The organism is Coprococcus ammoniilyticus (genome assembly GCF_025567345.1).
In the GTDB taxonomy this organism is placed as follows: domain Bacteria; phylum Bacillota; class Clostridia; order Lachnospirales; family Lachnospiraceae; genus Coprococcus; species Coprococcus ammoniilyticus.
This window is the reverse complement of sequence record NZ_JAOQJS010000006.1, coordinates 57672-115342: the sequence shown is the minus strand read 5'-3', so window position 1 is coordinate 115342 and position 57671 is coordinate 57672. Positions and strand designations below refer to the sequence as shown.

Sequence of the window (57671 nt, the reverse complement as noted above, 5' to 3'; positions counted from 1 at the left end):
GCCAGTTGATATTCTTTTAACTGCTTCCGTCTCGCTCTATAGTCCGGGCAATACCGCGCTACCTCTGACCAGAATTCTTTGGAATGATTCATATGACGTCTGTGCGCCAGCTCATGCACTACCACATAGTCAAGTAATTCATCCGGCAGATAATATAACTGATAATTAAAATTCACATTTCCGGCACTGCTGCAGCTTCCCCATCTGGTCTTCTGGTTGCGGATCGTGATGCGCCCAACTGTCACCTGCATAACCGCACAATAATACTTTACCCGATCTGCTATCTTATCCTTGATCTTCTGAATCTCTGCATCTGATAACGCATACACAGATGGAACCTTAATTTTCGTTCGTGCATCCGCACGCTTTTTTACCTGATCCACCTTCTTTAAGATCCAATCCTGTTGTTTCTCTATAAATACTTTTAATTCCCGGTCAGATAATCTCGCCGGAATCCTTGCAAGTACCGTTCCATCCGGTCGCACCTCCAGGCCAAGACTTTTTCTCCCGGACCTTATAACCTGTACCCGGATGTTTTCATTTGTCACTTTGTCATTCAGTATTATCTCTGTCAGCATATTCATAGCCGTCTATATTCCCATCCGATTATAGACAGTCTTCACCTCATGATTATAAATTTATTTCTTTATTACAGTGTCAACACACTGTACTCTTCCAGATTCCACACCTTTGTCACGATATCTGAATAGAACTCCGGCTCATGGCAGACTAACAAAACCGAACCGTGATAATCTTTCAATGCCCGCTTCAATTCGTCCTTTGCATCCACATCCAGATGGTTTGTCGGCTCATCGAGGATCAACAGATTCGTCTCCTGATTGATCAGTTTACACAGGCGTACCTTTGCCTGCTCACCACCGCTTAATACCTTTACCTTACTCTCGATATGCTTGGTTGTCAGTCCACATTTGGCAAGTGCCGATCGCACCTCATACTGTGAAAATCCCGGAAATTCCTGCCAGATTTCTTCCAGACAGGTATTCTCTGTCCCAGCCATTTCCTGTTCAAAATAGCCTTTATACAGATAATCACCTAGATGTACCGTACCGGATATCGGCTTGATGATTCCAAGCAAACTCTTAAGCAGCGTACTCTTTCCTATACCATTTGTACCAACGATCGCGATCTTTTCCCCACGCTCCATTCGCAGGTTGATCGGTTTGGAAAGTGGTGCCTGTTTGTCATATCCGATCACCAGATCCTCAGTTTCAAATAACATCTTGCCCGGTGTTCTCGCTTCCTTAAAGTAAAATTCCGGCTTCGGGCGCTCCCTCGCAAGTTCTATCACATCCATCTTGTCCAGCTTCTTCTGTCTGGACATCGCCATATTTCTTGTGGCAACACGCGCTTTATTTCTGGCAACGAAATCCTTCAGCTCGCTGATCTCCTGCTGCTGTTTCCGGTAAGCAGCCTCCTGCTGTGCCTTTCTCGCCTCGTATACTTCCAAAAATTTGTCATAGTTGCCAACATAGCGGTTCAATTCCTGATTCTCCATATGATAGATGATATTTACGACATCATTTAAAAATGGAATATCATGGCTGATCAGGATGAATGCGTTCTCATACTCCTGCAGATACCGCTTCAACCATTCGATATGTTCTGCATCCAGATAGTTTGTCGGCTCATCAAGCAACAGAATCTCCGGCTTCTCAAGTAACAGCTTTGCAAGCAAAACCTTGGTACGCTGACCACCGCTCAGATCTGTTACGTCATGATCCAGTCCAAGTTCCAGAAGCCCCAGCGCTCTCGCTACCTGTTCCGTCTTGGCATCGATCATATAGAAATCATGATTTGTCAGAAGATCCTGCAGTGTGCCGACTTCCTCCATCATTTCCATGATCTCATCATCCGTTGCATCCGCCATGCTATCATAAATCTGGTTGATCTTCTCCTCCATCTCAAACAGATAAGAAAATGCTGACTTCAGCACAGATTCGATCGTCATTCCCTTTTCCAGCACCGCATGCTGATCCAGATAGCCAACACGCACATGCTTGTTCCATTCCACCTTACCTTCATCCGGCGCAAGTGTTCCTGTCACAATATTCATAAAGGTACTTTTACCTTCACCATTTGCTCCAACCAGTCCGATATGTTCACCGGCAAGCAGCCGGAAAGATACATTATTGAAAATGGCTCTGTCTCCAAAACCATGTGTCAAATTTTCTACATTTAAAATCATTCGTCTTACCCTTTTCCGTTTATTTCGTGATAAGGTTACTATACCTTATGGATGGGATTCAGACAAGATAACTTTTTCCCATTCCTTCGATTTTCTTTTTCCCCCACCTATGCTAGAATGTGATTGCAGATGGTATTCGTGTGAATATCATCTGCAAATACAGCAAGAGGTGATTTTTATGATTCAGATAGATTTGATCACCGGATTCTTAGGTTCCGGTAAAACTACTTTTATAAGGAAATATACCAAATACCTGATCGATCAGGGCTTAAATATCGGCATTCTTGAAAACGATTTTGGTGCAGTCAATGTCGATGCCATGCTGTTACAGGATATTCTCGGTGATAACTGTACACTGGAAATGGTTGCCGGCGGTTGTGATGCCGACTGTCACCGCAGACGATTCAAAACCAAGCTGATTGCAATGGGAATGTGTGGCTATGACCGCGTTCTGGTAGAGCCATCCGGCATCTTCGATATGGATGAATTCTTCGATGCCCTGCACGAAGATCCGCTTGACCGTTGGTACACGATTGGAAATGTTATCACGATCATTGATGCCACACTGGAGCAGAATCTCTCCGAAGCTTCCCGTTATCTTCTGGCTTCTCAGGTGGCACAAGCTGGCACTGTCTTATACAGCCACTCACAAGAAGTCACACCGGAACAGTTAGCCTCTACCAAAGATTATGTAAAACAGTCATTTGACATTCTGCACTCTAAGTCCACGCCAAAGCAGATAGTTCTGGAAAAGGACTGGAAAGATCTGACCGATGAAGACTATAAAGCGATCCTCTCATCCGGCTATCAGGATGCCAATTATACGAAACTCTGGTTTGATGACAAACAGACCTATGACAGTCTGTACTTCATGAATATGGATTTTACAGAAGATTTCTTAAAAGAAAGCTGCCAGAAGATCCTGCACGATCCTGCCTGTGGTAAGGTCTTCCGGATTAAAGGATTCCAGAAGCTCGCTGATGGAAGCTGGATATCCATCAACGTCACACACCAGAAGACCGAGATCGAGCCGATCCCAAATGGGCAAGCCATCCTGATCGTCATCGGCGAAGGATTAAATCAGGAAGCTATAGAAGGATATTGGGGAAAATCGAAGCCTTGAGTAAATTTTCTCTATATTTTCTCCCCTCTCTGTGGTATTCTCTTATAGGGCACTTCATTTTCTTAAGTGTCCACCGTATATTGATTAATTTACGAAGGAGAATTTCAAAAAATGAAACGCATTGGCTTCGACAATGACAAGTACCTGTCTATGCAGTCCGCACACATCAGGGAACGTATCGAACAATTTGGAGATAAACTGTATCTGGAATTTGGCGGCAAATTATTTGACGACTATCATGCCTCCCGCGTACTTCCGGGATTTGCACCGGACAGCAAATTACAGATGCTCTTACAGCTTGCAGATCAGGCAGAAATGATCATCTCGATCAACGCCGCTGATATCGAGCGCAATAAGATCCGTCACGATCTGGGAATCACATACGATCAGGATGTTATCCGTCTGATCGATGTATATAAAAAGAAAGGGCTGTATGTCAGCAGCGTGGTTATCACACGATATGCCGGACAGCCATCTGCCGATATTTTCCAGAAGAAACTGGAAGCGATCGGCATCAAGGTCTACCATCACTATTCCATCGAGGGTTATCCGAATAACATTGACTATATCGTAAGTGATGAGGGCTATGGAAAAAATGATTATGTAGAGACAACCCGTCCGCTTGTCATTGTTACCGCACCGGGTCCGGGAAGCGGCAAGATGGCGACCTGTCTGTCACAGCTGTACCATGAGAACAAGCGTGGCATCAAAGCCGGCTATGCCAAATTTGAAACTTTCCCGATCTGGAATATCCCACTTAAGCATCCGGTCAATCTGGCTTATGAAGCCGCTACCGCAGACTTAAACGATGTCAACATGATCGATCCTTTCCATCTGGAAGCTTATGGTGAAACAACCGTCAACTACAACCGTGATATCGAGATCTATCCGGTTCTGGCTTCCATGTTCGAAGGAATCTATGGATACTGTCCATACAAATCTCCAACCGATATGGGTGTAAATATGGCGGGAAACTGCATCATTGACGACGAAGCCTGCAGAGAAGCGTCCAAGCAGGAAATTATCAGACGATATTACCAGTCTCTGAACCGTTTCGTCAAAGACGAAGCGACCAAAGACGAAGTATACAAACAGGAACTTATCATGAAGCAGGCAAAGATCACTGTCAATGATCGTGCTGTTGTTCCGGTTGCAAATAACCTTGCGCAGGAAAATGGTTCCGCCGCCGCAGCCTTAGAACTGCCGGACGGAACGATCGTTACCGGTTCCACTTCCGATCTGCTCGGTCCTGCATCTGCTGTATTATTAAATGCAATTAAGGTACTTGGAAACATTGATAAGAACACGCATCTGATCTCACGTACCTTTATAGAACCGATCCAGCACTTAAAGACCGGATACCTCGGCAGCAAGAATCCTCGTCTTCATACCGACGAAGTTCTGATCGCATTATCCATGTGTGCTGTATCCGATCCAAATGCAAAGCTTGCATTAGAACAGCTTCCAAAGCTGTCCGGCTGCCAGCTCCATGTATCATCGATCCTGTCCACGGTCGACATGACAACCTTTAAGAAGCTCGGCATCGAACTTACAAACGAAGCCGTATATGAAGGTGCTGCTACGCAGGAGAATGCATAAAGAATCATTAAAAAGCCAGATAAACACAATAACTAATGTTTATCTGGCTTTTTTATCCTATAACGCTCTTTTTATAACCGCATATTTAACAATATCCTGCATGTCCTGATAACTATCCAACACCATATCACGGACACCCCTACTTCTTCAGAAAATGCTCCCGGTTCGGAAATTCCTGTCGAAAGGCCTCAAGTGCAGCCTGCCGGAATACCGCAAACTCCTTATCCATATGAAGCATGTGCGGCGTGGCAAATACGATCGTGCTGATCTGATCTGCGATCTTCTTTGCTACACTTTCATCGGATAACTGCCCCATGCCAAATACGACAGAAGTAAATCCACGACCGTTCTTACTGACCCCGATCAGCTTCAGGAAAGCATTTTTTATCTCATAGAATACCATCTCCTGCTTCTCGATATCCAGATTGTCATAGCTTCCGAGGAATAAACCTGTCAGAACTTCCGCAGCCTGCTTTCTTTTCTGTGCGCCAAGGCTCATGCCACCACCTTCTGCGATATATTTCATCTGCATCAGATAGCCCACAAATGCATCATTCTTTGGTTTTCGTTTGCCATACCGGGCAATCCAGAGTTTCTCTCGGAATTCATCCAATTCATCCTTCGGATCTCCTGTATGTTCCTTTAGAAATGCCTGTCGTTTCTCAGCATCAATTTCATTATAAAAAGATTCAATCCATATATCCTGCATTTATGCTAACCTCCTGCTACATAGTTATTTTTTCAAAAACTCATCCACATTATTGACATCGACCTTACGGTACTGTGCCATATAATACCGTTCATCCTCAAGTCCTAATACGCTCACATCATTTCCACGGAACAAGGCTACTGCAATCAGTGCAATCTTTCTCGCCTGAGCTTCTCTGTCATTATAGACAGTTCCTTGCATAGTGCCAAGCCGAACAGCTTCCAACGCATCATCTAATCCATCGATACCGAAGATAACCGGATAATCACTCTGCATATATCCGACATTCTTATAAGCCTCGACTGCACCGAGTGCCATCTCATCATTATTGGAAATAACCATCTCTATCTGATCCCCATATTGACTGATCAACTGGCTCATTCGGTTCTCTGCCTGCGCGCGGTTCCAGTCTGCAAACTGATAGGTCAGTTTCTCAAGCTTCACACCATTTTCAAGAATGGTCTTTACCGAACAGTCTGTCCGGCTGATCGCATCCTGATGTCCGGCTTCACCTTCTAAGAGTACATACTGGATCTTACCATCCTGATTGCGATCCACCTCCGGATGATTCTTTATATATTCCGCAGCAATCTCACCCTGCATCTCGCCGGACTGTGCTGCATCACATCCAACATAATACAGCCTATCCCATTGCAGCAGATCCTCTCTTACCGGCTCTCTGTTAAAGAAAATCACCGGAATATTATTCTGTCTTGCGAGTCTTATAATATTTGACGGAGCAGTTCGATCGACCAGATTTACACAAAGTACATCGCATCCGGCATCGATCATTTCCTCCACCACTTCATCCTGTTCCTGCTGACTGTTATCTCCGCTTCTGACTGATACGATAACCTTCATATCACTTGCTTCTAATGCTTTCAGATCCTCCTTCAATATATCTGTCATTGCGTTGATAAACGGATCATCCGGCGTATATGTAACAACGCCGACCCGCAGAGTTCTGTCTTTCTGATTTTTCCTGCTGTCGCAGGATACCAGAGACATCATAACTGCCAATATGCATATACAGGCTATTATTTTTCTTGTTTTCTTTCTATTCATACGAATATAAAAACCTTTCTGTCTCTTCCGAAAACAGGTCATCCTTATAGATTACCCGTATCGCTTCTTCATGACTTTTTAATGTATATAATGGTCGTCCAAGTTCCTTTGCGATCTCATTTACACTCTCATAACCGATGCTGTACCCATCCGGTACAACAAGGCATTTAATCTTGTTGTAATCAAGCAGGGCAACGGACTTCATGCTTGTACCTACCCCATATATCTCTGCCCCTTTATAATACCCATTTTCAGCATTTTCACCGAGTGTATCAAGAGCTTCTGTATCCATAGCTGCTATATAATCAACCGCTTCCAGGGAATCAACCGCCTTACAGGTATCTTTACCGCTATTCTGATTATACGTCCAGACAAGCTCACAGTTATATCCTGCAAGTGCATCGGTAAGTCCCTTTACACGGCTGACACTTGCCTCAGTCTCTGCCCGTCCGACAATCACTCCGACCTTCTTGCCTGCCTGATTATCTGTATCATTTTTTATGATCTGCCTGCCGAGAGTATAGCCGATCTGATAGTTATCCGGCTTTATCGTTACAAATCCGGTCGATTCTGTGTCATCTGCCATATATGCATCCTCCGTTATCAGAACAAAGGTCTCTTTCTCCGCCTGCAAAGACGCAAGCATATCTTTTGTATCTGTTCCGGGAGCAGGACAGATGATAAATGCATCCACGTCATTTTCAAGCTGTTCATCAATCAGCTCTTTTTCATCATCTGCACTTACGATCTCATCTGTATTACAGATGATCAAATGAATGTTATTTACCTGCGCAGACTGCTTCAGTCCATTAACCAGGCCTTCCCATCTGGTATTACCGGAGTCCGGAAGAATAACTGCCACACGTTTCTGCGGATTATCTTCCCGAAAAATCCGGTTGATAAATATACCGGCAATGGCAATCAGGATCAGCTCTGCTATGAGGAAAGTAATTCTATTTCTCTTCATCTGTCACTCTCCCCTTTCCATAATTTTGTGTTTCAAGCTGTTCCCGATTCTCCTCTGTATATGGAATAGCCGGTATGTGGATCACAATCCTCGTACCCTCGTCCGGCTCACTGTAAACCTCCAGACCATATTCATTTCCAAACATCAACTGAATTCTGGAATGAACATTGATCAGGCCGACACCGGAACCATGTTTTGGTACTTTGTTATTATCTTTTAATATATTCTCTACGATGTCCTCATTCATTCCCATACCATTATCTTCTACGGAAATATATATATCGTCGTCCTTTTTCTCTCCCCGGATCGTGATTTTGCCGCTGTCATCCTCATCCATATTCCCTACACCATAATAAATGGCATTTTCAAGAATCGGCTGAACGATCAGCTTTACTGTACAGTACTCATTAATCTCTTCATCAATATCAAATTCGATCTGAAAACGCTCCTTATATCGAACTTTTTGAATATTCATATAACTTCTGCTATGTTGGATCTCATCCGATATTCTGATCACCGTTCTGCCCTTTGACAGACTGATACGGAGCAGCTTTGCAAGCTCTGAGATCATAAACACCGCATCCAGGTTCTTCTTTGCTTCTACCATCCATGTGATGGATTCCAGGGTATTGTAGAGGAAATGCGGATTGATCTGGCTCTGCAGCGCATCCATCTCACTCTTTCTTCGTTCCGTCTGTTCCCGTATGATCTCCTGCATCAAAGCTTCGATCTGTTCATAGGATTTCTGAACGGAATATCCCAGATGACGGATCTCGGACGATCCACCGATGTAGATATCTGTCGGACCACCTGCCTCATATGCTTTGACTGATTCATTTAACTTCAGAATCGGCCTGGATATCTTCTTCGAAATAATACGGTTCACACCTAAAAGCATCATCATAAGAATGATAACTGTTGTAATGATATAATACCGGAACCGGTTGATGCTCGCGATCTGTACACTTTCCGGAACTACACCGACCACCTTCCATCCGGTATAAGCAACACTATTTACGATCACATTGCTTGTCCTGCCATTGACCGTAAGTTCATATGTTCCATCCTCATAGGTTGCTGCATCCCTGTATTCTTCTTTGAAATATCCTCTGTCCATATCGGTTCCGCGCGGATGATAGATCATCTGACCATCACGGTTGCACAGGTAATAATAGATGCCATTTGACGCATCGTTGATCCGTGCCAATGTATCCTCTATCACCGAATATTTCATATCGACCAGAAGGACACCACTTCCCGGCTGCTCACCATCGTTGATATCAACTGAACGGCTGAGAGATACAACCCAGTAATATCGATATGTGCCATCGACAAACAGATTCTGGATATGCGGTATAGAGAAATGAATATTCTCGATATCTGCCTCTGCATCCTGATACCAGTCCTGCTCCGACGGTTCCACAGCATCCTTCTGTACCGTGACCGGTTCTGCCGTAAGAAGATTCCCTTTATCATCATATAGCGCCATACTCTGGATCTTATCGGCATTGATCTCATATAACAGACTGAACTGCCGGTTAAAATCCCGGCTGGAAATATCATATTCCTGAATAATATTATAATTCACCGCATTCGTGATCTGACGCACATTTAACAGATCTGCATCCAGCTTTTCAACAGTATTTTCCACCATGTTTTCCGTATTCGTGACTGCAGTCTGCTTAATCGCCATCTTAAAACGATTATACAACAGCAGGCCCATGATAACTGTTGTAATGATCGTCAGGGCAGTAAGCACCGTCATAATGATCGACTGAATATCAAAACCTATAAATCTGCCGTGATAAAACCACCCCCGAAGACGTCCGATAATAGAACTTTCATTTTTCTTCTTTTTATTCTTTCTTATATTCTTCAACACGCTTCCCCTTATTTATCCTTTATTTTTTCAGATGCTCCGTTCTGTATTTGGATGGCGAAACCCCAAAACGCTTCTTAAATACATAACTGAAATAATTTGCATCAAGATAACCGACCCGCTCTGCAATCTGATAACTTTTCTCATTCGTTTCGAGAATCAGTTCTGCCGCATGATCCATCCGGTAATCGGTCAGATATGTTACAAATGCCTTTCCTGTCTCTTTTTTAAATACACTGGAAAAATAAGAATTCGATACTCCAAGTGCCGAGCACACGGTATCCAGGGAAAGATTCGGCTCCATATACCTGTCATGCACCAGATTCTGCGCATCTGTAACCATACGTCTCGATGTACTGTTTCTGGCATTTTTCAGCTCCTCACTGATGGCTTTTGCCGAATCGATCATCCACGCGGTTAATGTGCTTTCATCCATCTCCGGTACACGTTCGTATGGATTTCCGACATTACCGCAAAACTCATTAAAATCGATAAAATTATTAGCACAGAATCGATAAAATGCTCCCACCATCTCCATAATCGCAAGGTTATACTGGTTCACGGTCTGCGCATTATTATGAAGCTTCTCCACTTCCTTCCGCACCGACTGTTCAAGTGTCTCCGGTACTCCCAGATGAATAGCCTTGAACAGATCATGCATCTTTGTATCCTCCGGCTGGATCAGGATCTCCTGCTCCTTCGGTGCAATCTCACCAATATTGATCGCACGGCTCGTTCCATATAATACACGATAAGAAACTGCTTCTCTTGCTCCATCATAAGAAGAATTAACGCTGATCAGATTATCACAGACTCTTCCGATTCCCGCAGTCACAACAGCTCCCATAACACGATATGCCCATTTGCAGAATCGGTCACAGGCATCTGTAAATGCAACTACCATTTCTTCCGTTTCCAGTTCTATGATCATAAGTGCATTTCCCAGATATGTGAACATATGATTCTTCCATTCCGGTGCTAAACGATCCTTGATCTCATGCTCGACTGACATGGCAAGCAGCAATGGATTCATACCATCCGGAACATGATGCTCCGAGGTATGAAAGATCGCGCAGCAATAATACGGTCCTTTCATATCAATCTGATACGCTTTCAAAAACTTCTCGCAATATTCTTCATTTACACGACCCTCGATCAACGAAACAAACAGATTCGTCTGAAGCACCGGAAGGGAATCCTTCAGATAATTCTCAAGCTTTGTTACATTCAGACGTTCTTCTCTCTCCTTATCCAGAGTCTTTTTCAACCGTTTCATACATTCCGTAAGCTCCAGAGCATTGATCGGCTTCAGCATATATTCCTCTACTTCCAGATGAACAGCTTCCTTCGCATATTCAAACTCATCAAATCCTGTAAAAATGATGATATGGATATTCTGATATTCTTTATTCAATCTTCTGGCAAGCTCCAGTCCATCCATATACGGCATCTTGATATCGGTTATCACGACATCCGGCTGCTGCTTCTCCACAAGCTCCAGAGCTTTCACGCCGTTTGTCGCACTTCCAACAACTTCAAATCCTAATATATCCCAATGAATCCTCTGTTCGATCGCATCGATTACTTCCACCTCATCATCGACGAGTACCACTTTATAATTATCCATATCTCATTCCTCTTCTATTCTTTCTATCTGTTCCTTATTATAACAAATCCACGTTCAGAATGAACCCCAAAATCCCGTTTTACCATATATATATCCAAATAAAATAACAGCGTACTCCTGATATTTTAAAAGCCGCTCCGTTCAGTCTGGAACTTGCATCTGTCAGCCTGACAGAAAGCACATCAAAGACGAACGGAGCGGCTTTTGATTTATATCGTTTTTTTGTGAGCGATTATTACATTTCCTTACTTCTTCTGTACATACTTGAGACAGTCAAGAGTTACAGCCGCAAGGATGATGATACCTTCGAAAATGAACTGAAGGTTTGTATCAATACCAAGGATTGTAAGTGAGTATGTTAATGATGTGAAGATAAGTACACCAGTTACAACGCCGGAGATCTTACCGATACCACCTGTAAATGATACACCACCAACTACACAGGCTGCAATGGCATCCATATCCCAGCCCTGTCCATAAGCGGCACTACCGGAACCTACCATTCTGTTACATTCAAGCCATGAACCGAATCCGTAAAGGATACCTGCAAGGATGAATGCGCCAAGTGTTACTTTGAATACTGAGATACCTGAAACTGCTGCTGCTTCCGGGTTTCCACCTACAGCGTACAGATTCTTACCAAATGTTGTCTTGTTCCAGATGAACCATACAACAATGATTGCTACGATCGCCCAAAGAATAATCGATGGGAAGCTGCCAAATGTAGGGATGAACATGGTAGGGATTGAAGAATCAATCGCACCGAATGATACACCCTTTGTTGCGTATGTTACTAAACCAAAGATAATCAGCATGTTCGCCATGGTTGAGATGAATGGATGCATCTTGTACTTCGCCATGAAGAAACCTGCGATACTTGCAAATACTGTTGTAAGAATTACACAGGCTACCAGTGCAAGAATTGCTCTAGGAGCGGCCGGAATATTTGAGAAATCAAAGATATGTCCGAATACGCCACCTGTGTTAGGGCCGTTATGCATGATGATAGTTGCTGTAACCATACCCATACCTACCATACGTCCGATGGAAAGGTCAGTACCTGTAAGTAAAATCAAACCGGCAACACCGAGTGCAAGGAACATTCGAGGAGATGCCTGCTGTAAGATATTCAGGATATTGGTAACGGTTAATAACTGTGTATTCTTAACGATTGGTGTGATAATACAAAGTGCAATGAAGATCAGGATGATTACGATATACAGACCGTTCTTATAAAGGAACTGTGATGTATTAAATGTGTATTTGTAATTCTCGATCTTCTGAGCCTGCTTCTGACCAAATGTGTATTTGGACATCCGTAAGAGGTCGATCAGATGGAACTTATGTGCAAATGCATCATGCTTTCTGTCCTTGATCTCCTGTAATCTGGATTCGTGAGACATCTGTGCATCAAATAATCTGTTCTTATATACATATTTCTCATCTTTGATCTCGTCTGCAGCGGACAGCTTGGCAAGTGTCTGTTCGTGCTCTGTCTTGATCGTTGCACGAACCTTCTCATAAGCTTCGTTTTCTGCTGCTTTTTCTGCCTCGCAGCTTGCAACTACTTTATCATAATATTTGCTGTTATAATTCTCGGAAAGGTACTTTTCTGCTTCTGCGATCAACTTGGATACCTTATCCTTGTTTGCTGCTTCCACACTCTTTGCCTTTTCAAGTCCAGACTTTGCTGCTGCAACTGCTTTTGCTCTCTCATCCTTTGATAAGTTCTTGTCTTCCTTCGCAATTGCGATCTGGTTCTTATAGCTCTGAACCTTGTCAGATCCGTCTACACGAAGTGCATCGATCTGTGACTGTATTTTTCCTACATATTCATCAATCGGCTTCAAAAGCGCTGCTTCTGCATCAGCCGAAAGGATCTTACTTTTATCTGCCATAACCAAAACTCCTCTCTATTACAAATATTTCGCACTAAGTCTTAATAATTCTTCCTGGTTGGTCTCTTTTGTATTTACGATTCCTGCAAGATGACCGTTCGACATAACACCAATACGGTTTGTGATACCAAGGATCTCAGGCATCTCTGAGGATACAACGATAATTGTTTTACCTTGCTTTGCCATATTGATGATCAGTTCATAGATCTCGTACTTGGCACCTACATCGATACCTCTTGTAGGATCATCCATCATAAATACATTAGGAGAACGCTCCAGCCATTTACCGAAGATAACCTTCTGCTGGTTACCACCGGAGAGGTTTGCGATCATATCGTCCGGTCCCATACATTTTGTATGCATGACCTTGATCTCCTCTGCGGTTGCACGAACCATATCGTCATGGCTAAGTGCGATTCCGCTCTTATAGTGATTCATATTTGCAATTGTTGTATTAAATGTGATATCTGCTTTCAGGAAAAGTCCGTTTGCTTTTCTTTCCTCTGTGATCAGGGCAAAACCATGATCCATGGCATCCTTTGGTGATGAGAAGTTCATCATCTTGCCGTTATAAAGTACATTTCCTGCTGCTCTTGTACGCATACCGAATATGGTTTCAAGGAGCTCTGTACGACCTGCACCTACCAGACCATACAGTCCGAAAATCTCACCCTTCTTAACATCAAATGTGATGTTCTGGAGCTTTGGTGCATACTTTGTTGACAGGTTCTGTACGGAGAGAACTGTCTCACCGGGCTCATTGTCTACAGGTGGAAATCTATTGTCAAGAGAACGACCAACCATTGCGGAGATCAGTTCGTTCATGTTTGTGTCCTTACTGTCTTTTGTCATTACCAGACTACCATCTCGAAGAACGGATATCTGGTCACAGATCTCGAAGATCTCATCCATTTTATGTGATATATAAATCAGGGAAATTCCCTGCTCTTTTAACTGTCTCATCATCTTGAACAGCTTTGCAACCTCAGGTGCTGTCAGTGAGGATGTAGGCTCATCAAGTACAATTACTTTTGAGTTGTAAGAAATAGCCTTTGCGATCTCACACATCTGACGCTGCGATACTGACATTTTCTTCATCGGCTGTGTCAGATTTACGGTAATACCGAGCTTTCTGAACAAATCCGAAGCTTCTTTTTTCATTCTGCCCTCATCGATCACACCGAGGGAATTCTTTGGGTAACGTCCCAGGAACAGGTTGTCCACAACGCTTCTTTCAAGACACTGGTTAAGCTCCTGATGAACCATTGCAACTCCGTTTTCAAGGGCATCCTTTGGACCTGAGAAGTTTACTTCTTTACCATCTAATATTATAGTTCCTTCGTCCTTCTGATAGGTTCCGAAGAGACATTTCATCATTGTCGATTTTCCGGCACCGTTCTCACCCATAAGACCCATGATCGAGCCCGGTTTCACATTCAGGTTAATGTGATCCAGAACCTTGTTTCTACCGAATGACTTGCTCATGCCCTGAATCGATAAGATGTATTTATTCTTATCTTCTGCCATATCTCTACTTCCCTTTCTTAGTAAAAGAAGGGTATCAAATCTTGTATCTGACACCCCTCTGAGTTAAATCATTATTGCCTGCCGATCCGTTATCTTATTTGTTAAGAAGTGTTGTGTATGATGCTGCATTATCTGTCTTAACCATGTTGATCGCAAATGCGTCATATTCGCCCGGGTTACCAAGACGGTTTGTAATGTTAGACTCTGTCTGACCATCACCACCGATGTAATCTACTTTCAGGTTGAGCAGATCATCGTAATTCTCAAGAAGTGGCTGGTATGTTGAGCTTAAGAAGTTATCTGAAGCGTTGTAGATATCAAGCCATACTTTCTTTGTTGGGCTCTTGCTTGAATCAAGCTGTTTTGAAACCTTGTCATAAACCTTTGTTGAATCTGTGAAATCCTGATAGTTTTCAGCAGTTACTGCTACGTTTAATGCGTAGTATGATCTTTCTTCTTCGCTGTATCTGTAATCTTCACCTTCTGTTAAGCAGTTACCTGCTTCATCAGGTGTACCGATACCTGTATCAACGTCTACACCATCAAGTGCGTTACGAAGAACTCTGAGTGTTAAGTAAGCCTGAACATCTGCATGCTGTGAAATTGTTCCGCCGTAACCTTCTGCAATAGCTGCTACTGCATCGCTGTTAGCATCGTATCCAAATGTAGGAACCTTGTTATCCTTTGCCCATGCATTGAACATTGACATTCCCATACCATCGTTATTTGAAACAACTACATCAATCTGATCACCGAATGAAGCTGTCCATGTTCCGATAGCGTTTCCTGCTGTTGCTGCATCCCATGTAGCACCTGCTGAGTTCTTCATTTCCTGTGAAGCAAGCTCACGGATTGTATATGTCTTACCATCTACATCAAGCTTTGCATCCTGAACAACTTTTGCTGATCCGTCTACGTTTGTACCTGCAGGTGTTGAATCAACTGCACCATTTGCATCAACTCCTGTGCCAAGTGCTGAACGAACACCACGAGTACGAGCGATTGAGTCATTGTGTCCGATATCACCGATTGCTAAAACGTATCCGATAACGCCATCACCGTTACGGTCAATTGTTGCTGCATTTGCTTTGATATAATCAAGTACCATCTGACCCTGAAGCTCAGCACCCTGGTTAGCATCGAAGCCTACATAATAAGTATCTTTGTTGAAGCTTAATGCTTCCTTATCAAGTTCTCCTGTTGAGCTGTTGGATGGCTGACGGTTGAACCAGCAAAGTGGCTTATCCTTATTTGCAACTCCGCTTGAGCTGCTTCCGCCTGATCCGCCTGATCCGCCTGATCCACATCCTACCATTGATAATGCAAGTGTTGCTGCTGCAACGACAGCTATAATTTTTTTCTTTCTCATATTTCATTCCTCCTGTTTGTACATTTTGTTTATTTTTCGCTCTGTCTCATTGACTAAATTCATTATAATGTGACAAGCAGGAAGAAAGAATAGAATATTTTTGGATTTATTAGCAATTTTTTTGGATTTATTAATATTTTTATGTTTATTTTGACGAACCAGTCTATATGTTCTGATAATAATTCATATATTATTTTACTTTTCTTTGTAATATAACTGACAATGGCAGTATCCCTCAAACTCCGGATCATTGATCTGATCCCGAAATTCTTTACAGATACATTTATTCTCCGGTATCCTTTCAAGCCTGCACGGACAATATCCATCCTTCCTTTTTAGTCCTTCTTTTACAGCTGCAACTATTTCTGTATTATCATTGAATCGTACTTTTCCCATTATTAATCCTCTATTGATCTGAATTCTCTTGATATTTTCAGTCTATCATGAAGCAGCTCCGCATTCTACAACAGATTTCATTTTTTGCATCCGCTACATGAAATGTCACTATATGTGCATGAAATGTCCGTCGATCTGATCAGAACTATGCTATAATGAACCCAGGTCAATGAGTACGCCTGTACAAATGACGATCAACGACCGGCTTATCATATATTTGTTAAGCCATGATAAGGAGTAGATTTTTTGATACATATAGCGATTTGTGACGACAGTAAACAGGAGCGGCAGATACTGGCAGCGCTTTTCAAACGATATCAGGAGCTTCATGCCACACCGCTTCAGATTCATATATTTCAAAATGGCTTCTCATTACTGGATGCCATCGATCAAGGAAAACAATTTGATATTACGATCCTGGACATTTTAATGCCCGGAGAAAACGGAATTGAGATTGCGAGAAATATCAGAGCTTCCGGAACAGATACCGAGATCATCTTCCTGACAAGTTCTCCGGAATATGCGGTAGACAGCTACGAAGTAAAAGCTCAGAACTATCTGTTAAAACCGGTAACCGAAGAAAAATTTTTTGCCTCCATAGATTCCATTCTTGCCGAACTGGATGAGAAAGATACCGCAAGCTTCATCATTTATACAACAGAGAAGCAGTACAGCCGGATCCGAGTATCCTCTCTGGTCTATGGTGAGGTCACACACAGAACCATCACCTTACATCTGGCAGATCAGACCATGATCTCTGCCGTAATGACCTTTACGGAATTTCAGGATATTCTGAAAGCCTATCCGGACTTTATATATCCACACCGTTCTTATGCGGTAAATATGAATTACATTCAATATGTTACGAAAAGCGATATCATCCTGACAGACGGTCAGAAGATTCCGCTTTCCAGAAATAACTACACGAAGATTTCGGAACAGTTTTTAAATTTTGCCTATACAAACTCTTTTGGGAAATAAGGAGACAATGATATGAGTTTTCTCTGCGACAGTATTTATTTTATTACCGTATTCCTCTTTGGTACAGTAGCAAGCATATGTTTTACCGGTGTTCCTTTTAACCGGAAAAACATACTCACTCTGTCTGTTTTCTGTGCCCTCGACGGAATACTTCAGATCATTTCTTTCGCCGTCTTCGGACAGGAGATTTCCCGAGGGCTGTATCCGGTCGTTGTACATCTTCCGTTGGTGCTTTTTCTCTGGCTGATATACAAATGCTCATGGATCACTTCGATCGTCAGTGTCTTGACTGCCTATATGTGCTGTCAGATCCCTCTCTGGTGCGGACTGGCGGTTCGCTTATTTTCTGACAATAAGATCATCTATACGATCGTTTATGTAGGATGTGCCTTTGTAACCTTTTATTTCCTATACCACTATGAATCAAATCTGGCGCAGCATTTTATGCCAAAAGCAAATAAATCCGTCTATATTCTTGGCATCCTTCCTCTCTGCTACTATCTTTTCGATTATGCCTCTACGATTTATACCGATATGCTTTATACCAGCAACGAATTTGTAGTTCAGTTTATGCCGTCCATTTGCTGCATTTTCTATTTTGTTTTTATCTTTTATTACTATCATAAACTGGAAGAACAAGAACAGGCAGAACGCTTGGCAGAATCTCTTCATATGCAGCTTATACATGCTGCCATTGATCTGAATCATATGCGCACCATGCAGACACAGGCAGCCTCCTACCGTCATGATATGCGCCATCATTTTACTTATTTGCAGGCACTTGCAGGAACCGGGAATCTGGATAAGATTCAGGAATACATACAAACCGCCCAATCCGACTTAGATGCGATCACTCCAAAACGCTTCTGTTCAAACGAGCTGATCAATCTGCTTCTGTCCGCCTATGATACTAAAGCGGAATCAGAGGGCATCTCCCTGCTAGTTCAGGCTTCTATCCCTGCGGAACTTCCTCTGTCCGACACAAAGCTATGTGCGATTCTGTCAAATGCTCTGGAAAATGCGCTCCATGCATCGATCGAAACAGAGGAAAAATTCATACAGGTTCAGCTCGCCGAACGGAATCAGACGCTTCTGATCCAGATCAGCAATCCGTTTATCGGAACGGTTTCTTTTGAAAATGGATTGCCTGTCTCCACGCAGACAGGACATGGTTTCGGAACTAAGAATATTGCTGCGATCGCGGACTCCTATCATGGACAGTTCCAGTTCTTTGCAAAAGACGAGATCTTCACCGTCAGAGTATTACTGCCACTGGTAGAAACCTGATACTTCTTACTCTGTCCGTCCAAAAAGCTCATATATGATCACATCACGCTATGATCAGCAACCAGCCATCATTCTCAGCTTCATTTTTCCATTTTACAAACAAATGTACAATATAGAGATAGCCATGCAACTATTTTCTTTGTTCATCATTTTCCTTCGAACTGCCTTCATTTGCCTTTGCCATCCGTATGAGTTTTTCAAAGGATTGAGCAAAACGTAAATCATCATCTTCTGTACGTTTTCTCGGTCCTTTCATATGATGCTTATGACAACTTCGCCTTGTTTTCTTGTTAAGATGCCGTTCCATCAGCATCTGGTCAATATTTTCATTTGTATACCACTTACCGGATTGATGAATGGCATATGCCCCTTTACCAAGTGCCATAGCAGCAACGCCATAGTCCTGTGACACTACGATATCCCCTTTATGGCATATGCTGATCAGCTTATAATCTACTGCATCCGCACCGGCACCAACCACTATAACTTCACTGTAATCAGAATACAGCACATGGTTCGTGTCACACAAAAGTGTAGTTGGTATATTATATTTTTCTGCGATCGTCTCAACAATGTCCACTACCGGACACGCATCTGCATCAACAAATATCTGCATTATTATTTCTCCATCTAAATCATCCTTATCAGCCTTCACCCACTTAAGGAAAGCCTTATTCGCAAAATCAAATAAGCCTAATGAAATTCCATAAAGATTACACTATATTTTTAATCCAATTTTTTTACAAATGCCTTAATCATAAATGCACAGAAATACGGAAACGTATATATATTGTTTACATATCCAACATTAAAATCACCAAACTTAATTCCGTTTTTTATATCACTGTAATTTTCATTTTTTATCAGCGAAGACAAAGATTTTGATCTGGCGTTGTTTGATTTAACTTCTACCGGCAGCAACTCACTTTTTGATCTGACAAAAAAATCTTCCTCTAAAGTTGAGTTTTCTTTTTTATAGTAAAATAACCCCAATTTCTGTTTAATAAAGGCTTCAGCTACAAAATTTTCATATAACGCGCCCTTATAAACACCAAGGTTCTTATTTACACGTAAATCCTCCTGCGCTTCTTCATCAAGTGCAGAAATCAGTAATCCCGTATCCGGATAATACAACTTAAATTTTCCTTCATCTACATTTCCTTTAAGTGGCAGCTCAGGATACCCAAGGCACTGACACTCTATAATAACTCCTGCATCAATTAACCATTCAATGCAACCGGTATATTCCCTTGATCTGGCATTTTTATCTATTTTATTAAACTGAAACTTCTTATTTTCTTTCGCTAACTGAGAGGGCACACTTCTATATATACTTATGATTTTTGCCTGATCCAGCCCTTCTGCATATTTACGAACATCCTCCTCATAATCAAGCCTGATCTGTTCTTGCACAGCAGTCGATCCGGAAAATGTACCTGTTTCTATATACCCTCTGATTACATCCGGCATTCCACCTAATACACAGTAATCCAGAAACAACGCCTTATACACATTTAACTCCGTTTCGTTAAATGGTTTGAGTTCAGTCATATGCCTTAAAATGTCATCAATGTGTTTCTGCGTATATCCTTTTGCCCACAAAAATTCTTCAAAGTCCATAGAATACATTTCATAATCTGTTTTGTTTCCAACGCTATTACTATGAATCTTTTTATAATTAATCCCAAGCATAGAACCACTGCAAATAATATCAAACCTTCTGTCTATATTAAATGATTTCAAACATGTGGCTACATCCGGATATTCCTGTATTTCATCAAAAATTATAACTGTCTCCCCAGGAACAAATTTCAAATTTGGATCAACCAAAGAAATATTCTTTATTACCGTGTCTACATCATAGCCATCACTTACAATTGCACGAAATCTTTTATCCAACACAAAATTTATATATACAACATTTGCATAGACATTACCTGCAAAATGTAATATAGACTCTGTTTTTCCAATCTGTCTTGCACCTTTTATGATTAATGGTTTATGCGATATATCTTCTTTCCAATTCAATAAAAAGTCATCTATTTTTCTCTTAAAATACATACTTCTACCTCCTCACAGAATACTATATCACATAATTATAGCTTTTACTAACTTCTTTTTCACATTTTATGAGCGTATATAATTATTAAAATCACATTTTATTATTGCATTCCGCCTATATCACAAATGGGACACATTTACTGCTGCGTCCCTGCTCGCTTATTTATTTTTCTCCCTACCCTTTTTTTCTTTGATTTTCTGCAATATTTCTAAATATCTTTCTTGAGATAAGATAAGTTTATCATCCATTAATTTTATTATTTCCTTAAGAACACACGCAAAATCATTAATCTCTGTTGTTTTCCCTTCAAATACCCGTACAAAAACGCCTTCATTCTTTAAAAAGCACACCACTTCTCCATCACCATTAATTTCCCCAATTATAACCAATCCTTCTGGTACATATTCAGAATGGAATTCATTCGGTCCCCAAAATGTTGCTGTATTACCTGCTATACGACATTTTCCTGAAAATCTAAGCCACTCCTTATATGATCCTGGTATTTTCGCTCTGTTTCTCTCCTCCCAATTTATCATCTCTTCTTCCTAATAATATGTGGTATATATGATTATTTTTTTGTTCACCAGCCACATATTATAGGAAATGGAATTATGAGTCAATGCACTTTTGAATGATTACACTGTCCAAATGTTAGATTGTACAAAAAAGAAGACCGGAAACTCTCCGGTCTTCAGGGTTAAGGGAAAATTTTATGTGAAAAATTGTAGTACACTTACTTTACTGCGAGTCTCTCAAATGTCTCGCTCTCTTCAGGAATCGATCTGAGTCCTCCGCGCTTCTCGACACACAGGCTCGCCACCGCATTTCCATATCTTGCAAATTCTTCAAGCTCGTCTATACTGAATTCCTCCAGGCTCTTGTCCGCCCTTATAAGCTGCGATACAAATGCCCCCCAGAACGAATCTCCAGCTCCGGTTGTGTCGACCACATGGCTGACAAATCCAGGAACTTTTCTGCTGCCATCCCTGCTGCATATCAGCACACCCTCACTTCCCAGGGTGACCGCAACAAGTCTGACGCCTGTTCCAAGGAGATACTCCGCAGCCTCCTTCGGATCTTCAAATGGTGTGAGGAGTGCCGTCTCCTCATCCGAAAGCTTCATTATATCTACAAGCGGGAGAATACTCTTCATTCTCTCCATCGCATTTTCTCTGTTGTCCCACAGCGGCTCTCTGTAATTTGGATCATAGGATATCACCGCTCCGTATTTTCTCGCCTCTCTCACCGCCTGGAATGTGGTGGTTCTGGCCGGTTCATCCGTGAGAGACAGCGAACCTATATGGAACACCTTTGTGTCTCTTAGCAGGTCGGCATCCACTTCCTTGTAACAGAGCATTGTGTCCGCTCCCGGCTTTCTGGCAAATGAGAATTCACGCTCTCCGTTCTCATCCAGAGTGACAAATGCCAAAGTGGTAAATACCGTGTCATCGACAACTATACCTCTGGTATCTATTCCTGCCTGCTTTGCCGTCTCAATAAGGAAATTGCCATGCATGTCATCCCCGACCTTTCCTATAAACGCGGTCTTAAGTCCGGCCTTGCTGACTGCCGTGAGCATATTTACCGGAGCGCCTCCTGGATTCTGCTCGAAGAGCTTCATCCCGGAATCACTGCTTCCGGCAGGGGTAAAGTCTATCAGGAATTCACCAAGAGCCACAACATCATATTTCTTTTCCATGTTGGATCCTCCTTGTGAATTTTACTTTCCTGTGATCTCTATGTCATAGAATTCTACTCTTGCATCCTGTGCCAGAAGTCCTGTCTCAAACTCAGGCTTTGCATATATCCTGTATGTAAATGCCACCTGTTCTCCGACAAATACCTCCACCATATCATGGTCAACGATGATCTTCACATCTATCTCGCTGCCCTCTGTTATGTCAAATGTCTTCTCGCACACTCTAACTCCATCAGGGCCCGGCTCCGTTGCAGGAGGCACAGCCTGACAGGACTGAACCCAGAACGGGTCAACTCCCATAGGAAGATTTACCAATGACACTCTCTGCATGGCCACATCGAACTCAAGGAGAAGGCATCCGCTTGCTTCCTTGTCTGACTTGAGCAGTATACCGAAATGGTCATACACCTCTCTAGGCATGATCTTGCACTTCAGCATGTAGCTCTCCTCGTTGTGTCCAAGGAATCCGTATGTACATGTGCTTACTGAATCCATCTCAACCAGTCTGTCTCCGTGAAGCTCTGCATTTCCAAGTACAGGGATGTAATCCCATGCCACAGGCTTCTCAAATACATGCTCATATTCCTTTGGAAGCTTTACGTCAAGTCCTCCATCCGCTGTGGCAACTACCTCGTGCGGCACGCAGAATGTTCCGCCCCAGTACCATTCACCTCTGTCGCTTCTGTCTGCTCTGTCGTGAGCCCAACCGAAGTAGAAGCGTCTGCCGTCATCATCCTGCATGGACTTGGCTGCGTAGAATCTTCTTCCGCCTATGCCATCCTTCTTTGGCTTTCTCCATGGGCCAAATGGTGACTTTGCAACTCTGTATATTGTATTTACATATTCTGAGAATCTTGAGTATGAGAGATACCAATTGTCTCCCATCTTGTACATCTCAGGGCACTCAGGACAGTTGGTGTGTCCCGGTGAATATATCGGTCCGTAATATTCCCAGTTGACCAGATCCTTTGATCTGTAGAGAACTATACATCCTCTTCTGGTTATCGGCATATCCAACCTTCTCGCTGATATGAGGATCCAGTAACATTTGTCCTCCTCATTGTAGAATACATATGGATCTCTCCAGTCAAGCTTCTCGTAAAGCTCTATCATAGGTGTGATGACCGGATTGGCCGCATCCTTCACCCACGTGATTCCATCGTCGCTTGTAGCGTGGCATATGGTCTGCTGATACTCTGCGGTGAGGCAGTAGCCTGTATAGAATGCATGGTATTTGCCTTCGCCGTATATGACTGATCCAGTCCATACTCCTGATGCATCCGGCTCGTCGCCCTCGCCCGGATAGAGTGCTGTAGGAAGCTCCTCCCAGTGCACCAGATCATCTGATACACTGTGGCTCCATGTTGTTCTGAGTCTTGCCGGGTACACTGTTGTTCCCGGAGGGGAAGTCAGTGAGAATATATGATATTTGCCCTCGTGGTAGAAAGGTATTGCATCTCCCGTGGAATCCGCGAAGGACATCTTTCTAAAAATCTCCATATTATCAGTCCTCTCTTTCTACTAGTTTGCTGCAAGTTTCTTCTTTTTGAGGAGCTCAAGCTTGCCCTTCTGTCCATCAAGGAGTACCGCACATGCGATGATGAGACCCTTGATGATGAGCTGCCAGTATGATGACACTCCGATAAGGTTAAGACCATTTGAGATGATTCCGATGACCATGGCACCAAATACTGTTCCACTGATCCTTCCTTTACCACCTGTCATAGAGGTTCCGCCAAGTACACAGGCTGCGATGGCATCAAGCTCGTATCCGCTTCCAACTGAAGGCTGGCCTGAGTACATTCTTGAACAGAGTACAAGTCCTGCGAATGCTGAGAGAAGTCCTGATATTGTAAACACTATGATCTCTATCTTCTTGATAGGTACACCTGAAAGTCTTGCGGCCTCGCGGTTACCACCTATCGCGTATACGTATGTTCCGAACTTTGTCTTACTGAGGATGAAGCTGAACAGTATGATGAGAACTACCATGTACACTACCGGAAGTGGGATCACATTGAACAGATATCCTGTACCGATCTCGATGAAGAGCTTGTTTGTGATACGTGTTGACTGTCCACCTGTGTAGACATAAGCTATACCACTTGCTATGTTCATCATGGCCATTGTGATGATGAATGCAGGCACCTTGAAATTGGCTACTATAAAACCACTTACAAAGCCAGCCGCTGTGCCGACCAGAAGGCCTGCTGCTATTGCTACGCCGAGAGGAAGTCCCTGATTAACTATAAAACCTACAGTCAGAGTTCCCGACATAGCTACTATCGATCCAACTGACAGGTCAATGTGACCAAGTATGATTATGAGTGTCATTCCAAGTGCTATGTATGTGTTGATCGATATCTGTCTAAGCACTGATATGATGTTGTTGGTCGTTAAAAACTTGTCTGTGGCAAGTGCTACGGCCACACACATGATTATCAGAACCACTATGATTCCTATGTTGCCCTTGACTATGGATGTCAGGGGATTGTTTTTTAATATAGAAGTTGCTTTTGAATTCTTCTTTGTCTCGCCCATATTATTCGATACCTCCTGCAGCGTATTTCATTATCTCTTCCTGTGAGAGCTCGTCCTTTGACAGCTTCTTCACGAGTTTTCCGGCTCTGACCACACATACGTTGTCGCACATGTTGATGATCTCAGGAAGCTCACTGGATACCATGATTATCGCTATGCCTTCCTTTGCCAGTTCATTGATTACTGTGTATATCTCAAATTTTGCATTTACATCAACGCCTCTGGTCGGCTCATCCAGAATGAGCACATCCGGCTTGGTTGCAAGCCATTTGCCCAGAACTACCTTCTGCTGATTTCCACCTGACAGGCTACCAGCCTCGATCTCAGGTGACGCCGCCTTGATCCGCAACCGCTTTGAATAATGGTCTATGACCTCACCGCGCTTTTTCTCGCTTATGGCGATTCCATTCATATAGAATCTGAGGGATGAGAGTGTTAGGTTGAACGCCACGCTGTTGCCGAGCACCAGTCCCTGCTTCTTTCTGTCCTCAGGAACCAGGGCTACGCCTGACTTGATCGCCTGCATCGGATTCTTGAAGTGTACCAGCTTTCCGCCGAGTATCACCTCGCCTGATGTAGGCTGTGTGGCACCAAATACCGCCTCCATGATCTCGCTTCGTCCGGCACCGACCAGACCTGAGAATCCCAGGATCTCACCCTTGTGTACCGAAAAACTTATATCTTCAAAGACACCTGTCTGCGAAAGGTTCTTTACCTCCAGAGCAACCTCTGCCTTGTCCATGTCACAGTAATCCCTGGCATAGAAGCTCTCCAGATCTCTTCCTACCATCATCGCAACCAGCTCATTCGGGTTGGTCTCAGATGTCTTTTTTGTTCCTACGTATGCACCATCCCTGATGACGGTAACTCTGTCAGATATCCTGAAGAGCTCCTCCATTCTGTGGGAGATGTAGATTATACTTACCTGTTTCTTTCTGAGATTCTCAATGATCTCAAATAACTGCTCCACCTCTTCATTTGAGAGTGATGAGGTAGGCTCATCCATAACTATGATCTTACCGTTGAATGAGACCGCCTTGACGATCTCCACCATCTGCTGCTGTGCGATGGTCAGATTCTCTACTATCGTGTCTGCTTTTATATTCACACCGAGGGACGATATCATCTCCTCTGCTCTTCTGTTCATCTCTGCAAAGTCCAGCGTTCCAAGCTTTGTCCTTATCTCTCTGCCGAGAAACAAATTCTGTGCCACCGAAAGATATGGAACAAGTACGATTTCCTGATGTATTATTCCTATACCATTTTCTCTGGCAGCCGGAACTCCGTTGATCTTGACCTCCTTGCCATTTACCTTGATGATTCCGCTGTCGGGCTGGTAAATTCCGCCGAGGACCTTGATCAGTGTGGACTTTCCTGCACCATTCTCACCGAGCAGCGCATGTACCTCTCCCAGCTCAAGGGAAAAGTCGATGCCACTTAAAGCATATATTCCGGAGAAGCTTTTCTTTATCCCTATCATTTCCAGAACTGTCTGTCCCATATTAAACCTCCAAGTTTCTAAAATAGATCTTTTGTTATCCTGCTTTTTCGGGATCTCGGCCGGAGATCTAAGATCCCCGGTCTCTCCCATGTTATATACACCTACGTTGTGTCATGTATGTCCAGCCGGGGGCAGCCCCGTGCTGTTACTGCCGGCTTCGATCCGGCCTTACTGCCAATCGTTAACTGTCTGCTTAGCCTCATCCTTGAGTACGAGGTGTGAGTCAAGATATACCTTCTTCTCGTCGATCGTTGTATCTCCGCCCACATACTTCTGTGCTGCGTTGAATGCGTACTCAGCAATCTGTACAGGAACCTGACATGCAACTGCTGTGAACTCGCCGTCGAGGAGTGCCTGCTTGCCATCTGGTGAAGCATCGATACTGTATACACCAATCTGACCTGTCTTGTTGGCTGCCTTAACTGCTGCTGCAGCGCCAAGTGCTGAAGGATCATTGATACAGAAGAATGCCTGAAGATCTGTGTTTGCTGTGATGATATCCTCTGCAAGGCTCATTGATGCATCAAGTGCTGCCTCGCCATCCTGCTGTGCTACGATGTTGAACTTATCCTTGTTATCACCGAGTCCGTCAAGGAAACCATTTACACGGTCTACACAACTCTCATTTGATGGGAAGTCAAGGATCGCAATGTCTGCTCCGTCCGGATAATCCTTAGCCATCTGCTCACCGACAAGCTGTCCTGCCATGTAAGCATTTGTTCCAACGAACTGTGTTACGAAGTTCTCTATGTCATCCTCGATAACTGCTGTATCTACATTGAAGATTGGGATTCCTGCATCCTTGATCTCTGCAAGACCTGATGTGATACCTGCTGAATCAACCGGGATGATGAACACTGCGTCGTATCCACTATTTGCCACGTCTGATAACTGGCTGAGCTGTGTGTTCAGATCGTAGTCAGGATCAAGACATGTATATGATATTCCGTTCGCATCGCAGAGCTCCTTGAGCTTGGCATCAATTGAACTCTGGAATGTATTGTTGAGTGTGTTTGTACAAAATGCAAATGACAGGTCAGATGACTTTGTGCTCTCCTGCTTTGTACCTGAATCAGATGAACCGTTGCCCGAAGTGTTTCCTGATCCACAACCTGCCAGTAAACTGAGTGACATGCACAGGCATGCTCCAACTGCTAATAATTTTTTAAATTTTCTCATAATTTTTACCTCCACTATCATGTATTTTCTTTGCTAACTCGTTGTCGAAAAACTGTTCTTAACCGGTTTATTTACGTAAATTTTAAACTGTTTTTCGTCCCTTGCATGTTTTGATGATATAACTTTTGTCGGTTATTGTCAATATCAAGTGTTTTATTTATTGTTTATTCGTCATTTTGCACAAATAAAACTCTATTGTATTATATGGTTCGCGGGTCTTTTGTCGTTTTTTTACGTAAATATTTTACCAGATGTCATGCTTATGGGATTTGTAGTGTATGATTGACACCCGTTACTTGTCACCTTGTCTCTTGTGTATAAACGCAAAAAATCCGCCAGAAAGATACAATTTTCTCTCTAACGGATTCTTTTTTAGATAAAAAGATACAGTTTCTAACTCTGTCCGACACAGACTAACTAAAGATGTCATATCACCTCAATCTGTCCGGCACGAACTAACTAAAGATGTCATGTCACCTCAATCTGTCCGGCATGGACTCATGGAAGATTTCCTTCCATGCAAGCCTGAGCTGTTTTGGCTCAACCTGATACGGCTGAACTCCCACATACTTTGGAAGCTGTTCTTCACTTACCAGGGACTTGGCAACAACTGCCGCGGCCGCTCTTCCCTGCTCGTATGGTCTCTGCGTGCTGAGTCCCTTGACGATTCCTTCCTCCATGCACCTGGCAATTCCATGATCAAGGTCCGTGGTGAACACCGCCACATCCTCCCTGCCAAGCTCCTTGAGTGCCTTTATAACCAGAAGTGCCGGGCGATCCCAGCTCACATACATTGCCTCAATTTCAGGATTGGCAGTTATCACGTCCCGGGCTACCTGATATGCATTGGATATCTCTCCAAAACTCCTGATCGTAACTATGTCAATATCAGGATAACTGTCCTTGATTATCCTCTCAGCGGCGTTATCCCTGACTCTTGTTCCATAGAATGCCGCACCATGAATAATGAAACCTGCCTTTTTTTTCTTGTTCTCCTTGCAGTATTCCCCCAGCATTCTTCCCGTGTTCGTTCCATTCTCCGACTCATTTACTGATACACAGGACACATAGCTGTTCTTGGACATGCCATCCGGAACATTGCTTATGAACACCAGCTTTGACACTTTGGAAAGTTCCTGAAACTTCTCTCTGGTACGGCTGTCATCCGCCGGAATAGCTATAACTGCGTCCGGCTTCTGAAGTCTTATTCCATCAAGCTGCGCATTCTGCAGTTCCGAGTCAAAGTGCGCATCCATAACCGACACCACATCTATCCCGAACTGCTCAAGCTCCTCACAAATACCCTTCTCATGAAGCTCAGCCCATGACGTACCTGTGTAATGGAATGATATGGCAACTCTGAAATGTCCTGCCTTCAGCCTCTGTTTTTCCTCCTTCGTCAGCACCACGGAATCAGGGGCAGCTGCCTTATCTCCAAATGGTCCATTATCCAGCATCTTGGTGGATTTCCTGACAACCAGTTCCACATCGGCATAGCAGTCATGGGATATGACCGCACCTGTGTTGATCTTCTCAAAAAGCATTCCAACTGCCTTGGTGCTTAACCCCTTCACATCTCTTCTGATTATGGTAAGCGGAGGATATGTAAGTTCTGACCAGCTCTCATCACCAAACCCAACCACAGATATCTCTCCCGGACAGTCGATTCCCATATCTCTCAGTGTCTTCATGAGGTAGAGCGTTATTCTGTTGCCCCCCGCAAGAACTGCGGTCGGCCTGTATCTGCGGAGCGCCTTCTGGATGACGAGCATACAGTCATCCTCGCCATTTTCCAGTGTCACATCCACTATATTCGCATCGTTTGTATTTATATTGTATTTCCGCAGAGCACTCAGGAAACCTTTTGTTCTCTCGTCCCTGGTGGTACTGTCCGTACTCTCTCTGAAAAACAAAACATTCTTGTGTCCACTCGCAAGCAGATAATCTGCGCCCTTAAATATAGCCTCCCTGTCTCGGAACTCAACTGAGTCTATCCCTGATCCAAGTATATTTCTCTCCACGCAGACAAATGGAACGCCTGACTGTATAAGCTTTGTGTAGTTGGTTGCCACATCGCTCACCGGCGCATGTATGATACCGGCAACCTTCTTGTTGACCAGAAGTCCGGCAAGCACCTGTGTCTCCTCCTTAAAATCATTGTCTGTTATCGCCACAAGGAACTGATATCCCTGTACACTGACAAGTTGCTCCACATAAGCTACCATATCTCTGTATATCGTACTTTCAATGTTCGGAATGACTGCAACGATCGTAGACTCTCGGCCAACCAGCAGTTTTCTCTCCTTATCTGCTATCTTATTCTGATATCCCGTCTCTACAATAATCTTCTCTATCTTATCCACAAGCTCAGGTCTTACATACCTTGTCCTGTTGATAACATGGGAAACTGTAGCTATGGACACCCCTGCCTTATCCGCAATCTCTTTTATTGTAACCTTTGACTTGCCCATATCTCGTTCTTTCTCCTTTATCACAGATATAACTCTGGCTTCCGTACATTGCCACTGGCAACGCCCTTTTCCAATATTATAATCTACTTTTCTATGTTTGTGCAACCACTGTCATCATCCAGACTGCCGGCTCTGTTGGAGGGCTACTGGCTCTGCGATGGCTACTGGCACCATGCAGTTGCCGGCTCCACCATTACATAAAACAGCACAAATTTTTCGCAAAATGCAGAAATGCAGATAAAAACGCCAAGTTATTTCCTGGTATTTCCCGGGTCCCAGGGGCAGCAGATACTTAGTTCTGCCAGTTGATGTTCTCCCCCTGCAGCAACGGATATCTGGCAAGTTCTGTGCCGTCCTGCCCATATATCTGAATTCAAACGGATAATTTCTCGGAGTCACGGTAATCTCATCGCCGTACAAGAATTCATAATCCAGCGTTCTTCCAAAATAGAAATTCTTTGTCTTATATGTCGCCGCTGTACACATATTTTGTCTTCTTTCCAATCTTCTCAGATAATTTATATCATCAGTTCAAAGCCATAACAGCTCTTTTCAAATCCATAGTGTTCGTAGAAGCCATGTGCCCCTGTCCGCGGAAGACCGGAATCAAGGGTGACGGCCTTGCACCCCCTCTGCTTTGCAAGCTCCTTTGCACGATCAACTAAATTACAACCAATGCTTACATTATAAAATATCAAAGTGATTATTAACAGACCGCCACCTATAAATTTATTATAAAATATCCCGGAAAATACTTAGGCAATACTTACATGACTTTTTGTCACATTTTTCTAATTTATTTAGTATAATATAAATGTTTCGGGCTGACTTTGGTCACATTTATGACGCACAGCATATATCAAATAATATCGGGTGCTTTGCATTTGCCGGCACCTAAAATATGGAGAGAATCTTGACAGTGTTTCCACATCGTCCATATTTATCTCACCATTATTTACAAAGTCAGCCGACATAACCTCCTTGCCCTTATCATCGTAAAGTACAAGTGTCTTGGTCATTTCCTTCTGCTCCTCAAGTACCTGTTCGGAAGCCATCTTCAGTAATGCTTCCACCTGATCTATGCTTTTCACTTCACAGAATGCAGTATGCGTGATGGAACCATCTGCCCTCGTTACCTTTTTCATATCCACCGGAATATGACTTTTCTTACAGGCTTTCTCTAAAAGCTCCGCTGTTCTCTCATCATTCACATCAATATGCGTGACATCTTTGCCCTCTCTATTGAATCCCTTTAATGAGCCATGCGTTTCCTTATAATTCGACATTACCTTATCGACAACCTTGCCGAGCAATGTCTCCTTCTGTTCCTCGCTCATACCAGGATTCTGCTGTTCAGACCGCTTGCACGCATCTGCAATGGCAGTAATCAGATCTACGCTGACAGTCACAATCGCCTTTCCTGTCTAGAACGACTCCTGCGTCAATTCATCGACCATTGTTCTGTCCTCCTGTTATATATTTTCCTGCTGCTTCTGTCTGTGGGTGCTCTCACCCATAAGATACACATTTTAATGCACATCTCGTGTTCCTCCTTGATTTCCTCTATCTGAACTTCTGGACAAAATGTCCTAAAGTTACATTCATATCCATTGCCCAACGGGCACAAAAAAAGAGCATCTATGTTTCAATCACATAAATGCTCTAACGCTGTTGTTTATAATAATATGTAATATCGGTTGAAACTGCATTACTACTAGCTAGTATACCATAAACATACTGTTTTAGTAAGAAATGTCCTATTTCATCCATGTATGCATATTGTCAAGTGTATGTGTCATATTTTATATTCAAAATAAAAAAAGCTGCTACTCTCTAAAAAATAACAGCCTTTCTTACTATATCAGCCTTTTGGAATTTGACCATCGACATACAGAATGTGATTAACTAACCGCTATGTGAGATATTTTAAAGTTCCCATAATCTGTTCATCTTGATCTTCTACCACATCATTGTGTTGTTCTGTAACCTTAATATGTATAAATGCTTTTAGCATTTCCATAATCCATGCAGGTTACAATATGCATATACTTCTTCTACCTGTTCACCATCGCAAAGACAAAAATCTGCTGCCGGCTCCTGCCCTGGATTTAACTGTTTTCTATATATTCCCTGGTTTGTATTTAATGTAATCCACTCAATGAAATGCTCTTCAAGCATTGGATGTTTTGTCTCTCCGACCACGACATGAACATGACTGCCTTCTATCGTATATACAGGTACATGCTTCTCGACAGCAGCATCTGTCACTCCGGCTTTTAATTCCTGCATAGGTTCTCCGCAACAAATTACAGGTACACCCTTATCCTTTACCTTTTCAACAATGTTTCCACAATGCTTACAAATATAATACCTTACTTCCATGACTTTTTCTCCTTCCATGTGTAAAATTTATAATTCAATTGTCTCCATAATCTTTTTCAATGAATCTGCAGATTCCTTAAGCTTTAACGCTTCCTCGCCACTTAAATTAATAGGTATATCAGACTCAATACCATCTGCACCTACAATAGCTGGCATACTTAACGATACTCCGTCAATGTCATATACTCCATGAATCATGTGTGATACAGGAAGTATTGATTTTTCATCTCTCATAATCACTTCGCAGATTCTTTTTACAGACATTGCAATTCCATAATATGTAGCGTGCTTTTTGTTTATAATCTCATAAGCACTGTTCTTGACTTCTGTAGCTATTTCTGCCGTGTTTTCCTTGTGCTTGTAATGTCCACGCATTTCACACATTTCACTTAATGGAACACCAGATACATTGGCTGATGACCATGCTACAACTTCGCTGTCTCCATGCTCACCTATTATAAATGCATGAACACTCCTGCTGTCCACAGATAAATGCTCACCAAGCTTATATCTTAATCTGGCACTATCTAACACAGTACCCGATCCAATAACCCTGTTTTCTGGAAGTCCTGATAACTTTATGGCTACCTGAGTCAGGATATCTACCGGATTCGCAACTACAAGCATGATACCTGCAAAATTTCTCTTTGCTATTTCAGGAATGATTGACTTAAATATTGCTACATTTTTATTTACGAGATCAAGCCTTGTCTCTCCCGGTTTCTGTCCCGCTCCGGCAGATATGACAACAATTGCAGCATCAGCCACATCATCATAATCTCCGGCATATATTTTCATCGGACTCGCAAATGGAATACCATGACTGATATCCATCGCTTCTCCTTCTGCCTTGTTCTTATCTGCATCGATAAGGACAATCTCTGTAAACAAGCCACTCTGCATCAGAGCAAATACCGATGCAGAACCAACAAAGCCACAGCCTATCATTACTGCTTTTTTTGAATTAATCACTTTCTTCTTCGTAATAATCTCATCTCCTTAATAATTCTCTTCATGTACTTCAAAATAGCTCTGTGGATGATTACATACCGGACATACTTCAGGTGCCTTAGTTCCTACCACAATATGTCCGCAGTTACGGCATTCCCATACCTTAACTTCGCTCTTTTCAAATACTTGTGCAGTTTCAATATTCTTAAGAAGTGCACGATATCTTTCCTCATGGTGCTTCTCAATCTCACCTACTGCCCTGAATTTTGCTGCAAGCTCAGGGAATCCTTCTTCCTCAGCTGTTTTAGCAAAGCCATTATACATATCTGTCCACTCATAATTTTCGCCTTCTGCCGCTGCCGCCAGGTTTTCCTTTGTATCACCAATTCCTGCTAATTCCTTGAACCACATCTTTGCATGTTCTTTCTCATTATCTGCAGTCTTTAAAAACAATGCTGACATCTGCTCGTAACCTTCCTTTTTCGCTACAGATGCAAAATAGGTATACTTATTTCTTGCCTGTGATTCCCCTGCAAATGCCTCCTGTAAATTCTTCTCTGTCTGTGTTCCTGCATATTTGTTTTCTGCCATCTCTTTTACCTCCGTTTTCTTTACTACTTTTTCAAAATCTGATGCCGGGTGCTTGCACAAAGGACATATAAAGTCATCCGGTAATTCCTCGCCTACATATTCATATCCGCAAATTCTGCAACGCCATATTGTCTGACCATCCTCTGTTTTTCCAACCTCCTGTGGCTTAGGCTTAATATTATTCTGATAATAATCATATGTTACTGAAGGAACATTGCTTAAAACTTCCATATCGGTTATCTCACCAATAAACATCGTATGTGAACCCAAGTCCTCTGTTTTAGTAACTGTCACAGAAATGTATGCATTTGTACCTTCTGTAATATAATAAATACCATTCGTGCCTCTGGCACACTGCTCAAATGTTTCAAACTTATTGGTATCTCTTCCTGATTGGAAGCCAAAATGTTTGAACAATTCAAATTGTGCCTTCTGACTTAAGACTGATACAGTAAATTTTCCGGTTCTTTGAATCATATCATGCGTATAATTTGACTTATTTACACAGATACTTAGCTGGTTTGGTTCCGAAGCTGCCTGAATGGCTGTATTAATGATGCATCCGTTATCTTTTTCTGCTTCTTTAGCGGTCAATATAAACAGTCCATAACTCAACTTATACATTGCTTTCCTATCCATGCTGTTCCTCCTTTACCTTCTCCCTGCATTTCGGGCAAATGCCTTTAAATGAAATATCGTAATCCACAAATTCAATTCCATGAGTGTTATGAATTCTTTCCAGCAAATCCGGTATTTGATCCATATCCACATCAAAAATTTCACCGCACTTTATACATCTTACATGGTAATGATTTTTCAATGTAAAATCAAATCGGTTCGGTCCATTCAGAACTTCAACCTTTCTTAATGCACCTTCCTCTACCAATATATCAAGATTTCTATATACAGTTCCTTTTCCAATTGATGGATATGCTTCTTTTATAAATTCATACACTTCATTTGCCGTAACGTGTCTTCTCATTTCGTATACGGTATTTCTTACGAGATCTTTTTGAATGGTATTTCTCCTTCTTGTCATTCATTCTCCTTATTGGGAATAATTCTTAATAAGGATTATATGCCACTATCATCCTGTTGTCAATAAAAATAGTAATAATTCTCATTATTATAAAAGCTGCCAAACTGAACATCTTTTACCTGAATAACTATTTTATTTTGCGTTCAAATACATATTCTGAATCTGAAGATAAATCAGACCTAAACGAGTATCCGAGTCTGTCAAATTTCTGAATCTCCACCAGATTTTCAATATTATTTTCCGCTATGAATCTGACCATTTCACCACGAGCCATCTTGGCATAGGTACCTTTTGTTACCAATTTATCTCCGGATAACTCACAAAATACAATCGTAATATATCTGTCCTGTGGTGTCAGATACTTTTCTATACATTTTGAGTATTCTTTTGATGCAAGATTAATGATAATCCTACTGTCATCGATTACTGAGCGGTATAACAATTCTCCCCAGTACTCATACAGATTTTTTGCATCTCCAATTCCAACCTTTGCCTGCATTTCAAGACGATAAGGAGTCACACCATCCATTGGTTTTAAAATGCCATAAAACGCAGACAAGATTCTTAAATGATTTTGCAAATACTCAAACTGCTGGATTTCAAACACAGATGGTGCCATATATTGAAATGCAATCCCTTCATATGCTAAAACAGCCGGAGTAAGCCCGTTATAAAGATTCATATTTTCCAATCTGTTAAAGTTCTGCTCTGCAATCTTGTCATTACATTTCCAGATAGCTTTCAGTTCTTCTTTTGATTTGCTTTTCATCCAGTTTAATACTTCTGCTGTCTTATCAATATAGACAGGCAGTCCAACCGGTGCTAAGTTATCGGTATCTACTATCATCTTTTTTGCAGGTGATAAAATAATCTTCATTATGCCAATTCCTTAAGCATATTTTCAGGATCATCTGCCGCCTTGACTTTATCATTTGCCTTTATAATGATTCCCTGCTCATCAATAAGATAAGTAGTTCTTACTACACCCATAGATACTTTTCCATAATTTTTCTTTTCTTTCCAGACATCATATGCTTCAATAACTTTACGATCCGGGTCTGCTAATAGCGTAAATGCCAGTCCGTATTTTTCTTCAAATCTCTTGTGAGACGCTACAGAGTCCTTGCTCACTCCGAGAATAACAGCTCCCTTCTCATTAAACTGTGGATAACGCTCAGAAAAGCCACATGCCTGCTTCGTACATCCTGGTGTATTATCCTTTGGATAAAAATATAGGATCACTTTTTTTCCTGCATAATCGCTTAATTTATGCATTTCTCCATTCTGATCCGGCAATTCAAAGTCCGGTGCTTTTTTTCCTACTTCTAACATATTTTATTCCTCCACTTCTTTCATTCCCATCTGTTTTCTTGTCCTCTTATTGCCAGAAATCATTTTATGACCAGAATAGACTGCCATAATCAAGCATATCAGAGAGCCAAATGCAAAGTATTTGTGTGCTGCTTTTAACCCTTTATATCCTGTATAAAAAGTTCCAACCATTGTAACTATTGCTCCGATTGACCAATATTTATGTGCTTTCATTTTATACCTCCAAATTGATTAAGCTGTTTCCAAAATAAATATCTCTGGATCATTAACAATATTGTACATTCCATCCATTACTTTCGACAAGTAGTGAAAGAAAAATAATCATTCCAAATACAAAAGGATGTATCACGATAATTCTGGCATTACCTTGACGCATCCTTTCGTGTTGTATTTTTTTCTTCTTAATGACAGCTATGGCTTCCGCATCCATGCTCACCACACGTATGTCCTTCCTCATGGTTGTGCTCATGGTGAGAACACTTCACATCCGAATTATAATCAAGCGTATCATTGATAAAAGCTTCTACTGCTTTATCCGCATCTCCTGAAACTCCGCCAAAAAGCTTAATACCCGCTGCCGCTAACGCAGTCTGAGCACCTCCTCCGATTCCGCCGCAGATCAAAACATCGGCATTTAATGCATTAAGAACTCCTGCCAATGCACCATGTCCGCTTCCATTCGTATCTACTACTTCTGAATGTAGCACTTTTCCTTCCTCTACATCGTAAATCTTAAATGTCTCTGTGTGTCCAAAGTGTTGGAAAATCTGTCCATTTTCATATGTTACTGCTATTCTCATGATACCTTCTCCTTTTTCTACTGCATATTTTTGATAAATCTCATGATTGTAACATCCTCCAAAGCTACAGTCGCTGCTCTGACCGTCACAGATTATGAAATCCCCACCCTCAATTTTAAGCGGATGTCCATCAATGAGAGCATCTGCTATTTTCTTTCTGGCAATCTCGTAAATCCGTTGGACCGTCGTTCTTGCGATCTGCATAGATTCCGCACACTGCTCCTGACTGTAACCTTTCTTGTCCAAAAGACGGATTGTCTCGTACTCATCTACCGTCAGAACAATGGGCATTTTTTTCTCAGTATCATCTGCCGGAAGGAATTCTAAAACATTTGGGAAATGGCAGACTTTTCTGCATTTTACTGGTCTCGGCATGAAATTGCTCCTTTCTCGCTTTTCTTATATAATAGTCCTATAAAGGGCATATGTCAATTATTCGATTGACGCATCTTAAAAAAGCAAGTATACTATGTTCATAAAGGAGATAACTATTATGAGCTTCGAAAATTATTTTCCACTATGGAATGACTTAAATACAGCACAGAAAAAACTAATTTCAGACAATTTGATCACACAGCATGTGAAAAAAGGAACAATCATTCACAACGGGAACATGGATTGTACCGGATTATTACTGGTTAAATCCGGGCAGCTTCGAACTTATATATTATCAGATGAAGGACGAGAGATTACACTCTACCGTCTGTTCGATATGGATATATGTCTTTTATCTGCCTCATGTATCATACGATCCATTCAATTTGAAGTAACCATTGAGGCAGAAAAAGATACTGATCTTTGGATCATCCCTGCTGAAATCTATAAGGGCATCATGAATGAATCTGCTCCTGTCGCAAACTATACCAATGAGTTAATGGCTACTCGTTTTTCTGATGTCATGTGGCTGATTGAACAAATCATGTGGAAGAGTTTGGATAAGCGTGTTGCTTCATTTCTTTTAGAAGAGACCTCTATCGAAGAAACAAATGAATTGAAAATCACTCACGAAACTATCGCCAACCATCTTGGTTCCCACAGGGAAGTTATCACTCGAATGCTTCGATACTTTCAAGGCGAGGGTCTCGTCAAACTCTCCCGGGGCAAAATCACAATCCTTGATCCAAAAAGACTGGAAACACTCCAAAGGTCATAAAACTGTTTTTCTGTAACATATAAAGAAGAATCCTCCATTTATCAGAATTATGAAAGTCATTCTAATAAATGGGGGATCTTTTTATGCTATAAGAAAATTATAAAAATATCGTGATTATTTTTTAATAATCCATACCACATGCATATGCCCTTTCAATCAGCGCACGGTCATTGACCACTGCATCATAGAATCGGAATCCGCCAGAGAAATTATACGTTTCATAACCGTTTCCTTCCAGAATACGGCTCGCAATATAACTGCGCAGACCACTCTGGCATATCAGATACACAGGCTTTCCTTTCTCAATTTCACTAATTCGTTCTCTCAGTTCATCTACAGGTATGTTTTTGAATCCATCTATATGCCCCCTGCTGAATTCACCTACAGTTCTCACATCTAGCAACTCCACATCTTTATCTTTAGAAATCTTGTCCATATCTTCCAAATGCCATTGCTTTAATGTCCCTTTTGCAATATTGTCTATCATAAATCCAGCCATGTTTACCGGATCCTTAGCAGAAGAATAAGGTGGTGCATATGCCAGATCCAGATCTTTCAACTGGGTTGCATTCAGCCCCGCATGAATTGCTGTTGCCAGCACATCAATACGTTTATCAACTCCTTCATATCCAATAATCTGAGCGCCAAGCAAACGATAGCTTTCTTTTTCAAAAACCACCTTCATGGTCATCACTTTTCCACCAGGATAGTAACCGGCATGACTCATAGGAGAAAGAATTACTGTATCTACCTCTAATCCTGACTTTTTGGCATTGGTTTCATTGATACCTGTAGTGGCTGCTATCATATCAAACACTTTTATAACGGAGCTTCCCTGACTGCCCAGGTAACGACTATCACCGCCACAAATATTATCAGCGATGATTCTGCCCTGTTTATTGGCCGGTCCTGCCAAAGAAATCAGCGCATCATTACCCGTAACATAATGTTTTACCTGAACTGCATCACCTGCAGCATAAATATCCGGTACAGAGGTTTCCATTCTGTCATTCACTACAATACTTTCCTTGATGCCAAGTTCCAGACCGGCTTCTTTTGCTAATACTGTGTCTGGTGTGACTCCGATTGCCAGAACTACCATATCAGCCTGAAGGGATGGATTATCTTTCAACAGAACCTCCACTCCGTTGTCATTTCCTTTAAATCCTTCTACTGTATAGCCCAGTATCAGTTTTATCCCATGCTTTCTCATTTCATTATGGATCATGGATGCCATATCCGGGTCAAAAGGGTTCATCAGCTGCTTAGGCCCCTGGACAATCGTAACATCCATGCCAAGCTCCCTCAAATTTTCTGCCAGTTCCAGACCAATAAAACCGCCACCTGCCAATACAGCCGATTTTGGATGATTCTTATTTATATATTCCTTTATCCGAAAAGTGTCTTCTACAGTACGAAGTGTAAAAAGTTTATCAATACCTACTCCGGGAAGTCTCGGCTGTGTAGGCTTTGCACCTGGAGATAGGATTAGCTTATCATAGTTTTCTTCAAATATTTCACCGTTTTCTAAATTCTTCACTGAAACAGTTTTACATTCGGGATGTATTGAGATAACTTCATGATGAATTTTCATGTTAATACGGAAGCGTTTAAAAAAACTCTCTGGTGTCTGTAGTGTAAGTGCTTCCGGATCTGTAATCACGTCTCCAATATAATATGGAAGCCCACAATTCGCATAGGATATGTATCCGGATCTTTCATACACAGTAATTTCTGCATGTTCATCCAGTCTGCGTATTCTTGCTGCGGCTGTAGCTCCTCCTGCTACACCTCCTACGATTATTACCTTCATCTTATTTTTCCACCTTTCCTGAGTAAGCTGCAATGCCACCGATATTATTTACTTTAGAATATCCCATTCGTTGCAACATCCCAGTTGCCTGACGGCTCCGGGAACCGGAATAACAGTATACAAACAGAGGGATATCCTTATTCTTCGCTACAGAAACAATATTGTCTAGTTGCTGCAACGGCACATTTTTACTTTCTGGTATATGTCCTTCCTGATATTCCTGCGGAGTACGGACATCCAGCAGAACTGCACCAGCAGTCCTTTTATATTCTTCTATGCCTTGATTAATATTCGACTGTTTAAAGAAATTAAAAAATCCCATTAGCACACCTCTCTAAAGCATTTCTAAAATCGCATTCTTAGATCTCGCCCCTGAAACCTGCTGTACAATCTTCCCATTCTTCATAACCACTAAAGTCGGAATGCTCATAATACTGAACTTATTTGCCAGTTCAGGCTCTTCATCTACATTAATCTTTCCAACTTTAATATCCCTACGCTCACCTGCAATCTCCTCTACAATAGGTACTACCATACGGCAAGGCGCACACCAAGATGCCCAAAAATCTAAAAGAACGGTTTTATCGGAATTCAGTACTTCGTTCTCAAAATTATTTTTATTGATATTAATAGCAGACATTTTACAGTCCTCCTTATCTTTTTCTTTTTGTAGCTTTATTATAGTCTTAATTTCATTTGTTTTCCGTGATTACATCACCATACAACATTAAATTAACTTCTTGCCATATGGTGATTGGTGACTGTCGCCATGGGCAGAGGTGCCACCGCACAGTGCAGATATATGGATATCATCCTTGAATAGAGAACTATCGTAATGAGGATTCCCATAACCTTGATTATGATGTCGATGAACCATGTTGATACTGCTTTCTTGTTCTTTGTCCATGAAAGGACAAAAAAGAGCATTCATGCTTTTACACATAAATGCTCTGACGCTGTTTTATTATAAAATTGTCTTAGCTGTTGTTCCCTACAAACTTGAATTTATCTATTAACTCTCTTAACTTTCCCCTATTTTCAAGGCTTCCCGCCATTGAAAATTCTATATATGTATCCTTTTCCCTTGTTTTTGCCCTTATGGGATAATTACAAGGGAAAATTCATTATTCAGTTGTTTAATCGTTGCCTGCCACTTTATCAAGAAGTCTTGCGGAAGTCCGCTTTGCTTCCCTTGTAGCATGGGCATAGACATTCATGGTGGTACTCACGTCTGAGTGTCCTAACAGTTCCTGCACATCCTTAGGCTGAGCCCCGTTGGATAAGAGGTTTGTCGTGTAGGTATGCCTCAGTGTGTGGAAATGGAAACCTTCAAGCTCCGGTACTTTTCTTCCTGCTGTCCGGCAGGCTGTTTCTATGGTTGCCGGAAGTTCCAGACAACCATCCTCCCTTAAGCATACAAAGAAGATTTCGGTGTAATCTTCCGGCACATTCTCTGTCATTCCCAAATGATAATACTCGTAATGCACCCGATTCTTTTCCATTACTTCTCTGTAAAAATTCCGCTGGTAGAGTTCCCCATACTGAAAACGGTTTTTGTGCTGTTCCTTTTTTGCATTCCTCAAAATATCTGCGAGGGTATCGCCAAAGTCAACAACCCTGATCTTTTTCCACTTTGTCGGACCGATTTCGTGCTTATGGGTAGCACCATTGTAGCGGATGCTCCTGCGTACAGTGAGATACTGTTCTTCAAGGTTGATATCCTGCCATGTCAGACCTGCTACCTCTCCAAGTCTGAGACCTGTAAAGTATGCTATCTGAACCGGAAGAATCGCATCCCCACTTCGTTTTCCAAGCTGTTCAATCAGTTTCCGGTACATTTCAAAGGAAAGCGGTTTAACCTTGTCTCTGTCTGTGGCTGTTTCATCCGCAAACAAATCTGTTTCTTCCTTTTTATGCCTCATCACCACATACTGCATTGGATTGAAGGTAATAAACTGTTTCGGAAATACCGCAAACCGGAATGACTGTTGCAATACTGCTGAAAATGACCTTACATAATCAATGGAATATCCTTTTGATATAAAATCTCCCACAGTGCCTCCAAATGAGAGCAAATCCATAAACTCCTGCAGGTGTACCGAAGTCACCGTTTTCAGTTTCCTTTTGCTGATAGGGTGTTGTTTGATTCTCCCAATTGTCTGAAGATAATTGCCAACCGTTCCATTACTCAATGTGCCTGTCTTTAATTCTTCCTCAGCCCACAGGTCAAGCAACTCTCCGAGTGTGATGTTTTCAGCCTTTGCAACAAACCGCTTGGCTTCATAATCCTCCATTGCCTGCCTCAACAGCTTTTCCGTCTCGCTTTTGTTTTCCGTACCTGCAAATTCCTTCTGCACCAGATTACCGCTTGCATCTTCCACATAGAAGCGGTAGTACCATTTCTTGCCTTTCTTTCTTACAGAACCTTTTGCCATAATCGTTACTCCTTTCGATATCGACAATCGGAACTGATGAAATGCTTTCTGCGTGTAAGTATATCATAACTCCGGTTGTCTAATCTATACCGGTTCGGAGTCTTTCTCTGAAAGAAGATTTGCAAGCCTTACGGCTGCCGTTTCGGGATTCTTGGAATAGAGCCTTACAATGTCGCCCATGTCGTTCAGTGCGTTTACCGTATGGGTGATTTCCCTAAGGAACATAATCTCATTATATTCCTGATTGGATTCAAACCCCATTACTTTTGCAATTGTGGCATCTTCCGTATTCCCTTTAAAATTCTTACAGGCATATTGAAAGGAATCAACGAATAATTCGTATTCCTTCAACATCAGCAGCAGTAAATCTTTGGAAAAATCCGCTTCGTCTGCCTTCATATCATAAGGCAGTTTGGAGAGAATGGAAGTCATGGTATCACGAATCTGTAATTCCCTTTTATCCGTAACATCACTTGTCATTTCTTCCGTCTCGCCCTTCAGCCACTCCACTGATACATGAAGTGCTTCCGACAGACCATCCAGAACAAGCTTCTTGGTGTTGTCAATCGTTCCTGCCTCATACCGCTGTATGGTGGAAGCGGTAACTCCCATCTTTTCTGCTATATAAGGCTGGTTGACACCTAATTCCAGTCTGCGTTGTTTTGCCCTGCTACCGATTAACTTGCGTAATTCTTTATCTTTCATTCTGATACGCCTCCTTTTTCGGTATGGCTAAAGTATAACACAGTAAAAGCAGCATTGCAATATGCAAGTTAATAATTACTTTTAAAATTTCGTAACGCTTGACAAGAAGATATAAAAGTTATATAGTAGGCATAGTTACAAAATTGCATTATGCAATTCAAGAGGAGGTGTTTTAATGACAGAAGTGAAGATTGCACTGTCCATTGAGGAAGCTGCCGACTATACGGGTATCGGCAGAAATACCCTGCGGAAACTGGTAGAATGGAAAAAGCTTCCGGTATTGAAGGTAGGACGGAAAGTCCTTATCAAAACGGATATGCTTGAAAAGTTCATGACCGCCAATGAAGGCAGGGACTTAAGGGACAAAGGAAATGTCAGAGCTGTCACAAGAAATGTGACAAATTAAATAGGGACAGTCCTAAGACCATCCCTAAGGTATGTATCTGACCGAAGCCATGATATACCTACACGCAAATAGATTATACCATGTGCTTCCTCTAAGATACAACCGGAAATTTAAGAAGTGGGGAAGAAACTTTTTTATACAAGCCCTCGGCGTTTGAGAGCGAAATACACCCCTCGCACAAATCTTACGATTTGTACTCTGTGTATTTCGCCCTGCTGGGAGCTTTTCGCCGACAGGCGGATATGTTCGTAGACAGGCTACCTATGTAGCCTACTCACTTTCACATTAGAAAGTTTCCCATCCTCATTTCTTGCAGCTTCGTACTTGGCAGATACGGAAAGGAGGAAGCACATGCCAAGAAATTCATTTATTCAGATGACGAAGCTCCACAATGTCCGGGGAAGAATTTATTATATTTCAAGCCCAAAGAAGCAGGAAAATCTGTATGCGGTATATGAAACCACAGACCGTAATTTTTGGACTGACCTTGCAAAATATAATCAGGCAGAATTTAAAAAAAACGGTACGGAGGGGAAATGTATTGAGGCAAGGGAATTGATCATAGCCCTGCCGGAATCTTTTACGGAGTATCCTCCAGACAGACTGTTGCAGATATTTACAGACCATTTCAGACAGACTTACGGAACGGACTGTATCGCAGCCCTGCATCACAATAAGCGGAAAACCAACTATCACATCCATCTCATTTTTTCGGAGCGTACACTCTTGGAACAGCCCATAGAAAAGGTTGCCACCCGCAATATGTTCTATGACGAAAAGGGAAATCATGTACGCACCAAGAAAGAGATACTTGATGAAGAAGGAAATATCCGTAAAAGGTGTAAGGTGATTCACAAAGGTGAGGTATACGAAAGACAGATTTTCTCCATTAAGGATAAACACTTCAAGGCTGAAAATTTCCTTGATACCGTCAAGCAGGATTATACCAATCTTATCAATCAGTATGTGCGGGATAAAAGCCAGCGGTTAGAAGTTTTTGAGCGTGGCGGTATGTATCTTGCCACCAAAAAGATTGGTAAGAACAATCCGAAAGCCGCCGAGATTGAGGCAAACAACAGTAAACGCACCTTGTGGAATCAGACGGTTGACAGAGCGATTGTAACGGGTGTTTCCAAGTCAGAAATCATGCAGATAAAAAAGGAACGGATAACGGACAAGATTGTGGAATCCGTATGGCTTTACGGAAACAGACCGAATCTGTTATCTTCCATTATCGGTACTGCCATTGCAGTATTAGAACTGTTAATCTCCAAAGTATTTCTCAAAACTCTGGAGCTTGCAGATAAAGTAATTTCCAAAGAGCTTGAAGCAAGACCGGAGAACACAGATTTCAAAGAGCAGAAAGCTGTACCAGAAGAAAGCAGAAAGCAGGCAGATACACCAAAGCCTGCCATACCGCCAAGACCGCAGCCATCAACGGAAGCAGTTTCTTACAAGCACTTATGCGAGATTTATCAAAAGCTGCAGGAACAGAATAAAGCAATTTTTGCACTCGAGAAACAGCGAAGTGACCTTGAAATTGAACTGTCCGACAGCAAAGGTATCTTCAAAGCAAAAAGGCGTTCCGAGCTTTCAACGGAGATAGCCGGATTGGAGGAACGGATTGCAAGAATGAAAGTCCGCTTATCTCATATCGTAAAGGAATACGGGTATCCGAATGTGGAAGCCTTCTACAAGGCATTTCATAAGGCAGAGACAGCTTATGGGGATTATCAGGACAGCCTTAAGAATTGGAAACAACGGTATGGAGAAAAGCCGCAGTCTCTACACGATAGGCTTAAATCTAAGAAACAGGACATTAGGGAGCGAGAGTTAACAAGACCATATTCTCCACCAAACCGTGGAAGGAGTAGATAACAAACGAAAGGAGGCAATTGCCTCCCATTCGTTTGTTATCTCTCCGTAAAGACTGGAATTTCACCCTCTCGCATAAAGATACAAATTATTTTTCTATTTCCTTATCATATATCTTTTTTGAGTATACCACAGTTACAATTGTTGCTAATAATAAATAAATCAACATAAAGATTGTGCCAGTCATCCCACTTGTAAATACGGTTGTAATGATAGTCAATAACCCCGTAATAATAATACATATTGCACCAAAGCGGTTACTCTTTCTCCATGTATTATCATTGTGCATACTCCAAACGGTTCGAACTCCCACTACTGCATTTCGTTTTGCCTTTGTCATAAAATTTCCTAATACAATAAATATAATACCACACAAAATACATGAAACTTTTGCAATGTCAATAACCGCATGTTCACCACCTGCATTTGCCTGTATCCAAGAAGAATAAAGAATAAAATAATGCATAATCCCGAACATGATTGCTTGCGAAATTCCTACAACACATAATACCTTTGCAGAAGATTTTGCTTCCATCTGTTCCTTTTCTGTATTTGCATTTTTTGATTTTTTCTCAAACACATAGATTAGCAAGTGCCAAAACAGTGTAATAAACAAAATAATTACCGGAAAAATAAAGCTTTCTGTTTTACTTCCCCATCTGTCAGTGTTTCCCTCCAAGTCATGATGCATAGGTATAATATCAGGCATAAACTGTAGTACAACACTTGTAACTACAACTGGTATCATTGCTACTATCCACATTATTTTTTTCATACTTTTTTTCCTCCAAACTGGTTAACCCATATAATTAATTCATCGAAAACCGTAGTGTTGATTTCATAATAAACAAAGTTTTTCTCTTTATATTCAGATATCAAGTCTGCGTTTTTAAGTAATTTTAAATGATAAGAAAGAGCAGCCGGTGTAATCTGTAATTTTTCAGCAATCTCTCCGGCATTTAATCGTTCATTTCTCAACATAATAAGAATGTCTCTTCGCTGGCTATCTGCCAATACTTTAAAAATGTTAGTTTCTCCCATATCTTTTACCTATTTAAAACTTTCTTTAAATAGATTTTAGCATGCTATTTGTTTTTGTGCAAGAACTATTTAAAAATAATTTTAAATAGAGGGGATACACTGAAAAATCAATGTGTCCTCTCTATTTACCTTAAGGCAAAATTCAAACATCTAGAAACTTAAGATTCCTGCCTCTTATTATGGAATAACCGTACGTTCTATATATTTTTCTGGAATTTTTAGTACTAGACCTCTATCATGATATTATATTAGCAAAATCACCACGTATCTAAACGATCCTCTGCATCAACCCATACTTGCATTTCTCCATCCAAGTATAATCTTGCATATTCTAATGGATTATCAATAGCCAAAGCATTCAACGAACACTGGGAGCCGGGAGTAGTTCTCAATCCTTCCTCTGCCTTATTGCAATCAATTCTAAGCACTACATTTTCAAACGTGGTTACATCTATGCTATTACATTGCGGATTATATCTTGCATAAATCAATCTCATATCTTATCTGTCCTTTCCTTAATTTTCTAAAAGTTTTGAAAGCATTTCAATCCGTTCTTCCTGCCATTTTAATTTCATGTTATAATTTGTTACTGGATTTTCTTTCCCTTAATTTTGCCCTTGTGAGCATTCGTAACATGAGGGAAAAGGATATAACACAAGGGAAAGCGTAAGGGCAAACTCACTCGCTACAAATTTAGCATTTTCAAGGGGTTGCGGACTTCACGAGGATAAGATATAACAGTTAATAAATGTTATGAATTAAGTCAAATCAAAACTGGAATTTGTCACTCCATCAAACTGGAATTTCTCACTTCTTTATTTTAGGAGCAATAAGCAGCACTACTGCCACAAGAAAATATACACCATACAGTAACCACGTAATTGTATTGTTCCAAGGGAAACTCTTTTCTGGATGGTTTAATGCAAACATTATAAATACAATAGCTACAATCAGCATTATCACACCGATAATCCTTGATATACTTTTTTTCATGTAAATCACCTCCTCGTTAAACTGGAATTTGACTAATTATTGTGTTTTAATGATTCTATAAACTACCCCCAATTGAGCAGGGTATGTTTCTTGAATCATTCCATTAAACCATATTGTAACGATATCTCCCACCTGAACATCTTCCGCTAAATTTTCTGCCGATACATAATACTCTCCATCATTCATCTGACAAAAGCCTTCAGCTGTACTCACATGCGTTACAAGAAGTTCTCCATCATCGGTAATTTCTTTTACTTTTGCATTAAAATTGATAACCTCTATTGGAATAGACGTATCGTCTTTTTCAATATCTCTAAATATGATTCGTTCGTCATCAATGACTACTATGAGCTGACCTTCAGAACTCCTTTGATAATGATATCCGCTTCCGAAATTTGATTGATTATTTTCAGATGGTAACTCTGTCCCTGCCACTGTTGACACAATTTCTCCATCCATTGTTCCACAACCAGGCATTGACGCTACATATCCTGTGTCTTTATATATAACACCATCAACCATAACACATGGAGGATATGAGCCAGTATCTGCTATTTGCTCATTTTGTACTACATCATCATTTTCTTTATTTTCTGTTTCTACGGACACATTTCCAGACACAGGTTCTTTATTTTCTTGATTCGTTCCACATCCAGTCATTCCCAGCACCATACATAATACAAGCAGATAGATTACTTTTTTCATAATACATGCCTCCTTAACTTATATTTTTTAACTCTATAAACTGAAATTTGTAAATATTATTTTACATTTTTATATGAAATCACAATATGACTTGGTGCAAATAATACTGATGCAATAATCAATAGCACTGACCTACTCATAATCCCACTAAATAAGAACAACATTGAAGGAATAATAGAAAGTGCTAATGCTTCGTCAGACCACCTCCCGAACCAAGTTCCCGGAATATTGATTATCATGAATCCGAAACAACCCAATCTCCCTACTTGTTCTGTGACCTCAACATATTTATTGTTCCACTTATTATCAAATCCATCTTTGCACTTAATCGCAATCTCGTTAAAGAGCGTTGCGTCTTTTCTCAACCCACGAAGCGACACCATACCGTCAGCTTCCATCTGCTTTAATTGCTCCATATAGGTCGGAGCAAAAGGCTTTTTGAAATGCACATTATAGGGTATGCGTTCCTCAATCATATTTATATTTTCATAGGTTTCATTCTTGCGTTCGTTGTGCCTTTCCGCCTTGCTCACATCAGAAACGGTGTACTTTTTACCCTTGCACAACTCATATCCGCCTTGTTGCTTTTCGCCATTTCGTTCTCCTTTCTCGGCAGAGCAAGCAATCCTCCTTTCCTGCCGAAAATAAAAACCACAGGAAAGATACATTAAGCCTTGTTTGTGTCATTTCTCAGGGCGAAAATCAGGGGAAATTTCCTTTCTAAGCCTTTCAAAAAATCGCAAGGTATTTGTACTAACCTGTGGTTGTGTATGAAATTGTGGGTTTGGGATAACAAAAAACACCGTATTTCTACGGTGCGTTCTGTAAGATATATTCTGTTTTATGATAGCAGAAAACTGGAATTCACAGTTCTTCCATCCTTCCCATCTTCAGCGCCATAACAAGAGTTCCGGCTGCCATCACAAAGACACCAATTTCAATCACATAGATGGGAAGAAGCGCCGGACCTGCCACGGCAAAGAAGTCCACGATAAAATGAATCCCATATGCAAGAACCGCTGTAAAAGCCGCTGTCCTGTATTTGCCTGCCTTTACCGCCCGGTAGATCAGCAGTGACAACCCGATATGCAGAATGATAGCACTGATTCTTTCGATTCCGCTTACAAAAAAGAGTGGTGCCGGTGTTGTCCATAGGGCCGACAGCTGTGACACGGTCTGATTTGCAGACTCAGCAGGAAGTGCCGCCAGCGTATTCTGCATGGCTCCGCTGTTGATCATCAGCATGGACACAAGATTGCTGATTCCGGAGAGTCCTCCGAGCAGAATAGCCTCCACACCGCCATGCCCGATTCCATACATCAGTGCATTTGGAAAATCCAGCCATTTCTTCATCCAGAACTTCATGGCAATCAGTCTTCCGGTCTCTTCAAAAACAGCTGCAGCCAAAGCCGCGTACACATAGTAAAGCCATGGCCTGCTCTGTGCGTTCAGTCCGCAGAACCGAATGACAAGAACATGCAACAGCTGCTCCAACAGCATGGCAAACAGCAGATAGGTTCCTGCTCCGATAAAGAACGAGGAAATCCTTGCCTTAAGCTTCACCCTTCCTGCAATGAACAAAGCAATCGGTACCCCCATCGAGAGGACAACGGAGCAGATAACTCCCGCTATCGCCAGACCTGATATTGTGTTCAATTCCATCTTTATACCTCCCTGATTCTCAAAAAATTCCTTTATTGTATTTGAACTGTCCATACAATATAAAGCCTAATCCGACAATAACTGCTGGAAGAATGATATAATCTATAATTATTTCACTCCAAAACGAAACAATAAAACCTAATATAAGAGATATTCCTATAATCAGCGTTCCTGTGCCGACTGTTTTTCCATACTTTGGTATATCTTCTTCCTTTACTTTTCGCCTGTTATAAGAGTGAATTGTGCTGATATTGCCTTTGATATTTACAATTCCCACAACAGATATGAACACTCCCAAAATCAACAGTATAATATTTTCCATAGTGACCTCCTAAAAATAGAATAGTTCCTCAAATTTTTTGTCCAATGCAATACAAAGAATTAGAGCCAATTTTGCAGTTGGATTAAACTGTCCTGTTTCAATAGAACTAATGGTATTTCTTGATACCCCTACCATTTCTGCAAGCTGAGCTTGAGAAAGATTTGCTTCTGTGCGAACTTCCTTTAAGTGATTTTTCAGTTGTAATTGTTCTTTCATATTCTCACCTCTAAAAGGTGGCTAACAAATCCAACAAATGCAAAAATGGAAAGCACAAAAAACAGAACGGTCAAGACCAAATCACTCTTTCGCTTCATTTTGATAAAACGAACTAACCATTGTGTTGCAATAATGCTGAAGTATATAACCCACGGACTGTAAATCATAGTATGAGCAAGCACAGAAGATAACAGCGAAAGCAAACAACACACTAAAGCACCAACTCTGCTTGCGTGACTTCCGGCTTGATATACCACTTCCATTTCAGCCAAGTCCTTATTGCGATGTTCTTTTCTGCTTGCATTTAAGATTTCGTCCTTTTTCATAAAAACACCTCCATGCCAAGTTTTCTTTGCATGTTTTAATTATACACATACCAAGTTTTCTTGTCAATAGAGTTCATAAAAAAGTTACAACCGATATAATAGATAACTTTTCTACCACTTCGATTATACTCGCAACTTAATGACTTCTTGAATACTTGCCGAAAAAGAAAAACTGCCATCGGTTTGACAGCAGTTCTTCTTCGGTTGGTATCCGTTAGGAATACACAATATCATTCATTACAATCTCATCGGCACAGGCTCGAATGTTATTCATCAATCCTATCCATCTCATCATATCCGTTGCTTTCAGTTCTTCTGTTACACCTTGCTTCTTTGCCATTTCCTTTATCAGATATTCCGCCATATCACGAGCCGAAGTATCAATTTCGGCAAGGTGTTCATATAACTTTCCGCTTGTCAGCAGATTAAAATATAGCACACTTTTCGACAAATTCTTACAAATAACTACAAATTTTTTCACAAGAAACGAAAAAAACGATACTGCATCTCTGATAAGGCTTTTCATACAGATCCATAAAATCATCCGGACAGGAAATCTGATTACCAATATGGTATCTACAATCAGATATAGTGCAAATGCTTCGTCAGACCACCCCCCGAAACAAGTTCCCGGAATATTGATTATCATGAATCCGAAACAACCCAATCTCCCTACTTGTTCTGTGACCTCAACATATTTATTGTTCCACTTATTATCAAATCCATCTTTGCACTTAATCGCAAATACAACATTGGGTATCATAATGACTGCAATAAAAATCAGCCCCAAAACATTAAATCATTCCATATTATCTACCATCACAAACTTCGATTTGTATTTCTGTTTGTTTTAAAAATGGGCAACTCCGATTGGAATTGCCCACTCATTGCACTAATTATGCGATTTTTTCTTGCTTGCACCGATTTCTGCATCAATTGATGTAAGTTTGATGTAAATCGCTGTTTTTTTAGTTTTTTATCAAATGAAGTACGTCCCGTCTATTTGGTAAAACGGTACATCTTTACATCATCTTAATAGAGCTTTGCACCTGCCGGAATGTGGTCATCAACCATCAGAAGATGAAGCTTTTCTTCGCCTTCTTCTTCATGAATAGCACTGAGAAGCATACCGCAAGAGTCAATGCCCATCATAGCTCTCGGTGGAAGATTTGTGATAGCAATAAGAGTCTTTCCAACCAGTTCTTCCGGCTCATAAAAGCTATGAATACCGCTTAAAATGGTTCTGTCTGTGCCTGTTCCGTCATCAAGAGTAAACTGTAACAGTTTCTTTGACTTCGGTACTGCAACACACTCTTTAACCTTTACTGCACGGAAATCTGACTTGCTGAATGTATCAAAATCAACAAATTCCTCAAATAAAGGCTCTACCTTTACCTTAGAAAAATCAATCTTTTCAGATTCAGTTTTTACATTTTTTTCAGGTGCTTCAGAAGCTGTATTATTTACATCATTTTTCTTATTTACACCATCTAAGGACTTCATTGTCGGGAAGAGGAGCACATCACGGATTGCCTGTGAATCAGTCAACAGCATAACCAGACGGTCGATACCATAACCGATACCACCTGTAGGAGGCATACCGATCTCCAGTGCATTTAAGAAATCCTCGTCTGTATGCTCTGCTTCATCATCACCGGCTGCTGCATTTGCATCCTGTGCTGCAAAACGTTCACGCTGATCAATCGGATCGTTCAGCTCGGAGTATGCATTACACATCTCCCATGTGTTAATGAACAGCTCGAAACGCTCAACCTTGCTTGGATCAGAAGGTTTCTTCTTGGTCAGTGGTGAGATCTCGATCGGATGATCCATGATAAATGTAGGCTGGATCAACTTTTCTTCACAGAACTCCTCAAAGAACAGGTTAATAATATCACCTTTCTTATGACGTTCTTCATATGCAATATTGTGTTCATCAGCCAGTTTCTTAGCTGCTGCATCATCTTCTACCTGATCGAAGTCGATTCCGGTATATTTCTTGATCGCATCATTCATGGTCAGACGCTCAAACGGCTTACCGAAATCAATCTCGATTCCATTATAGGAAATCTTTGTGCTTCCACAAACCTTCTCAGCAAGATAACGGAACATGGACTCTGTCAGTTCCATCATACCTTCATAGTCTGTGTATGCCTGATATAATTCCATCAGCGTAAATTCAGGATTGTGTCTTGTATCAACACCCTCGTTACGGAATACTCGTCCAATCTCGTAAACTCTTTCCAGTCCGCCTACGATCAGTCGCTTCAGATATAATTCCAGAGAGATACGAAGCTTTACATCCTCATTTAATGCATTGTAATGTGTCTCAAATGGTCTTGCTGCCGCACCACCTGCATTTGCAACAAGCATAGGAGTCTCAACCTCCATGAAATCACGACCTGCAAGGAAGTTACGAATCTCCTTTAAGATCTGTGAACGCTTGATAAATACTGCCTTGCTCTCCTGATTCATGATAAGGTCTACATATCTCTGACGATATCTGACATCTGTATCTGTTAAGCCATGGAACTTCTCCGGAAGGATCTGTAATGACTTGCTTAAAAGTGTCATTTCTTCTGCATGGATAGAAAGTTCTCCTGTCTTTGTACGGAAGGCCCATCCCTTTACACCATAGATATCACCGATATCAGATTTCTTGAAATCTGCATAAGATTCCTCACCGATCTGATCTCTTGCAACATATACCTGAATGTTACCCTTCAGATCCTGAATATTACAGAAGGATGCCTTACCCATAACACGCTTGAACATCATACGTCCTGCAATGCTTACATGGATCGGTGATGCATCCATGATCTCTCTTCTCTCGTTATAATCGTTGTTCAGCACTTCCTTCTTCTGTGCATCATCCAGTCCCTCTACATCCGGTTCCTGTCTGCCTGCGAGAAGCTCTGCTTCATGTGCTGTATATGCTTCCTTTACATCTGTGCTGTGATAAGTCACATCATACTTTGTAATCTCAAATGGATCCTTGCCAGCCGCCTGTAAATCTGCCAACTTCTCACGACGAACCTGTAACAGCTTATTTACATCCTGTGGCTTAGCCTGATTGTTCTGCTTATTCTCTGCCATCTTTGTTTAATCTCTTTCTATACTATATTGATCATTCTGTTTATTAGATTGCTCTCTTGATATCTAATATTCTGTATTTGAATTCTCCGTCCGGTGCTTCTACTATTACTTCTTCACCAACGCGCGCACCCTTTAATGCCATACCAACCGGCGATTCATCAGAGATCTTATTCTTCATGATATCTGCTTCTGTTGAACCAACGATGTGGAATACAATTTCCTCGTCAAATTCATAATCATATACTGTTACGGTACGGCCGATACCGACAACCTCTGTATCAACCTCATCCTCGTCAACGACTTCTACATTTTTCAGGATAGCCTCTAACTGCTCGATTCTTGCCTCAATATCACGCTGCTCGTCCTTTGCTGCATCATACTCAGCATTCTCAGATAAGTCTCCCTGCTCTCTTGCTTCCTTGATCTTTGCAGCAATCTCTCTACGTTTATTTACCTTCAGATCCTGAAGTTCTTCTTCAATTTTTTTAAGTCCTGTATAGGTAACTACCTGTTTCTTTTCAGCCATCGCCGACTACCTCCTAAACAATATCTGTGTTTTCCGTTAAGTTCTCACAAGTATCCTACATTATATTCCAGTTTCCCTGTAATGTCAAACCTGTATATAGAAAAAAGAAGCCTTAAAACTAAGACTTCTTTTCCTTAATATCAATGCAGTTGATGGGACTTGAACCCACACCCACGTAAGTGGACATGAACCTGAATCATGCGCGTATGCCAATTCCGCCACAACTGCATGAAAACGTGCTTTATCTCACGCACTCGTTTAATATAGCACGTCATCTGCTTCTTGTCAAAACAAATTTTGTAAAAACGTCAATTTTTTTATTCTGCCTCTGAAGCTGCCTCTGTTGTTGACTCTGTGCTCTCTGCTTCAGTGGAACCATCTTCCGATGCATCTTCTGAACTTGCTTCTGTTGAATCTACCTGAACAGCTGTACCCATCAGATAATCAAGAACCTTTTCCTCTGTTGCATAGAATTTCAGATCGCTCGCTGAATATTTGGAGTTGATCGTATCCTCGTCTACTTCATTATCATCCATCAGCTTCTGCTTATATGCTTCAGTCTCTTTATCATTTGCGACCAGATTTTTTTCTAACGCGATCGAGCTGACAACGATCTTCTCCTGCATTACAGATTCAACTGTGCTCTGAAGATAGGAAACAAATGCAGATTCATCTGTATATCCATAGAAATACTGTAAGAATGTTGGTACGCCGATTCCATACTGGGAGGCACTGGACTCGATATTATCCATAACACTCTTGACATAGGAATCAATTTCGCCTTCCGGATACTGATTAAATGTTGTTTTCTCTTTGATTGCCTTTAATACATTTGCACGATCTGTACTGTCTGCAGTTTTGTCTGTATCCTTCTGAAGCTCATCTGTCAGATACTTGGTATAATCCTCCGTCGTTGTATATTTACCATCCGTAGCCGACTTCACAAGGTCATCTGTATATTCCGGTGTCGTCGTTATCTTGATATAATTGATCTTTATATCAAATACAGCTTCCATTCCTGCTACTGTTGTATCAGAATAATCATCCGGATATGTGATCGTGATCTTCTTCTCTGTACCAGGCTTTAATCCGATCATCTGATCATCAAGTCCCGGTGCTAATGCATCCTTGCCTATAACAACACTGGTTCCGGCTTCATCATCATTCTTATTCTTTTCCTGACCATTGATCGTTTCTACATAATTGATGTTGACATCATCACCATCTTTAATGGCACTGTCATAATCCTTTGTCTCTATATTATTATCTGTACAGAATGAATCAATCTTCTCATCGATCTTATCCTGTGTTACCTCTCTGGATGCCGGAACATATTCAACGCCATCATAATCACTTACCTCTGCACATTTTGCATACTGCTTGAATTCACTCTTTGTGCTTCCACATCCGCTAAGCACTCCCATGCCGACAACGGTTGCCAGGCAAAGGGTCATTACCTTCTTCATTTTCATAATATAATCTTTCTCCTCAAGGCTTCATCTTATTATTTTATCATCCTCATTTTAAGGATCCTGTTTCAACATCCGCTTTAGTTTGTCTCTGTTGTTACTTCTGTGGTTTCTTCAGAAGCCGTTGTTGCTTCTGTTGCAGCTTCTGTACTCTCTACCTTCTTGCCATTATCAAGCAGGAAAGTCATAACCTTATCTGCAAGTGTATAATACATCAGATCTTCAGAAGAATACTGCTCTCTGATCTGATCCTCTGTTGTAGAATTATTGTCTGCCAGCTTCTTAATATATGCTGTTTCTTCATCTGCATCGATCGTAATATTCTCTGCTTTTGCAATCGCACAGACAGCCTTCTTTTCCTTTACGGACTCTTCACAGATCTGCTTTACATATTCTGCAAATGACTCCTCATCACTGTATCCATAGTAGTAATTGATAAATGTTGCATAATCGAAATTATAGGAGCTTGCCTGAGCTTTCAGGTTGTCAATAATTTCGCTTGCAAGACTTTCAACTTCATCTTCCGGTACATTCTCGATCTGTGCTTTATTAATAACACTTGTCATAACCACATTCTGTGCAGAAGTAAGTGCTGCAGTCTCATTGCTTGCTTCCAGTTCTGCTTTGATTGATGCTTCATATTCATCTACTGTTTTATAGGAAGTATTATTGGCAACAAGTTCATCGTTGTACTCTGGTTCAACCGGAATCTTAATGTAGTTTACAGTCGTCTTAAATACTGCATCCTTTCCATTCAGTTCTGTGTTTGTTGTACTGTAATCCTCCGGGAATGTTACATTTACATCAAATGTATCTCCGGCTTTATGACCTACGATCTGATCTTCAAAATCATCAATAAAAGATTTGCTTCCCAATGTCAGATCATAACCATTTCCATCAGAATTACCACCTTCAAATTCCTTACCATCTACAGTTCCGACAAAGTCGATATTTACAATATCACCCATCTTTGCTGCACTTGTCTTATCTTCATTATAAGTAGTGCAGGATGAAATAAAAGAATCTACCTTGCTCTGAATATCATCTGCAGTTACCGCTTCCGGTGCATATTCATATTCAATTCCTTTGTACTCTCCAAGCGTAACGCCATCTGCATATTTCTCGATATACTCATCGATCGTCAAATCTTCTGCTGCCTCTGTGCTGCTGTCTGATGAAGTCGCATCCGTTTGCGTTGCATTGTCAAGCTTACCGGTTGTATTCTTTTTATCGCCGCATCCCACAGCCATAGATAATGTCATTGCCATTGCAAGAGCAACCGCAAGTCCCTTTTTCAATTTCCTCATTGTACTTACCTCTATATATTATAAAATTAGGTATCACCTATCATAGCTTTATATCACATTTCCAATTAAAAATAAAGCTATTTTAAGTAATTCATAGAAATGTCACAAACTATGCAACGTTATTGTTAAATGCCTGATTGTTTGCAATACTTCGACAGTATCCATACTTTCAGATACAATTTCCTACAATTTCACATAATGTCAATCGCCACTCGAACAGTAAATCACATTTTCCCATGCAACACAATATCTAGTATTATTTCTTTGATTTTTTCTCAATATTTTGTACTGATTGATATAGACAAACCAAAATGGTGATGCTATAATGTGTAACTGTCGGGGACATAGAGTTACAAAATATTCCAAACGATTTTTTAGTCTCACAGATTTTAAATCGTTCATTTTTTTGTCTTTTTTTCACACGCGACGCAATATGTTGG

General features: G+C 41.3%; 58 protein-coding genes, 1 tRNA gene and 2 pseudogenes (1 of these 61 only partly in view). 7 read left to right on the top strand and 54 right to left on the bottom strand.

Annotated features, from left to right (window positions below):
* Together OCV60_RS10680 and OCV60_RS10675 are read right to left on the bottom strand one after the other, a co-directional pair.
* Positions 1 to 584, bottom strand: partial view of a M48 family metallopeptidase gene (locus OCV60_RS10680; protein WP_021944534.1) — the 5' portion only. 7 nt of this gene lie to the left of the window's left edge; only the first 584 of its 591 coding nucleotides appear in the window; it begins with the start codon at positions 582 to 584; its stop codon lies off the left edge, out of view.
* A gap of 65 nt (positions 585 to 649) precedes the next feature.
* Positions 650 to 2206, bottom strand: a complete 1557-nt coding sequence (locus OCV60_RS10675; RefSeq protein WP_008402300.1) for an ABC-F family ATP-binding cassette domain-containing protein — start codon at positions 2204 to 2206, stop codon at positions 650 to 652.
* Between the two features lie 178 nt (positions 2207 to 2384).
* Here OCV60_RS10675 and OCV60_RS10670 point away from each other — a divergent pair, with 178 nt between their 5' ends.
* Complete coding sequence (locus tag OCV60_RS10670; protein WP_117785246.1) at positions 2385 to 3329, top strand: GTP-binding protein; 945 nt, start codon at positions 2385 to 2387, stop codon at positions 3327 to 3329.
* 111 nt (positions 3330 to 3440) lie between these two features.
* Positions 3441 to 4928 carry a DUF1846 domain-containing protein gene (locus OCV60_RS10665; protein WP_117785245.1) on the top strand — a complete coding sequence of 496 codons (1488 nt, stop codon included), beginning with the start codon at positions 3441 to 3443 and terminating at the stop codon, positions 4926 to 4928.
* A gap of 139 nt (positions 4929 to 5067) precedes the next feature.
* Here the strand turns inward: OCV60_RS10665 and OCV60_RS10660 are convergent, their stop codons facing one another.
* The 9 genes from OCV60_RS10660 to OCV60_RS10620 all read right to left on the bottom strand — a co-directional run bounded on the left by OCV60_RS10660 (position 5068) and on the right by OCV60_RS10620 (position 16365).
* Positions 5068 to 5637, bottom strand: coding sequence for a DUF6553 family protein (locus tag OCV60_RS10660; protein WP_021944538.1), 570 nt, complete (start codon positions 5635 to 5637; stop codon positions 5068 to 5070).
* A gap of 24 nt (positions 5638 to 5661) precedes the next feature.
* Complete coding sequence (locus tag OCV60_RS10655; protein WP_021944539.1) at positions 5662 to 6702, bottom strand: galactose ABC transporter substrate-binding protein; 1041 nt, start codon at positions 6700 to 6702, stop codon at positions 5662 to 5664.
* A complete protein-coding gene (locus tag OCV60_RS10650) occupies positions 6695 to 7669 on the bottom strand; it encodes a sugar ABC transporter substrate-binding protein (protein ID WP_021944540.1) in 975 nt (324 codons plus the stop codon). Before OCV60_RS10650 ends, OCV60_RS10655 begins: the two co-directional genes overlap by 8 nt.
* Complete coding sequence (locus tag OCV60_RS10645) at positions 7656 to 9434, bottom strand: sensor histidine kinase (RefSeq protein ID WP_334307891.1); 1779 nt, start codon at positions 9432 to 9434, stop codon at positions 7656 to 7658. Before OCV60_RS10645 ends, OCV60_RS10650 begins: the two co-directional genes overlap by 14 nt.
* Positions 9435 to 9570: 136 nt before the next feature.
* Positions 9571 to 11175 (bottom strand): response regulator, encoded by a 1605-nt coding sequence (locus tag OCV60_RS10640; protein WP_021944542.1) that lies wholly within the window; start codon positions 11173 to 11175, stop codon positions 9571 to 9573.
* A gap of 245 nt (positions 11176 to 11420) precedes the next feature.
* Positions 11421 to 13073, bottom strand: a complete 1653-nt coding sequence (locus OCV60_RS10635) for a galactose/methyl galactoside ABC transporter permease MglC (RefSeq protein ID WP_021944543.1) — start codon at positions 13071 to 13073, stop codon at positions 11421 to 11423.
* A gap of 18 nt (positions 13074 to 13091) precedes the next feature.
* The gene (locus tag OCV60_RS10630; RefSeq protein ID WP_008402285.1) at positions 13092 to 14600 is read right to left on the bottom strand and encodes a sugar ABC transporter ATP-binding protein; all 1509 of its coding nucleotides are present in this window, start codon (positions 14598 to 14600) and stop codon (positions 13092 to 13094) included.
* A gap of 94 nt (positions 14601 to 14694) precedes the next feature.
* Positions 14695 to 15969, bottom strand: a complete 1275-nt coding sequence (locus tag OCV60_RS10625; RefSeq protein ID WP_021944544.1) for a substrate-binding domain-containing protein — start codon at positions 15967 to 15969, stop codon at positions 14695 to 14697.
* Positions 15970 to 16164: 195 nt separating this feature from the next.
* Positions 16165 to 16365, bottom strand: a complete 201-nt coding sequence (locus OCV60_RS10620) for a ferredoxin thioredoxin reductase catalytic beta chain (RefSeq protein ID WP_262530145.1) — start codon at positions 16363 to 16365, stop codon at positions 16165 to 16167.
* A gap of 246 nt (positions 16366 to 16611) precedes the next feature.
* Between OCV60_RS10620 and OCV60_RS10615 the strand changes: the two genes are divergently transcribed.
* Both OCV60_RS10615 and OCV60_RS10610 read left to right on the top strand, forming a co-directional pair.
* Positions 16612 to 17346 (top strand): LytR/AlgR family response regulator transcription factor, encoded by a 735-nt coding sequence (locus tag OCV60_RS10615; RefSeq protein ID WP_262530144.1) that lies wholly within the window; start codon positions 16612 to 16614, stop codon positions 17344 to 17346.
* Positions 17347 to 17358: 12 nt separating this feature from the next.
* Positions 17359 to 18633 (top strand): sensor histidine kinase, encoded by a 1275-nt coding sequence (locus OCV60_RS10610; protein WP_262530143.1) that lies wholly within the window; start codon positions 17359 to 17361, stop codon positions 18631 to 18633.
* Between the two features lie 130 nt (positions 18634 to 18763).
* Here the strand turns inward: OCV60_RS10610 and OCV60_RS10605 are convergent, their stop codons facing one another.
* From OCV60_RS10605 to OCV60_RS10505, 21 genes and pseudogenes are all read right to left on the bottom strand, one after another.
* On the bottom strand, positions 18764 to 19249 hold the full coding sequence (locus tag OCV60_RS10605) for a YaiI/YqxD family protein (protein ID WP_044945878.1): 486 nt from the start codon (positions 19247 to 19249) through the stop codon (positions 18764 to 18766).
* Between the two features lie 110 nt (positions 19250 to 19359).
* The gene (locus OCV60_RS10600) at positions 19360 to 20694 is read right to left on the bottom strand and encodes an ATP-binding protein (protein WP_117785242.1); all 1335 of its coding nucleotides are present in this window, start codon (positions 20692 to 20694) and stop codon (positions 19360 to 19362) included.
* 159 nt (positions 20695 to 20853) lie between these two features.
* Positions 20854 to 21231, bottom strand: a complete 378-nt coding sequence (locus OCV60_RS10595; protein WP_117785241.1) for a hypothetical protein — start codon at positions 21229 to 21231, stop codon at positions 20854 to 20856.
* Positions 21232 to 21428: 197 nt separating this feature from the next.
* Positions 21429 to 22394 carry a carbohydrate kinase family protein gene (locus OCV60_RS10590; protein WP_021944551.1) on the bottom strand — a complete coding sequence of 322 codons (966 nt, stop codon included), beginning with the start codon at positions 22392 to 22394 and terminating at the stop codon, positions 21429 to 21431.
* Positions 22395 to 22415: 21 nt separating this feature from the next.
* On the bottom strand, positions 22416 to 23894 hold the full coding sequence (locus OCV60_RS10585; protein ID WP_008402272.1) for a glycoside hydrolase family 32 protein: 1479 nt from the start codon (positions 23892 to 23894) through the stop codon (positions 22416 to 22418).
* 21 nt (positions 23895 to 23915) lie between these two features.
* A complete protein-coding gene (locus OCV60_RS10580; protein WP_008402271.1) occupies positions 23916 to 24935 on the bottom strand; it encodes an ABC transporter permease in 1020 nt (339 codons plus the stop codon).
* A gap of 1 nt (position 24936) precedes the next feature.
* The gene (locus tag OCV60_RS10575) at positions 24937 to 26436 is read right to left on the bottom strand and encodes a sugar ABC transporter ATP-binding protein (RefSeq protein ID WP_008402270.1); all 1500 of its coding nucleotides are present in this window, start codon (positions 26434 to 26436) and stop codon (positions 24937 to 24939) included.
* Between the two features lie 168 nt (positions 26437 to 26604).
* Complete coding sequence (locus OCV60_RS10570; protein ID WP_021944552.1) at positions 26605 to 27615, bottom strand: sugar ABC transporter substrate-binding protein; 1011 nt, start codon at positions 27613 to 27615, stop codon at positions 26605 to 26607.
* Positions 27616 to 28088: 473 nt separating this feature from the next.
* A complete protein-coding gene (locus OCV60_RS10565) occupies positions 28089 to 30086 on the bottom strand; it encodes a LacI family DNA-binding transcriptional regulator (RefSeq protein WP_021944553.1) in 1998 nt (665 codons plus the stop codon).
* Between the two features lie 357 nt (positions 30087 to 30443).
* Positions 30444 to 30572: pseudogene (locus tag OCV60_RS13095) on the bottom strand (linear amide C-N hydrolase); the annotation flags it as partial.
* Between the two features lie 32 nt (positions 30573 to 30604).
* Positions 30605 to 30784, bottom strand: coding sequence for a GNAT family N-acetyltransferase (locus OCV60_RS13090; RefSeq protein WP_262530142.1), 180 nt, complete (start codon positions 30782 to 30784; stop codon positions 30605 to 30607).
* A 102-nt stretch (positions 30785 to 30886) separates the two neighbouring features.
* Positions 30887 to 31495 carry a hypothetical protein gene (locus OCV60_RS10550; protein ID WP_262530141.1) on the bottom strand — a complete coding sequence of 203 codons (609 nt, stop codon included), beginning with the start codon at positions 31493 to 31495 and terminating at the stop codon, positions 30887 to 30889.
* A gap of 598 nt (positions 31496 to 32093) precedes the next feature.
* The gene (locus tag OCV60_RS10545) at positions 32094 to 32468 is read right to left on the bottom strand and encodes a desulfoferrodoxin family protein (protein ID WP_044945872.1); all 375 of its coding nucleotides are present in this window, start codon (positions 32466 to 32468) and stop codon (positions 32094 to 32096) included.
* Positions 32469 to 32495: 27 nt separating this feature from the next.
* Positions 32496 to 33440: an L-lactate dehydrogenase gene (locus tag OCV60_RS10540; protein WP_008402259.1), complete on the bottom strand. Its 945-nt coding sequence runs from the start codon at positions 33438 to 33440 to the stop codon at positions 32496 to 32498.
* A 27-nt stretch (positions 33441 to 33467) separates the two neighbouring features.
* On the bottom strand, positions 33468 to 34010 hold the full coding sequence (gene rbr, locus OCV60_RS13085; RefSeq protein ID WP_226801037.1) for a rubrerythrin: 543 nt from the start codon (positions 34008 to 34010) through the stop codon (positions 33468 to 33470).
* An 18-nt stretch (positions 34011 to 34028) separates the two neighbouring features.
* Positions 34029 to 34649: pseudogene (locus OCV60_RS13080) on the bottom strand (flavin reductase family protein); the annotation flags it as partial.
* Positions 34642 to 35049: a Fur family transcriptional regulator gene (locus tag OCV60_RS10525; RefSeq protein ID WP_008402256.1), complete on the bottom strand. Its 408-nt coding sequence runs from the start codon at positions 35047 to 35049 to the stop codon at positions 34642 to 34644. The pseudogene OCV60_RS13080 and the gene OCV60_RS10525, both read right to left, overlap by 8 nt.
* Positions 35050 to 35176: 127 nt before the next feature.
* Complete coding sequence (gene yaaA / locus OCV60_RS10520) at positions 35177 to 35926, bottom strand: peroxide stress protein YaaA (RefSeq protein WP_008402255.1); 750 nt, start codon at positions 35924 to 35926, stop codon at positions 35177 to 35179.
* Positions 35926 to 36381, bottom strand: a complete 456-nt coding sequence (gene bcp / locus OCV60_RS10515) for a thioredoxin-dependent thiol peroxidase (RefSeq protein ID WP_008402253.1) — start codon at positions 36379 to 36381, stop codon at positions 35926 to 35928. The genes yaaA and bcp overlap by 1 nt, the downstream gene beginning before the upstream one ends.
* Before the next feature lie 3 nt (positions 36382 to 36384).
* A complete protein-coding gene (locus OCV60_RS10510; RefSeq protein WP_008402252.1) occupies positions 36385 to 36594 on the bottom strand; it encodes a DUF6219 family protein in 210 nt (69 codons plus the stop codon).
* A 188-nt stretch (positions 36595 to 36782) separates the two neighbouring features.
* Complete coding sequence (locus OCV60_RS10505) at positions 36783 to 37556, bottom strand: DUF134 domain-containing protein (RefSeq protein WP_008402250.1); 774 nt, start codon at positions 37554 to 37556, stop codon at positions 36783 to 36785.
* 118 nt (positions 37557 to 37674) lie between these two features.
* Between OCV60_RS10505 and OCV60_RS10500 the strand changes: the two genes are divergently transcribed.
* Positions 37675 to 38334: a Crp/Fnr family transcriptional regulator gene (locus tag OCV60_RS10500; RefSeq protein ID WP_226801021.1), complete on the top strand. Its 660-nt coding sequence runs from the start codon at positions 37675 to 37677 to the stop codon at positions 38332 to 38334.
* A gap of 121 nt (positions 38335 to 38455) precedes the next feature.
* Here OCV60_RS10500 and OCV60_RS10495 read toward each other — a convergent pair whose 3' ends face one another.
* The 6 genes from OCV60_RS10495 to OCV60_RS10475 all read right to left on the bottom strand — a co-directional run bounded on the left by OCV60_RS10495 (position 38456) and on the right by OCV60_RS10475 (position 43287).
* Positions 38456 to 40147: an FAD-dependent oxidoreductase gene (locus OCV60_RS10495; protein ID WP_008402248.1), complete on the bottom strand. Its 1692-nt coding sequence runs from the start codon at positions 40145 to 40147 to the stop codon at positions 38456 to 38458.
* A gap of 1 nt (position 40148) precedes the next feature.
* Entirely contained in the window at positions 40149 to 40469 is a 321-nt protein-coding gene (locus OCV60_RS10490; RefSeq protein ID WP_117808620.1) for a rhodanese-like domain-containing protein, read from the bottom strand.
* A gap of 12 nt (positions 40470 to 40481) precedes the next feature.
* Positions 40482 to 40787: a thioredoxin gene (gene trxA / locus OCV60_RS10485; protein WP_008402246.1), complete on the bottom strand. Its 306-nt coding sequence runs from the start codon at positions 40785 to 40787 to the stop codon at positions 40482 to 40484.
* A gap of 92 nt (positions 40788 to 40879) precedes the next feature.
* Positions 40880 to 41074, bottom strand: coding sequence for a VirB6/TrbL-like conjugal transfer protein, CD1112 family (locus OCV60_RS13210; RefSeq protein ID WP_465245481.1), 195 nt, complete (start codon positions 41072 to 41074; stop codon positions 40880 to 40882).
* Between the two features lie 209 nt (positions 41075 to 41283).
* Positions 41284 to 42582, bottom strand: a complete 1299-nt coding sequence (locus OCV60_RS10480) for a tyrosine-type recombinase/integrase (protein ID WP_012744117.1) — start codon at positions 42580 to 42582, stop codon at positions 41284 to 41286.
* An 84-nt stretch (positions 42583 to 42666) separates the two neighbouring features.
* The gene (locus OCV60_RS10475; protein WP_005604344.1) at positions 42667 to 43287 is read right to left on the bottom strand and encodes a helix-turn-helix domain-containing protein; all 621 of its coding nucleotides are present in this window, start codon (positions 43285 to 43287) and stop codon (positions 42667 to 42669) included.
* A gap of 175 nt (positions 43288 to 43462) precedes the next feature.
* On the opposite strand from OCV60_RS10475, the gene OCV60_RS10470 reads away from it, so the two are divergent.
* Complete coding sequence (locus tag OCV60_RS10470; RefSeq protein ID WP_005604346.1) at positions 43463 to 43693, top strand: helix-turn-helix domain-containing protein; 231 nt, start codon at positions 43463 to 43465, stop codon at positions 43691 to 43693.
* Positions 43694 to 44044: 351 nt separating this feature from the next.
* On the top strand, positions 44045 to 45571 hold the full coding sequence (locus OCV60_RS10465; protein ID WP_055145653.1) for a MobA/MobL family protein: 1527 nt from the start codon (positions 44045 to 44047) through the stop codon (positions 45569 to 45571).
* Positions 45572 to 45656: 85 nt separating this feature from the next.
* On the opposite strand, the gene OCV60_RS10460 is transcribed toward OCV60_RS10465, so the two are convergent.
* The 16 genes from OCV60_RS10460 to tig all read right to left on the bottom strand — a co-directional run bounded on the left by OCV60_RS10460 (position 45657) and on the right by tig (position 57231).
* On the bottom strand, positions 45657 to 46343 hold the full coding sequence (locus tag OCV60_RS10460; RefSeq protein WP_055143427.1) for an SdpI family protein: 687 nt from the start codon (positions 46341 to 46343) through the stop codon (positions 45657 to 45659).
* Complete coding sequence (locus OCV60_RS10455) at positions 46340 to 46609, bottom strand: autorepressor SdpR family transcription factor (RefSeq protein WP_005604351.1); 270 nt, start codon at positions 46607 to 46609, stop codon at positions 46340 to 46342. Before OCV60_RS10455 ends, OCV60_RS10460 begins: the two co-directional genes overlap by 4 nt.
* Positions 46610 to 46866: 257 nt before the next feature.
* The gene (locus tag OCV60_RS10450) at positions 46867 to 47106 is read right to left on the bottom strand and encodes a DUF6061 family protein (RefSeq protein WP_005604353.1); all 240 of its coding nucleotides are present in this window, start codon (positions 47104 to 47106) and stop codon (positions 46867 to 46869) included.
* Positions 47107 to 47416: 310 nt separating this feature from the next.
* Positions 47417 to 47602: a hypothetical protein gene (locus OCV60_RS10445; RefSeq protein ID WP_196020850.1), complete on the bottom strand. Its 186-nt coding sequence runs from the start codon at positions 47600 to 47602 to the stop codon at positions 47417 to 47419.
* A 36-nt stretch (positions 47603 to 47638) separates the two neighbouring features.
* Complete coding sequence (locus OCV60_RS10440) at positions 47639 to 48307, bottom strand: YobA family protein (RefSeq protein ID WP_262530140.1); 669 nt, start codon at positions 48305 to 48307, stop codon at positions 47639 to 47641.
* A gap of 56 nt (positions 48308 to 48363) precedes the next feature.
* Positions 48364 to 48975 (bottom strand): plasmid recombination protein, encoded by a 612-nt coding sequence (locus tag OCV60_RS13205; RefSeq protein WP_004853443.1) that lies wholly within the window; start codon positions 48973 to 48975, stop codon positions 48364 to 48366.
* A 196-nt stretch (positions 48976 to 49171) separates the two neighbouring features.
* Positions 49172 to 49969 carry a YhfC family intramembrane metalloprotease gene (locus OCV60_RS10425; RefSeq protein ID WP_227909633.1) on the bottom strand — a complete coding sequence of 266 codons (798 nt, stop codon included), beginning with the start codon at positions 49967 to 49969 and terminating at the stop codon, positions 49172 to 49174.
* Positions 49970 to 49988: 19 nt separating this feature from the next.
* Complete coding sequence (locus OCV60_RS10420; RefSeq protein WP_004853440.1) at positions 49989 to 50291, bottom strand: hypothetical protein; 303 nt, start codon at positions 50289 to 50291, stop codon at positions 49989 to 49991.
* A gap of 9 nt (positions 50292 to 50300) precedes the next feature.
* Positions 50301 to 50507, bottom strand: coding sequence for a helix-turn-helix transcriptional regulator (locus tag OCV60_RS10415; protein WP_003865061.1), 207 nt, complete (start codon positions 50505 to 50507; stop codon positions 50301 to 50303).
* Positions 50504 to 50833, bottom strand: coding sequence for a DUF6442 family protein (locus tag OCV60_RS10410; RefSeq protein WP_005363298.1), 330 nt, complete (start codon positions 50831 to 50833; stop codon positions 50504 to 50506). The genes OCV60_RS10415 and OCV60_RS10410 overlap by 4 nt, the downstream gene beginning before the upstream one ends.
* 214 nt (positions 50834 to 51047) lie before the next feature.
* Positions 51048 to 51482: a TnpV protein gene (locus OCV60_RS10405; protein WP_242652148.1), complete on the bottom strand. Its 435-nt coding sequence runs from the start codon at positions 51480 to 51482 to the stop codon at positions 51048 to 51050.
* A gap of 383 nt (positions 51483 to 51865) precedes the next feature.
* Positions 51866 to 53929 carry a lysine--tRNA ligase gene (gene lysS / locus OCV60_RS10400; RefSeq protein ID WP_262530139.1) on the bottom strand — a complete coding sequence of 688 codons (2064 nt, stop codon included), beginning with the start codon at positions 53927 to 53929 and terminating at the stop codon, positions 51866 to 51868.
* Between the two features lie 43 nt (positions 53930 to 53972).
* Positions 53973 to 54455, bottom strand: coding sequence for a transcription elongation factor GreA (gene greA, locus OCV60_RS10395; protein WP_117785230.1), 483 nt, complete (start codon positions 54453 to 54455; stop codon positions 53973 to 53975).
* Between the two features lie 144 nt (positions 54456 to 54599).
* Positions 54600 to 54683: transfer RNA gene (locus OCV60_RS10390), tRNA-Leu, on the bottom strand.
* Positions 54684 to 54772: 89 nt separating this feature from the next.
* On the bottom strand, positions 54773 to 55927 hold the full coding sequence (locus OCV60_RS10385; RefSeq protein ID WP_021943176.1) for an FKBP-type peptidyl-prolyl cis-trans isomerase: 1155 nt from the start codon (positions 55925 to 55927) through the stop codon (positions 54773 to 54775).
* A 77-nt stretch (positions 55928 to 56004) separates the two neighbouring features.
* Positions 56005 to 57231, bottom strand: a complete 1227-nt coding sequence (tig, locus tag OCV60_RS10380; RefSeq protein WP_021943175.1) for a trigger factor — start codon at positions 57229 to 57231, stop codon at positions 56005 to 56007.
* Between the last annotated feature and the right edge of the window lie 440 nt (positions 57232 to 57671).

What these genes read in the sequence shown, in the direction of transcription:
- OCV60_RS10565 (WP_021944553.1), bottom strand. Translation starts at nt 30,086, where the DNA reads ATGGGCAAGTCAAAGGTTACAATAAAAGAGATTGCGGATAAGGCAGGG.
- OCV60_RS10410 (WP_005363298.1), bottom strand. Translation starts at nt 50,833, where the DNA reads ATGAAAAAGGACGAAATCTTAAATGCAAGCAGAAAAGAACATCGCAAT.
- OCV60_RS10570 (WP_021944552.1), bottom strand. Translation starts at nt 27,615, where the DNA reads ATGAGAAAATTTAAAAAATTATTAGCAGTTGGAGCATGCCTGTGCATG.
- OCV60_RS10590 (WP_021944551.1), bottom strand. Translation starts at nt 22,394, where the DNA reads ATGGAAAAGAAATATGATGTTGTGGCTCTTGGTGAATTCCTGATAGAC.
- OCV60_RS13205 (WP_004853443.1), bottom strand. Translation starts at nt 48,975, where the DNA reads ATGTATCTTTCCTGTGGTTTTTATTTTCGGCAGGAAAGGAGGATTGCT.
- trxA (WP_008402246.1), bottom strand. Translation starts at nt 40,787, where the DNA reads ATGTCTGCTATTAATATCAATAAAAATAATTTTGAGAACGAAGTACTG.
- OCV60_RS10585 (WP_008402272.1), bottom strand. Translation starts at nt 23,894, where the DNA reads ATGGAGATTTTTAGAAAGATGTCCTTCGCGGATTCCACGGGAGATGCA.
- OCV60_RS10420 (WP_004853440.1), bottom strand. Translation starts at nt 50,291, where the DNA reads ATGGAAAATATTATACTGTTGATTTTGGGAGTGTTCATATCTGTTGTG.
- OCV60_RS10545 (WP_044945872.1), bottom strand. Translation starts at nt 32,468, where the DNA reads ATGGAAGTAAGGTATTATATTTGTAAGCATTGTGGAAACATTGTTGAA.
- OCV60_RS10495 (WP_008402248.1), bottom strand. Translation starts at nt 40,147, where the DNA reads ATGAAGGTAATAATCGTAGGAGGTGTAGCAGGAGGAGCTACAGCCGCA.
- OCV60_RS10645 (WP_334307891.1), bottom strand. Translation starts at nt 9,434, where the DNA reads ATGACGGTGCTTACTGCCCTGACGATCATTACAACAGTTATCATGGGC.
- OCV60_RS10670 (WP_117785246.1), top strand. Translation starts at nt 2,385, where the DNA reads ATGATTCAGATAGATTTGATCACCGGATTCTTAGGTTCCGGTAAAACT.
- OCV60_RS10605 (WP_044945878.1), bottom strand. Translation starts at nt 19,249, where the DNA reads ATGCAGATATTTGTTGATGCAGATGCGTGTCCGGTAGTGGACATTGTT.
- OCV60_RS10490 (WP_117808620.1), bottom strand. Translation starts at nt 40,469, where the DNA reads ATGGGATTTTTTAATTTCTTTAAACAGTCGAATATTAATCAAGGCATA.
- OCV60_RS10650 (WP_021944540.1), bottom strand. Translation starts at nt 7,669, where the DNA reads ATGAAGAGAAATAGAATTACTTTCCTCATAGCAGAGCTGATCCTGATT.
- OCV60_RS10620 (WP_262530145.1), bottom strand. Translation starts at nt 16,365, where the DNA reads ATGGGAAAAGTACGATTCAATGATAATACAGAAATAGTTGCAGCTGTA.
- OCV60_RS10470 (WP_005604346.1), top strand. Translation starts at nt 43,463, where the DNA reads ATGACAGAAGTGAAGATTGCACTGTCCATTGAGGAAGCTGCCGACTAT.
- OCV60_RS10425 (WP_227909633.1), bottom strand. Translation starts at nt 49,969, where the DNA reads ATGGAATTGAACACAATATCAGGTCTGGCGATAGCGGGAGTTATCTGC.
- OCV60_RS10630 (WP_008402285.1), bottom strand. Translation starts at nt 14,600, where the DNA reads ATGGCAGAAGATAAGAATAAATACATCTTATCGATTCAGGGCATGAGC.
- OCV60_RS10445 (WP_196020850.1), bottom strand. Translation starts at nt 47,602, where the DNA reads ATGAAAAAAAGTATATCAAGGATTATCGGTGTGATAATGCTGATTGTA.
- OCV60_RS10385 (WP_021943176.1), bottom strand. Translation starts at nt 55,927, where the DNA reads ATGAAAATGAAGAAGGTAATGACCCTTTGCCTGGCAACCGTTGTCGGC.
- OCV60_RS10505 (WP_008402250.1), bottom strand. Translation starts at nt 37,556, where the DNA reads ATGCCGAGACCAGTAAAATGCAGAAAAGTCTGCCATTTCCCAAATGTT.
- OCV60_RS10600 (WP_117785242.1), bottom strand. Translation starts at nt 20,694, where the DNA reads ATGTATTTTAAGAGAAAAATAGATGACTTTTTATTGAATTGGAAAGAA.
- OCV60_RS10665 (WP_117785245.1), top strand. Translation starts at nt 3,441, where the DNA reads ATGAAACGCATTGGCTTCGACAATGACAAGTACCTGTCTATGCAGTCC.
- OCV60_RS10465 (WP_055145653.1), top strand. Translation starts at nt 44,045, where the DNA reads ATGCCAAGAAATTCATTTATTCAGATGACGAAGCTCCACAATGTCCGG.
- OCV60_RS10480 (WP_012744117.1), bottom strand. Translation starts at nt 42,582, where the DNA reads ATGGCAAAAGGTTCTGTAAGAAAGAAAGGCAAGAAATGGTACTACCGC.
- OCV60_RS10460 (WP_055143427.1), bottom strand. Translation starts at nt 46,343, where the DNA reads ATGAAAAAAATAATGTGGATAGTAGCAATGATACCAGTTGTAGTTACA.
- OCV60_RS10575 (WP_008402270.1), bottom strand. Translation starts at nt 26,436, where the DNA reads ATGGGACAGACAGTTCTGGAAATGATAGGGATAAAGAAAAGCTTCTCC.
- OCV60_RS10580 (WP_008402271.1), bottom strand. Translation starts at nt 24,935, where the DNA reads ATGGGCGAGACAAAGAAGAATTCAAAAGCAACTTCTATATTAAAAAAC.
- greA (WP_117785230.1), bottom strand. Translation starts at nt 54,455, where the DNA reads ATGGCTGAAAAGAAACAGGTAGTTACCTATACAGGACTTAAAAAAATT.
- OCV60_RS10635 (WP_021944543.1), bottom strand. Translation starts at nt 13,073, where the DNA reads ATGGCAGATAAAAGTAAGATCCTTTCGGCTGATGCAGAAGCAGCGCTT.
- OCV60_RS10510 (WP_008402252.1), bottom strand. Translation starts at nt 36,594, where the DNA reads ATGAAAGCACATAAATATTGGTCAATCGGAGCAATAGTTACAATGGTT.
- OCV60_RS10675 (WP_008402300.1), bottom strand. Translation starts at nt 2,206, where the DNA reads ATGATTTTAAATGTAGAAAATTTGACACATGGTTTTGGAGACAGAGCC.
- rbr (WP_226801037.1), bottom strand. Translation starts at nt 34,010, where the DNA reads ATGGCAGAAAACAAATATGCAGGAACACAGACAGAGAAGAATTTACAG.
- OCV60_RS10595 (WP_117785241.1), bottom strand. Translation starts at nt 21,231, where the DNA reads ATGATAAATTGGGAGGAGAGAAACAGAGCGAAAATACCAGGATCATAT.
- bcp (WP_008402253.1), bottom strand. Translation starts at nt 36,381, where the DNA reads ATGTTAGAAGTAGGAAAAAAAGCACCGGACTTTGAATTGCCGGATCAG.
- tig (WP_021943175.1), bottom strand. Translation starts at nt 57,231, where the DNA reads ATGAGGAAATTGAAAAAGGGACTTGCGGTTGCTCTTGCAATGGCAATG.
- OCV60_RS10440 (WP_262530140.1), bottom strand. Translation starts at nt 48,307, where the DNA reads ATGAAAAAAGTAATCTATCTGCTTGTATTATGTATGGTGCTGGGAATG.
- OCV60_RS10450 (WP_005604353.1), bottom strand. Translation starts at nt 47,106, where the DNA reads ATGAGATTGATTTATGCAAGATATAATCCGCAATGTAATAGCATAGAT.
- OCV60_RS13210 (WP_465245481.1), bottom strand. Translation starts at nt 41,074, where the DNA reads ATGCTCTTTTTTGTCCTTTCATGGACAAAGAACAAGAAAGCAGTATCA.
- OCV60_RS10500 (WP_226801021.1), top strand. Translation starts at nt 37,675, where the DNA reads ATGAGCTTCGAAAATTATTTTCCACTATGGAATGACTTAAATACAGCA.
- OCV60_RS10525 (WP_008402256.1), bottom strand. Translation starts at nt 35,049, where the DNA reads ATGACAAGAAGGAGAAATACCATTCAAAAAGATCTCGTAAGAAATACC.
- OCV60_RS10415 (WP_003865061.1), bottom strand. Translation starts at nt 50,507, where the DNA reads ATGAAAGAACAATTACAACTGAAAAATCACTTAAAGGAAGTTCGCACA.
- lysS (WP_262530139.1), bottom strand. Translation starts at nt 53,929, where the DNA reads ATGGCAGAGAATAAGCAGAACAATCAGGCTAAGCCACAGGATGTAAAT.
- yaaA (WP_008402255.1), bottom strand. Translation starts at nt 35,926, where the DNA reads ATGAAGATTATTTTATCACCTGCAAAAAAGATGATAGTAGATACCGAT.
- OCV60_RS10655 (WP_021944539.1), bottom strand. Translation starts at nt 6,702, where the DNA reads ATGAATAGAAAGAAAACAAGAAAAATAATAGCCTGTATATGCATATTG.
- OCV60_RS10475 (WP_005604344.1), bottom strand. Translation starts at nt 43,287, where the DNA reads ATGAAAGATAAAGAATTACGCAAGTTAATCGGTAGCAGGGCAAAACAA.
- OCV60_RS10625 (WP_021944544.1), bottom strand. Translation starts at nt 15,969, where the DNA reads ATGAGAAAGAAAAAAATTATAGCTGTCGTTGCAGCAGCAACACTTGCA.
- OCV60_RS10405 (WP_242652148.1), bottom strand. Translation starts at nt 51,482, where the DNA reads ATGATAATCAATATTCCGGGAACTTGTTTCGGGGGGTGGTCTGACGAA.
- OCV60_RS10455 (WP_005604351.1), bottom strand. Translation starts at nt 46,609, where the DNA reads ATGGGAGAAACTAACATTTTTAAAGTATTGGCAGATAGCCAGCGAAGA.
- OCV60_RS10660 (WP_021944538.1), bottom strand. Translation starts at nt 5,637, where the DNA reads ATGCAGGATATATGGATTGAATCTTTTTATAATGAAATTGATGCTGAG.
- OCV60_RS10640 (WP_021944542.1), bottom strand. Translation starts at nt 11,175, where the DNA reads ATGGATAATTATAAAGTGGTACTCGTCGATGATGAGGTGGAAGTAATC.
- OCV60_RS10610 (WP_262530143.1), top strand. Translation starts at nt 17,359, where the DNA reads ATGAGTTTTCTCTGCGACAGTATTTATTTTATTACCGTATTCCTCTTT.